The sequence below is a fragment of the Synechococcus sp. H60.1 genome (assembly GCF_047462335.1).
GTDB lineage: Bacteria > Cyanobacteriota > Cyanobacteriia > Thermostichales > Thermostichaceae > Thermostichus.
In genome coordinates this window covers 1-40,500 of record NZ_JANSJA010000052.1, presented here as the reverse complement: position 1 = coordinate 40,500, position 40,500 = coordinate 1, and the positions used below count along the sequence as shown (strand labels likewise).

The following is a 40,500-nucleotide window of genomic DNA, read 5'->3' as shown; positions in this document are numbered from 1 at the left end:
TTGGGCAGCGAGCTTTCTGGCTTTTCCCGCCGGCCTAGATGGATCCCAGCCATTGTCCCCGCAAGCGGGTGGCGAAACAACCCCTTGGAAAGCACCTCAACAGCCAACAGCTCAGGCGCTCTGAGCCCATGCGCGGCCCAGGCCGAGAGAGCGGTGCCGCCTGTGCCCGTTAAAGTTTTCCGGAAGCCAAAGGGATCCGGGGGCGAAAATCCACTAGTCTATTGGCAATCTGGCTTTGGCCAGAACTGTCTAGCCAATTGCTGAGGTGCAACTGTGGAAACGGCCATCGAGTGGATTACCGCCCATGAGATTCTCGACTCCCGTGGGCAACCGACCCTAGAAGCTTTGGTGGGCCTGGCCAATGGGGCCACCGGCTTGGCCCAGGTGCCCAGTGGTGCTTCAACCGGCACTTTTGAGGCCCATGAGCTGCGGGACGGGGATCCCAAGCGCTACGGCGGCAAGGGCGTGCTGAGGGCGGTGGAAAACATTCTTGGCCCCATCCAGTCGGAGCTGCAGGGAGAAGATGCCCTCAACCAGGCCCGCATCGACCAGTTGATGATCGATCTGGATGGCACCCCCAACAAGTCGCAACTGGGAGCCAACGCCATCTTGGTGGTCTCTTTGGCCACGGCTAAGGCGGCTGCTAGTGCAGTGGGTCTGCCCTTGTACAGGTACCTGGGTGGACCCTTTGCCAACCTGCTGCCGGTACCCCTGATGAATGTACTCAACGGCGGTGCCCACGCCGATAACAACCTCGATATCCAAGAGTTCATGCTGGTGCCTAGCGGGGCACCTAGCTTTCGCGAGGCGCTGCGCTATGGGGCGGAGGTGTTTGCAGCGCTAAAACAACTGCTGCGGCAGAAGGGGCTGTCCACTGGGGTGGGGGACGAAGGCGGGTTTGCCCCCGATCTCCCCTCCAACGCAGCGGCTCTGGATCTGTTGATGACGGCCATTGAACGGGCGGGCTACAAGCCGGGGGAAGACATTGCCTTGGCCTTGGACGTGGCCGCCAACGAGCTGCTGCAGGATGGACAGTACCACTTTGAGGGCAAAGCCCGCAGTGCTGAGCAGATGGTGGACTACTACGAACAACTGCTGGCCAACTACCCCATCGTCTCTCTAGAGGATGGGCTGGCGGAGGAAGATTGGGCCGGCTGGCAGGCCATGACTGCTCGGCTGGGATCGCGGGTGCAACTGGTGGGGGACGACCTGTTTGTGACCAACCCAGCCCGGCTGCAGAAAGGCATCGACAGCGGCGCCGCCAACGCCATTTTGATCAAGCTCAACCAGATTGGCACGCTGACGGAGACCGTCTCAACCGTGCAACTGGCCGTTCAGGCGGGCTTTCGCACCATCATCAGCCACCGCTCCGGCGAAACAGAAGACACCACCATCGCCGACCTGGCGGTGGCCACCCGCGCCGGCCAGATCAAAACCGGATCCCTCTGCCGCAGCGAGCGCATTGCCAAATACAATCAACTGCTGCGCATCGAAGACGAGCTGGGGGAAGCAGCCGTTTATGCCGGTCGGGTGGGCCTGGGCCCTAAAGCTCGCTAACTCCCCTTCCATCCCCGGGGATCCCCAGCACCTGCACCAAAAAGGCCCAGCGGTCGGCGGTCTCTTCAATGAGCTTGCTGGTGGGCTTGCCGGCTCCGTGGCCGGCTTTGGTGTCGATGCGAATGAGGATGGGCTGGGATCCCCCCTGTGCCGCCTGCAGGGCAGCAGCAAACTTGAAGCTGTGGGCCGGCACCACCCGGTCGTCGTGATCCGCTGTGGTGATCAGGGTGGCGGGATAGGCGGTGCCGGGTTTGAGGTTGTGCAGGGGGGAATAGGCGTAGAGGGCCTTGAATTCCTCGGGGTTGTCCGGGGATCCGTACTCCGAGACCCAGGCCCAGCCGATGGTGAACTTGTGGAAGCGCAGCATGTCGAACACCCCCACAGCGGGCAGGGCCGCGGCAAAGAGATCCGGCCTCTGGGTCAGGCAGGCCCCCACCAAGAGGCCGCCGTTGCTGCCGCCGGCGATGGCCAGCTTCGAGGGGTTGGTGTAGCCATGGGCGATTAGCCACTCAGCCGCGGCGATGAAGTCGTCGAAGACCTTTTGCTTGTTGAGCTTGGTGCCCGCCTGGTGCCAGGCTTCCCCATATTCGCCGCCGCCGCGCAAATTGGGCTGGGCGTAGACCCCTCCCATCTCCAACCAGGCCACCAGGCCCACCGAGAAGCTGGGGGTCAGAGAGATGCCGAAGCCGCCGTAGCCGTACAGCAAGGTGGGGTGATCCCCTGTCCGCGCTAGGCCGCGGCGGTGGACAAGGAACATGGGAATGCGGGTGCCGTCTTTGCTGGCGTAGAACACCTGCTGCACCTCATAGGCGCGGGGATCGAAATCCACCTGGGGCTGGCGAAAGAGGGTGCTCCTGCCAGTGGTGAAGTCGTAGCGGTAGATGGTGGGCGGGGTGGTGAAGCTGGTGAAGGTGTAGAAGGTCTCAGTGTCGTAGCGCTTGCCAGCAAAGCCGCTGGCGGATCCCAGACCCGGCAGAGGGATCTCCCCCTGGTAGGTGCCGTCTAGGGCAAAGGTCTTGATCTGGGTGTGGGCGTCTTTGAGGTAGAAGGCAACAAATTGATTGTGGATGAGGCTAACCCCTTGCAGGGTCTCCTCAGCCTCAGGGATCACCTCTTGCAGGTGCCCTGGGTTGTCGAGATCAAGGGCCACCAGTCGCCGCCGCGGAGCCTGGAAGTCCGTCAGCAGCCAAAAGCGGGAGCCGTCGTTGCCAACAAAGCTGTACTCGGCCTGGAACTCGCAAATGAGCTCCACCACCGGCGAGTTGGGATCCCGTAGGTCTTTGTAGAAGAGGAGGTTTTTGGGATCCGTGCCCCGCCAGACGGAGATGATGAGGTAGTTGCCATCTTCGGTAACCCCGCCAGCAAAGCCCCACTCTTTTTGGTCGGGGCGGTGATAGATCAAGACGTCTTCCGACTGGGGGGTGCCGAGGCGGTGGTAGTAGAGCTTTTGGAAGTAGTTGGTACTTTCGTACTCGCTGCCGGGGGGTGGCTCGTCGTAGCGGCTGTAGAAAAATCCCTGCCCATCCCGTGTCCAGCTGGCCCCAGAGAACTTAATCCAGCGCAGGTGATCCGGCAGGTCTTCTCCAGTTTCGATGTCCCGCACCTTCCACTCCTGCCAGTCGGAGCCGGAGCGGGAGAGGCCATAGGCTAGGTAGCGCCCGTCGCGGCTGATGGCAATGCCTGAGAGGGCTACAGTGCCGTCTTCCGAAAACGTGTTGGGATCCAGCAAAACCCGGGCTTCGCCCTCCAGGCTCTCTTGCGTATAGAGAACACTCTGGTTTTGCAGGCCGTCGTTTTTGAAGTAGAAGTAGCGGCCGCCCTCTTTGAAGGGCTGGCTGTATTTTTCGTAGTTCCAAAGTTGGGTCAGGCGCTCCAGAAGCCGCTGCCGCGCCGGGATCCGCTGCAGATAGTCAAAAGTTAGCCGGTTTTGCGCCTCGATCCAGGCCCGCGTCTGCTCAGAATCCAGATCCTCCAGCCAGCGATAGGGATCCGGCACCGGCTGCCCATGGTAGACATCGACAACGGTGGGATCCGGATGGCTGGGCGGGTAGTGAAGCATAGGGACGGAGCAGCGAAAGGCTAATTCCACTATGGCAGAGGGAAGAGCCGGCAACCCACCCCAAGACCTGAGCCTCGAATGTCTGGGGGAGCAAGCCTCGCTATAGTGGAAGCCGAGTTGTGCAGGTGGGTTTCGTGCTTCAGGGTTCCCCTTCCTCTCAGCGTTCCCAGGTCGAACGGATTGGCGCCTATCCCTGCGGCCAGGGCCACTACCGCTTCTCGGTGTGGGCGCCCTTGGTCGAACACGTGGAGCTAAAAGTCATTAGCCCCGTCCAACAGGTCATCCCTCTGACCCAGGATGGGCAAGGCTACTGGCAGGGTGAAGTGGAGGGGATCCCACCGGGGCCGGTGGACTACCTCTACCGCCTGCACACCTCAGGGGGGGTGGTGGAGCGGCCGGATCCGGCTTCCCGCTGCCAGCCCTACGGCGTCCATGGCCCTTCGCGGGTGGTGGATCCCCACTTCGACTGGCAGGATCAAGCCTGGAAGGGGATCCCGCTCTCCCAGTGGATCCTCTACGAGCTGCATGTAGGCACCTTTACCCCGGAGGGCACCTTTGCCGCCCTGATCCCCCGCCTGCCGCAACTGGTGGAGCTGGGGGTCAACGGGCTGGAGCTCATGCCGGTGGCCCAGTTTCCGGGGGAGCGCAACTGGGGCTATGACGGCGTCTACCCCTATGCCGTGCAGGTTAGCTATGGAGGAGCAGCGGGCCTGAAGGCGCTGGTCAATGCCTGCCACCAGCAGGGCTTGGCTGTCATTTTGGATGTGGTCTACAACCACCTGGGGCCGGAGGGGAACTACCTGCGGGACTTTGGCCCCTACTTTACCGACAAGTACCGCACCCCTTGGGGGGAGGCCCTCAACTTCGACGACCGCTATTCCGACGGCGTGCGGGAGTTTTTCCTGCAAAATGCCGAATACTGGCTAGAGGAGTTTCACCTGGACGGCCTGCGGCTGGACGCCGTGCATGCCATCTACGACTTCAGCGCCCACCCCTTTTTGCAGGAATTGGCAGAGCGGGTGGAGGCCCTGGAGGCGCGCACGGGCTGGCCCAGGGTTCTGGTAGCCGAAAGCGACCTCAACGACGTCCGCCTCATCACCCCCCGCGAGCAAGGGGGCTACGGCCTAGATGCCCAGTGGTGCGACGATTTCCATCACTCAGTTCACACCCTGCTTACTGGAGAAAAGACAGGCTACTACCAGGACTTTGGCCAATTGGAGCACCTGGCCAAGTCCTACCGCGAGAGCTACGTCTATTCCGGCCAGTACTCCCGCTACCGGGCCCGCCGCCACGGCAATTCCGCTCTCGCTAGGCCAGGCTCCCAGTTTGTAATCTGCATCCAAAACCACGACCAGGTGGGCAATCGCCGGCTGGGGGAACGCCTCAGCCAGCTCACCTCCTTCGCTGGCCTGAAGTTGGCCGCCGCTGCTCTGCTGCTGGCTCCCATGCTGCCACTGCTGTTTATGGGGGAAGAGTATGGGGAGGTGGCCCCGTTTCTCTACTTCATTAGCCACGGGGATCCCGACCTGGTGGAAGCGGTGCGCCAGGGACGCCGCCGCGAGTTCAGCGCCTTTGCCTGGCAGGGGGAGGTGCCGGACCCGCAAGCGGAAGAGACCTTCCTGCGCTCCAAGCTCAACTGGGAGCTGGGCACTGCTGGCCACCACCAGGTCTTGCGGCGGTGGTACCAAACCCTCATTCACCTGCGCAAGACCCTGCCGCCGCTGCAAAACCTGGAGCGGAGTTCGGTGGGGGTGGAGCTGTTTGCTCCAAGCGGCCTGGCCCTGCACCGCCAGCAGGGATCCCAAGCCGTTCTGGCCCTGTTTAACTTCAGCTCCGACCAAGCAGCCACCTACGCCCCATGGCCCAACGGCCGGTGGGAGAAGCTTCTAGATAGCGGCGACGCCAAGTGGCTGGGCCAGGGATCCTCCCTGCCGGCAAAAAACCAAGGGGATCCCGTTGAGGTGCCGCCCTATGGGGTGGTGGTCTACAGCCAGCCATCCCGACCGCAGCCGTAGCGCCAGGCCTCACGCCGCCGGTTCCAGAAGTAGTCTTGCGGGGCCCCTTCCAGGCGGTCGGCTAGCCTTTGCAGGAGCTCGTAGAGGCCAAGGGCGCCAAAGTGGCCCGCCCAGGCCACCAGCTCCGGCAGCCCTAGCCGGGGCAAAAGCGCGGCCACCAGGGCTGGATCTTGCCTCATCACCCCCCACAGTGCCTGGGCCAAGCCGCCAAACTGCACCACATCCTGCAAAAAGGGCCGCACCACCTGGGGGCCGGCGGCAACCATGGCTGCAAACACTCTGCTCAACAGGCGGTTAATGCTGTTGGGATCCCAGTTTTTCTCTCCCAAGGGAGGGATCATCGCCTTTTGAAAAAGCCAGGTTACCGCCAAATTGGGCTGGTAGGGCTGCAGCAGGGCCAGGGCCGCCTGCTCCAACTGCCGCTGCACCAGCGCCTCGTGGATCCCCTGCTGCAGGCGATCCAGATGGCGCAACATCGCCCCAAAGCCGCCAAAGCTCAAAGGCGACTGGCTGCCGCTGCTGTCTCCTACCGCCAAAAGGCGATCCCAGGGCAGTTGTAGCGGGCTGCGGCGGTAGGCGGGGAAGACGCCACACAGCTTGCGCACCCAGCGGATCTGGGCCAGCTCGGCCCCCTGGTAGGCAGGGAGCAGCCGGCAGTAGTCCTGCCAGAGCTTCTCCAAACTGGGTCGGCGGGGATCCCGGTCGCAGTAGGTAAAGAGATAGGTGGTGCGGCCATCGCGGGCGGGGAAGGCCTCCCAAAAGGGCTGGTAGCCCTCCTGGGCGGGGGTAAAGCTGTAGAACAGATCCCCAGTGGGTTGCTCCGGCAGCCCCTGGGCGCAGGATCCCACCACCAGACAGACACTGTCCGGCGGCTGCCCTTGGCGGGCCTGGGCTGCAATGGGGGAGCGGTGCCCCATGGCATCCAGCAGCAGTTGGGCGCTGAGCTGGCCGGTGGTGGTCTGAATGCAGATCCCATCGGGGTGGACCGTGGCGCCCAGAAACCCGGTTTGCTCCCGCACCTGGCCCCCCCAGGCCAGAAAATGCTGCTTGAGGAACTCTAGCAAGCTGACCGGATCCACGCCTACGTTCAGTACCCCTTCCACCCACCAGGTGGGGCCCTCCCCAAAGCCGATGCGGCCGCGGGGGTAGTGGGTCACCTGCACCGCCTCCCACTCGGCCGGCGTCAGCAGCTCCAGCTCCAGCAGCACCTGCAGCTCCTGCCGGGAGGTGTTCCACTCCTGCTCTCGCCCCCGCAGGCTCCCCCGCTCGATGAGGATCACCCGCCAGCCCCGCTTGGCCAAAGCTGCCCCCAGGAGAATCCCCAGGGTGCCGCCGGCAATCACCACATCGGCATCCCGGCTGCCCAGGCTTTCAGAACAGCGGTGCACCACCGCCGCGGGCAACGCCGTCTGCCCCTGCCGCAGGGATCCCCACCAGGCCTCCAAGGCGGGCAGAGCTTCAGGGGGGGAGAGGAGTTCAGCCATGGTGATTTCCTCCAGGCTAGACCAGCCCGCGGCTGTGGAGGCGACGGTGGATCAAAGCCAACGTATCCACCTCGCCCACATTGCCCGGAAACAGCACCACCGGCAAGTTGGGAAAGCGGGGGTGATCCGCCGGCGTGAGCACCATGGAGATCCCTGGGTAGATCTGCCCCAGCAGCCGCACGGCCGGCAGATTGAGGCCGAGGCTGAGGGTGTCGTTGGAGGTGATGCCGCCCTTGCTGACCAGGTAGCCCATCCCCTCCGGCAGCCCCTGCACAATGGCCATCAACAAACGAGAAACCCTCTGCCCAAAGGCCAGGCGAGCCTCTGGGGTGGCACCGTCGAACCTCACTTCTTCTCGGCTGGTGTAGACCACCGGCGTCAGGCCCTGCTCGTAGGCGCGCTGGACTTGGCTCAAGAGGGCCGGCAGCAGCTCCGCTTCCCGCCCCGGTTCCAACAGGCGCTTTACCTCCACCTCGATGCCCTGGATCCCTGGCTCCTGCAACAGGCGGGCCAACTGCTGGCTGGACTTTTGCACATGGGATCCCACGATCACCACCCCTGGCCGGTCGGAGCGGACAAACTGCCCCATTTGCTCTGGCGGAACCGGCTGCGGCGGCAACTGGGCTAGAGCCGTCAAGAGGCTAGCGGCACTGCGGAACAAAAAGCGCTTCCCCTGCTCCAGAGCCGCCCAAACGTCTTGGGCAAAACGGTCCAGATCCGCTTGGGTTTCTCCATCCACCACACAGCAGACATTCCCCTCTAGACCCAAAAGCTGCTCCAGACAGCCGGCGCGGATCTGCTCCAGCGTCAATCGCACCACCTGCTCAGCCCGAATTCGCCCCTGGGTTTTCTCCTGCACATAGTCGGGCAAATAGCTGTGGTGGTAGCCGAACACCGCATCGCGGGCAAACTCCGTTTCATGCACGGGCACCCAGCGGCCCTCCACCCGCAGGTAGTGGACGCTGTCGCGGGTGATGCGCCCTCCCTCAAAAAAAGCCGGCACCAGAAAATGGGCATCAAAAGGCCCCAGCTCCGCCGCCATGACATCGGTTTCCAAGGGGTAGTGCCCGCGCAGCGTCGAGTCGGAGCGGCTGACAAAGAGGGCCCGCTCCCACCCCAGCTCCCCCATGGCCTGCTTGAGGGCCCGGCAGACCGACCGCGTCACCTCGGCAGCCTTGGCCGGCGGCAGAGAGCGCGTGTTGGTGAGAATGAAGCGAATTGGCGAGCCATCCTGCAGGCCCAGCTTGAGTGTTTCCACATCCCAGCGGGTCAGCAGCAGGCAACTGTGCACGGTCTGGGATCCGGTGGGATCATCATCCAGCACGACAATGGGGGGACGAGTCATCGGAGTTTCTCAGTCGAGAACAACAGCACAGCCCTACCCCTCCACACGGAGACAACCTCACAACACCCCACCTGCCCGCACCCCCTCCTTATGATCCTCTCCCAAATTGGCCGCTCCCTCGATCCCCATCCTGTTTTTTTCTCTTGATTCGAGAGAAGTTTGCCATGATTGAGATCTACCGGTGCAATTGACTGTCTTTGCGAGCCGCTAATGGGGGCAGCCACTCCCTCCCACCTACATCCATGGGGAAAAAGCCATGGGGCAAGCTGAGCTGCAACTTCAGATCAAGCGGATTCAGCAGGACGTGCTGCGCATGGGGGCGCTGGCGGAAAAATCGCTGGTCTTGGCTCAGCAGGCTCTGTTTGAGCAGAACTTGGCCGCTGCCGAACAGGCCATCTCCCAAGACAAGCAAATTGACCGTTTTTATCGTCAAATCGAGAAAGATTGTATTAGCTTGATCGCCTTGCGCTCGCCGGTGGCACAAGATCTGCGCTGGATCAGCGCCCTGATGCAACTGGTGCGGGATCTGGAGCGGATTGGCGACTACGCCAAAGACTTGGCCGAAGTGGCCTTGCGTTTGGCTTTCTACCCGCCGCCGCCGGAGCTGAGGCACATTCGCGTGATGATGCAGCGCTGCCAGAAAATGCTCAGCCATAGCCTGGCGGCCCTGACGGAGTTGGATGCCGAGCTGGGCCGACAACTGAAGCGGGAAGACGACGCCGTTGATGAAGACTACACCAACCTTTACAATACGTTGGCGCAACAGTCGGACATCAGGGGATCGATCGAGCCTATCCTGTTGATGTTGCTGGCGATCCGCTACCTGGAGCGTTTGGCCGACCACTGCACCAATATCGGTCAGCGGGTAGCCTTTATCGTCACCGGCCACCGCGACTAACCCAAGTGGCTGCGCCTGCCCCTCGATCGCGGCTCCCATTCCCCCTGCTTCTTTCCCTTTTTGCCGATACCCGCAATGGATTTCTCTCGGATTTTTCATCACTTTTTCTCTCAACCTGCCGAGCAATGGATCGATAAAGACGTGCTGCTTGCCCTCCTGCCAGCCTCAGACCCAGAAGCGCAGGAAATGCTTGAGATTGCCCTCGATGGTCTGGTGCGGGCGGGATTTCTCGAATGCACAGGGGATCCGCCTCGCTATCGGCGTAAGCCGGATGAATCCTTGGTGGTGGGGCGTTTGCGCTGTTCCAGCAAGGGTTTTTGCTTTGCCGTTCGGGATGAACCGGGGGCAGAGGATGTGTACATCCACGGCAGCAACCTCAGCGGCGCTTGGAACGGCGACCAAGTGATAGCCCGGATTACCAAAGAAGGCAATCGCCGCCGCAGCCCAGAGGGAGAGGTGGTGGCTGTTGTGGAACGGGCCAATCCCACCCTGGTGGGCCGCCTCAAACAGACGGAAGAAGGTTTCCGGGTGGTGCCTCTGGACGACCGGCTGCTGTTCGAGCTGGCCTTGACGGAGGGCTCCCCTGCCGAGCTGGCGGAAGGTCGGGTGGCCTATGTGGAAGTGGAGCGCTACCCGCTGGGCAACCTGCCCCCCGTGGGCACGATTCGCAAGATCTTGGGCAATGGCCCGGAGGCGTCCATCGATGCAGATCTGGTCTGTTGCAAGTACGACCTGCCCCAGGAGTTTCCCCCGGCGGTGCTAGAAGCTGCAGCCGCCCTGCCCAAAAAGCTGAGCCGCTCCGACCAAAAGGGCCGTCGCGATCTGCGGGATTGGTTTTGCATCACACTGGAGCCGCTGGACTTGCAGCACCCCCACGGCCTCGAGCCCAACGTGGCTGTCTCCCTGCAGCGGCAAGAAGAGGGCCACTGGCTACTGGGGGTGCACATTGCCGACGTAGCCCACTGGCTGGATCCGGATCACCCGCTGGAGCAGGAGGCGCAGCGGCGCACCGCCACGGTTTACCTGGATAGCGTGGTGCTGCCCCTTTTTCCGCCGGAAGTGCACAGCCGCCTGGCTCTGTTGCCGCAGCAGGAGCGCTTGGCCTATTCGTTGCTGTTAACCATCGACTCAGACGGGGTGGTACAAAGCTTCGAGATCCATCCCAGCCTGGTGCAGTCGCGGGCTCACCTCTCCTATGGCCAGGTGCAGGCCCTCTTGGCCACCGCTGCAGATCTGGGCCCTGAGGAGGAGGTGCCAGAATTGATGGCCCTGCTGCAAAACCTGCTCCGCCTCAGCCAAATCCTGCGGGTCAAACGTCACCAAGCGGGCGGCTTTGACCTGCCTCTGTTGGATTTGCTCACCCCCCACTCCGCTGACGAGAGCGGCTACGGCCCCCTTTTGATCAGCGATCGCCTCGGCGCCCACGCCCTCATGACCGAGGTGCTGCTGCTGGCCAACCAAACCCTGGGCCACCACCTGCGCCAATTGGGGATCCCTTCTTTGGCTCGCGTGCAGAAGCCCCCCACCGCTGAGGCCCTGCAGAACTTCCTGCGCCTGGCCAACGCCATGAAGCTGGATCTGAACTTGCAGGAGCCGGAGACCGTAACGCTGGCCGATTGGCAGCGGATCTGTGCCCGCATCACCGCCCCCGATGTGTTGGCCGCAGGGACTAGCCCAGCCTTGGTGGCCCAGTTGTTGGCTACTCTGCCCCCCGTCGAGTATTGCCTGCAGCCTTTACAGGAGCCCCTCGGACATTTTGGCCTTGGCCTCAAAGAGCCCTACGCCTCTTTTACTGCCCCTTTGCGCCGCTATGCCGACTTGCTGAATTTGCGTGCTCTGCACCTGGCCTTGAGCAAAGGACGGGATCGCCGCAGCCCGCGCTCCAAAACCGTGGTGGATCTGCACGGCCCCGGCGGCTACGACCAAATTGATTGGCAGGTGCTGCCGCCAAAAGTGCATGAGGAGTGGCAGGCCTTTCTCCAAGCGCAACTGCCCAAAATCCAGGCGGGATATCAGCTCCATCAACAGGCAGAGCGGGAGCTGATGGGCTTGAAGCGGTGCGAGTTCATGCAGAAACACCTGGGGGAGACCTTCCCCGGCCTGATTGTCAGCGTCCAGAACTACGGCTTTTTTGTGCAGGTGGATCCCATCTTGGCGGAAGGTTTGGTGCGGGTGAGCACCCTGAAAAACGATTGGTACGAGTACCGCAAACAAGCCCTGGTGGGGCGAAAAACCCGGCGCCAGTTCCGCCTGGGGGATCGGGTGGAGGTGCAGATAAAGAACGTGGATTACTACCGTCAGCAAATTGACCTGACAGTGGTAGGCGAAGGGCGGCCCTATGAGGAGGAGGAATAAGGCGGGGATCCCTCCATCGATCGAGGGCAAAGGGGGCGGTTGTTGCGAACTCTGGCGCGGCCAAAATGGGCGATACCTGAATTATCGGGATCCCTTTTCCCAAGCGGGGGCTGAGATGTCCGCTTCCCCTGCTGTCTTCCTATACACTGTAGTAAAAAACCTGTCGAACTTCTATGCAGCCCACCAATCCCAACCAATTTACCGAGAAAGCCTGGAGCGCCATTGTCCAATCCCAAGATGTAGCTCGGCGGCACCAGCAGCAACAGTTGGAAACCGAGCACCTGCTGATCTCCCTTCTGGATCAGGAGGGAGGGCTTACCCAGACCATTTTGCAGCGGGCCGGCATCGATCCAAGGCTGGTGCGGGATAGAGTGGAGAGCTTTATCAACCAGCAGCCCAAGCTGGCGCGGGTGGATCAGCTCTACCTGGGCCGCGGCCTGGAGACCACGCTGGATCGGGCTGAAGAGTTTCGCAAAGAATACGAAGACGACTTCATTTCGGTAGAGCACTTGCTTTTGGGATCCCTGGACGATGAGCGGGTGGGCAAGCGGGTTCTAGCACCCCTAGGTTTGACCGTCGAGCGCCTCAAACCCGTTATCCAACAAGTGCGGGGCAAACAGCGGGTTACCGACAAAAACCCTGAGTCCCGCTACGAGGCCCTGGAGCGCTATGGCCGCGACTTGACCAAGGCCGCCCGCGAAGGGAAGCTGGATCCGGTGATCGGGCGGGACGACGAGATCCGCCGCGTCGTTCAGGTGCTCTCCCGCCGCACCAAAAACAACCCGGTGCTCATCGGCGAACCCGGCGTGGGGAAAACCGCCATTGTCGAAGGTCTCGCTCAACGCATCAACCGGGGAGATGTGCCGGAGTCGTTGAAAAACCGGCGGGTGATCGCCCTGGACATGGGCGCCTTGATTGCCGGCGCCAAGTACCGCGGTGAATTTGAAGACCGCCTCAAAGCTGTGCTCAAGGAGGTTACCGAATCAGAAGGGCAGATCATCCTCTTCATTGACGAGCTGCACACCGTGGTCGGGGCGGGGGCTGCCGAGGGGGCGATGGATGCCGGCAACCTGCTCAAGCCGATGCTGGCCCGGGGCGAATTGCGCTGCATTGGCGCCACCACCCTGGATGAGTACCGCAAACACATCGAAAAAGACGCCGCCCTGGAGCGCCGCTTCCAGCCGGTGTATGTGGATCAGCCCTCCGTAGAAGACACCATCTCCATCCTGCGCGGCCTCAAAGAGCGCTACGAGCTGCACCACGGGGTCAAGATCAGCGACTCGGCCTTGGTGGCGGCAGCCGTTCTCTCCAACCGCTACATCTCCGAGCGCTTTTTGCCTGACAAGGCCATCGACCTGGTGGATGAAGCGGCGGCCAAGCTCAAGATGGAGATTACCTCCAAGCCCGTTGAGCTGGACGAGATTGACCGGCGCATCATGCAACTGCAGATGGAGGAGCTCTCCCTTAAGAAGGAAGACGACCCCGCCTCCAAGGAGCGCCTGGGCAAAATTGAGCAGGAGCTGGCCAACCTGATGGAGCGGCAGCGGGAGCTGAGTGCCCGTTGGCAGATGGAAAAAGACGCCATCGAGCGGCTGCAAAGCCTCAAAGCTGAGCGGGATGCCGTCAAGCTGCAGATTGAACAGGCAGAACAAAAATATGACCTCAACCGCGCTGCCGAGCTCAAGTACGGCAAGCTGATGGAGCTGGAGCGGCAGATCCAAGAGCAGGAGGCCCACCTGGCCAAGCTGCAGGCCAACGGTGAGCCCTTGCTGCGGGAGCAGGTGACGCCCGAAGACATTGCCGAGATCGTCTCCCGCTGGACCGGGATCCCGGTCACCAGCTTGATGGAGTCGGAAAAGCAAAAGCTGCTGCGCCTGGAAGCCCACTTGCACCAGCGGGTGGTGGGCCAGGACGAAGCGGTAGCCGCCGTAGCCGCTGCCATTCGGCGGGCCCGGGCCGGCCTCAAGGATCCCAACCGACCCATCGGCTCGTTCCTGTTCATGGGGCCCACCGGCGTCGGGAAGACCGAGCTGGCTCGCGCCTTGGCGGAGTTCCTCTTCGATACCTCCGAGGCGATGGTGCGCATCGACATGTCCGAGTACATGGAGAAGCACTCTGTCTCCCGCTTGATTGGGGCTCCGCCGGGCTATGTGGGCTACGAAGAAGGGGGGCAGCTCTCGGAAGCGGTGCGGCGCCGTCCCTACTCGGTGGTGCTCTTTGACGAGGTGGAGAAAGCTCACCCCGATGTCTTCAACATCCTGCTGCAGGTGCTGGACGATGGCCGCATCACCGACTCCCAGGGGCGGACGGTGGACTTCAAGAACACCATCATCATCATGACCAGCAACATCGGCAGCGAGCTGATTCTGGAAATCGGGGGCGATGAGAGCCGCTACGAGGAGATGAAAACTCAGGTGCTGGCCATGCTGCGGCACCACTTCCGGCCGGAGTTCCTCAACCGCGTGGATGAACTCATCATCTTCCACGCCCTCACCAAAGCGCAGATTCGCCAGATCGTCAGCCTGCAGATGCGGCGGGTGGAGCAGTTGCTGGCGGATCAGCAGATTGAGATTGTCCTCACCGAAGAGGCCAAGGACTACCTGGCCGAGCTGGGCTACGATCCCGTGTTTGGGGCCCGACCCCTCAAGCGGGTCATCCAGCGGGAGATCGAAAACCCCCTCGCCACCAAGCTGCTGGAAAACGAGTTCCTGCCCGGCGACCGCATCCTGGTGGATGTGGCCAACGAGCGGCTGGTCTTCCGCAAGATTGGCTCTCAGCCCAGCCAAGAGCCGCCTGCTGCCGTAGCCGTCAGCTAAGTTGGTTAGAGGCTAATTACCTGGTCAGGTGGGTTGTCTTTTAAGGCCGCGTAGAGGTCGGGGAAGCAGCCCACCTGTACGCCTTTGACCACATTCTTGGGAACGCAATAGCCCGGCTCCTTGCGCCCCTGGCCCTTTGAGTCGCACCACTTGGGTTCCCCTTCCGCCAGGTTGCGCTCCAGGGCGCACAGGTCACACATCATCAGCAAAATCTTTTGCGCTTCGGCAATCTTGGCCAGGCGCTCGCCAATGGGATCCCCCTGCCGCAAGACAAAGCAGTTGTCGTCAAAAAAGAACATGCCCACCACTTCCGCGCCGTGTACCCCCGCTTCTAGCTGCGGCAGGATCATCTGGCCCAGCTTGTAGGTGCCGCCGCGAGGAGTGATGAAGACGTAGGCAACTTTCATGGCCGCTCCTTAGGTGTTTTCCAACTTGATTATCATCGATTATCGCTTTCAAAGTAGCACAGCTTACTGAAAGGGCGTAAGACACTCCCCAAGCATTCCTCGCCACTATCCTCGCCCCCAGCCCCTCTCCCAGCCCTCACCCCCGGCCCCTCTCCCAGAGGGAGAGGGGAGTTAGAGCGGCGCGTTCGCGACAGCGTTGCGTAGCAATAACGACGTAACGAACCGTTTCATTGCTATTTGAAATGACTATAAGACTATAAACTGAGATGGGATCTGGAGCTCTGCTCCTCTTGCCTAGGCAGGGAGAAGCCGAAGCAGCTCAGTGTTCAACCGCCATCTTGAAAGGTTTGAACAGGTGCAACCTCGAAGGGGATCCCCCTAGCGCCGAAAGGTTAGCGCCTGGCCGCGCACCGAGGGATCCACCTGACCGTTTTGAAAGGCGATCTGCCCGCCCACAATTGTGAGCAGCGGCCAGCCCACCAGTTCCCAGCCCTCAAACGGGCTCCAGCCGCATTTGGTGAGCAGCTCTTCCCGGCGCACCGGCTGAGGCGTGTGGCGATCCACCAATACTAGATCGGCATCGTAGCCCACCTGCAGCCGCCCCTTGTTGGGGATCCCGTAGAGGCGGGCCGGCGCCTCGCACATCCACTGCACCACCTGGCGCAGGGTACAGCGGCCCTGCTGGGCTGCGGTCAGCATCAGGGGCAAGGCCGTCTCCACACCGGGCATGCCAGAGGGGGAGTGGGGGTAGGGCTGGGCCTTTTCGGCCAGGGTGTGGGGGGCATGGTCGGTGGCGATGCAATCAAGGATGCCGTCGTGTAGCCCCTGCCAGAGCTGGTTCAGGTTAGCCGGATCCCGCAGCGGCGGGTTCATCTGGACGAGGGATCCCAGGCGGGCGTAGTCGGCGGTGCTGAGCAGCAGGTGCTGAGGGGTGACCTCGGCGCTAACCCAGGCGGGTTTGTGCTGGCGCAGCAGCTCCACCTCCAGGCCGGTGGAGAGGTGCAAAATGTGCAGGCGGTGGCGGTAGCGGGTGGCCAAGTCCAAAGCCCGTTGCGAGGCAATCAGCGCGGCCTCTTCATCCTGAATCAGGGAGTGAACCGCCACATCTGTACGTTCGGCAAAGAGGGCCCGCCGGGCTTGAATCCGCGAGTGATCTTCAGCGTGGACGGCGATAACAAAATTGGGATCCGTCTCGGCAAAGATCCGCTCTAATGCCGCTTGGTCATCCACCAGCAAGGGGCCATGCATGGATCCCATGAAGATCTTGATGCCGCAAGCCCCTTGCACTGTTTGCAGCTCTTTGAGGTTATCGGCGGTGGCCCCGATGAAAAAGCCGTAGTTGACCACGCACTTGCTGGCGGCCCGGGCCAACTTGTCATCCAGCGTTGCCTGGTCGATCGTCAGCGGATCCGTATTGGGCATCTCCAGAAAGCTGGTTACCCCACCGCGAGCGCAGGCCCAGGATCCCGTCTGTAGGTCTTCTTTGTGCTCCCGGCCCGGCTCGCGAAAGTGAACCTGGGGGTCGATCACCCCCGGCATGAGGGTATGGCCCTCCGCGTCGATAACCCTAGCCACCCTTTTTGCCGAGAGACTCTGGCCGATTTGGGCAATGCGCCCCTCCCGCACCAGCACATCTCCCGGCCAGGGATCCCCTTCCGGCACCAATAGCTCCGCATTGCGGATCAGCAGACTGTCAGACAAAGCGCCCCCGAGACAACGCTAATTTCCCAGCCAGAATATTCAGAATACTTTATCAAAATACCTTGGAAGACTGGCCGCCAATCCGGCACCTCACTTCCGACTCCGCGCTGTCGCGACAGCGCAAAAGGGCTTTGACTTGACATCCCCTCCACGGCTGCGGCTGGCTTCCAGGCAAAGGTCTAGACGGCTCTTTCTGGTAATCTAAGTTGGGGGGTCTAAGATCGGTAGGTGTTGCCCAGTTTCCCTTGCTCCATTCTCTCTTTGCCTGGGGCTGTAGCTCAGATGGATAGAGCAAGCGCCTCCTAAGCGCTAGGTCGGCGGTTCAAATCCGCCCAGTCCCGTCTAAGTGAGTAGCTACTAGCTCCTCCAAGCTGGTGGTAGGATGTAGTCTACTGCCGGTTCTGACGGGGATCAGCCGTCAGAGGCAACGGGGAAAGTGCAGTGAGAATCTGCCGCTGTCCCGCAGCTGTGAGCCGGTTTTGGATCGGGGATCCCTAGTTGTTGTTGCAAAAGCCCTTGACGACGCAAGCCAGCCCCTCCAAAACTGAGCAAGTCAGAATGCCCGCCGGCGGTTTTTCCCCAGTTCACCATATCTGCGAGGTACAGATATGCTTCCCATTTTGACGTTGGCCCGTTCCCGTCCCGAAGTTTTTTCATCAGCCTGCTTACGGATTTTCGACGCTCTTGGAGCGTAGGCACTAAGTCAAAAGCGCGGACAAGAGAGCTAAGCAGTTGGCTCAGGGGCGGCTAACTCTTGGAGGACGTTTTCTTGCTTTGGTTGCGCAAAAGAGTCCTCTAAGCACCCTCCTGTGCCGAGTGGGCCAGCCGATAGGTTGAGGAACGCCTTGACAGCTCCAGCAGGTTTCCTGGCCTAGAGAAAACCTTCTGCCGGGATCCCACCGATAGGCATGTCGGCGGCCATTTCTTGCTGCCTAGGTTGGATGACAACCGGCTGTACAAAGCCAACTGGCGGCAACCTCCATTTACCGAATTCAGTTCAGGAGACAGTACCTTATGGCCATCGAAACCCAAACCCTCGGCTATGCCCGCATGGGCAAGCGCCGCGAGCTGAAGAAAGCGCTGGAAGCCTTTTGGAGCGGCACCCTGGAGGCGGAGGCCTTGTCAGCAACGCTCCAGGAGCTGGAGGCACAGGTCTGGGGGGTACAGCTTCAGGCTGGCATCGACCACATTGCAGTAGGAGATCAAACCCTCTACGACCATGTTTTGGACTGGGCCACCTGGCTGGGGCTGATTCCCTCCCGGTTTCAGAGCTTATCAGGCCTGGAGCGCTACTTTGCCATGGCGCGGGGACGGGAGGGCCTGCCCGCCTTGGAAATGACCAAGTGGTTCGACACCAACTACCACTACCTGGTGCCGGAAATTGAGGCCGACGCGATCCCTCAGGCCCATTTCGATGACTTCCTGGCCACAGTGCGGCGGGCGCAAGGGATCCTAGGAAACCGCACCAGCCCTGTCCTCCTCAGTCCGGTTACCCTTCTTGCTCTAAGCCAGCGCTCTGGCGAGTTGCGGGGAGATCTGGAGAAGCTGCTTCCTCTCTACGAGGAGCTGCTGCAGGAGCTGCAGCGACTGGGAATCCGGGAAGTGCAAGTCCATGAGCCCATCTTGGTGACGAGCGAAGGCGACAGTCTCCGGGAAGCGGTGGAGCAGACCTACCGCCGGCTGGCTCGGTTGGGGATCCCTGTCCACTTGGTTACCTACTTTGACGACTTGGGGGAGACTTACCCCTGGGTGGTGGAGCTGCCGCTAGCCGGCCTCAGCCTCGACTTCACCCGCGGCCACAACCTGGAACTGGTCAGAGCCCACGGCTTCCCCGCCGATAAGATCCTAGGGGCGGGGGTAGTGGACGGGCGCAACGTCTGGCAGATCCAGCCCAAGGCCGTTCTGGCCACTCTGCAAGAGCTGCAAGCCCTAGCCCCCAACCTGCGGGTGCAGCCTTCTTGCTCGCTCCAGTTTGTGCCCCACGACGCTGCTCTGGAAACCCACCTGCCAGAGCCTTTGCGCAATGTTCTCAGCTTTGCCGAGCAGAAGCTGGCCGAAGTGGTTCTGCTCGCTCGCACCCTCAACGGCGAAGACACCGCTGCCCAGCAGAACAAGCTGGAACAGCAGTGGCAGGCCTTCCAGGACTTCAATCCCCCCAACCTTGCGGTGCACCAGGCCTTGGCCAACCTGACGGCGCAGGACTTTCAGCGCTCCCTTCCCTACGAGCAGCGTATAGGCCGGCAGGTCAAGCTGCCACCGCTGCCCACTACCACCATCGGTTCTTTTCCCCAAACCCCCGAAGTCCGGCAGTGGCGGGTCAAGTACAAAAAGGGCGAGATCTCCCAGGCCGAATACGAGGCCGCTATCGACGCCGAAATTGCTAGGTGCATCCGCATTCAAGAAGAAATTGGCCTGGATGTGCTGGTGCATGGCGAGTTCGAGCGCACCGACATGGTGGAATACTTTGCCCAGCAACTGCAGGGCTTTGCCTTTACCGAGCACGGCTGGGTGCAGAGCTATGGCAGCCGCTGCGTGCGTCCCCCCATTCTCTATGGCGATGTGTCTCGCCCTTGCTCCATGACGGTGCGGGAGTTTAAGGTGGCCCAATCTCTAACCCAAAAGCCGGTTAAGGGGATGCTCACCGGGCCGGTAACCATGCTCAACTGGTCCTTCCCCCGCGTTGACCTTTCCCGCCGCGAGCAAGCCTTGCAAATTGCCTTGGCCCTGCGGGCAGAGGTGGCCGACTTAGAAGCTGCCGGAGCCGTAATGGTACAGGTGGACGAGCCAGCGCTGCGGGAGGGTCTACCCTTGAAAAAAGAGCGCTGGCCGGAGTACTTAAGCTGGGCGGTGGAGGCCTTCCGACTGGCTACCGCTGGGGCCAAGCCCGAAACCCAGATCCACACTCACATGTGCTACTCGGAGTTCGGGGACATCATCGAGCACATCGAGCGGCTGGACGCCGACGTTCTCTCGATCGAAAACAGCCGCAGCAGCAACAAAACCTTGCTGCAGATCGCCCAAGCGGGCTATCGCCACCAGGTGGGCAACGGCGTTTACGACGTCCACAGCCCGGCGGTGCCCGACACCGAGCAGATTCTCCAGCAACTGCGCCTGGGAGTGGCCCACTTGCCGCTAGAACAAACCTGGGTCAACCCCGACTGCGGCCTAAAAACCCGCCGCTGGGAGGAGGTGATCCCTGCCCTGAGGAACATGGTGGCAGCCACTCAGCGCCTAAGGGAGGAGCTCCAGGCCACCTAGCCCCCGGCGAGATCCCTCAGGCCAACGCTCCCTCCGCCGGCAACCGACCATTTGGGGCTACGACAGCCCGCCTGGCGGCTGGCCAATAGGGCAAGATGGAATTGTCTCGTCACTCCGCTGGATCGACAGACCCAGGGAGGGATCCCTTGCTTGCCCCCTTGCCACCGAAGGAACGATAATCGTCGTCGTCTCCAGCCATATTGACATCATTCTGATGAATCCGACACTTTGGGTTTTTTGGGGCCTAGTCCTGCTGCTGGCCGTGGGCCTGGCAGCCTACCTGCTAACCGCCCGCAAGTACCGATCTCCTGAATCGGTAGCCCGCGCCTACGACGAGTGGACCCGCGATGGGATCCTGGAGTTCTACTGGGGCGAGCACATTCACCTCGGCCACTACGGATCCCCGCCGCGGCGGAAGAACTTCATCCAAGCCAAGTACGACTTTGTCCACGAGATGGTGCGCTGGGGCGGGCTGGATCGGCTGCCACCGGGGACGACGGTGCTGGATGTAGGTTGCGGCATCGGCGGTAGTTGTCGCCTCTTGGCCCGCGACTACGGCTTTGTCGTAACCGGCATCACCATCAGCCCGCAGCAGGTGCAGCGGGCCCAAGAGCTCACCCCCCCCGATCTCCCCGTCCGGTTTCAGGTAGCGGATGCCCTCAATCTGCCCTTTCCCGACGCCAGCTTTGATGTGGTCTGGTCCATCGAAGCGGGGCCCCACATGCCGGACAAGGCCCGCTACGCCAGCGAGATGCTGCGGGTGCTCAAGCCGGGAGGCATCTTGGTAGTGGCGGACTGGAACCAGCGGGACGACCGTCAAAAGCCCCTCAACTTCTGGGAGCGGCTGGTGATGCGGCAGTTGTTGGATCAGTGGTCGCACCCCGCTTTTTCCAGCATCGAGGGGTTTGCTGAACAGTTGCAAGCCACCGGGCTGGTGGAAGGGCAGGTGGAAACCGCCGACTGGACGCAAGAGACCCTTCCTTCTTGGCTGGATTCCATCTGGCAGGGCATTGTCCGTCCCGAGGGCTTGCTGAAGTTTGGCTTGGTAGGCTTGATTAAGTCGCTGCGGGAGGTGCCCACCTTCTTGCTCATGCGCCTGGCCTTCGGCACTGGCCTCTGCCGCTTTGGCATGTTCCGGGCGGTGCGGGCCGCCACGCCGGCAAACTCCGCCTCCCCAGAAGTAGTTGGCTACAGCACCCAATAAAAGACAATGACGCTCCTTGCTCCCCCTCCGGAGACTCTGGACGCCCTCTACGACGTGATCATCGTTGGCGGCGGCATTGCGGGCTTAACCCTAGCTTGTGCCCTGCAGGGATCCGGCCTGCGCTTGGCCCTCATTGAGGCCCAGTCGGCTGAGGCAGTCAGGCAGCGCCCCTTGGCCTATGCCCTTTCGCCGCTCTCGATCCGCATCTTTCGGGCCATCGGGGTGTGGGAGGCGCTGGCTCCCCACATCACACCCTTTGCCCAGGTGATTCTGACCGACGCCAACGCTCCCCAGCGGGTGACGTTTAGGCCGGAGGATGTGGGGGAAACGGCAGTTTTCTACTGTGGTGAACATGGCTGGCTGCAGCAGATGCTCCAGGAGCGGGTGGCTGCGGATCCCCAGATCACCTGCTACTACGAAGCCAGGGTGGAGAGGGTCACTTATGGAAAGGCCGCGGCTGAGGTGGAGCTGGAAACGACCCAAGGCCGACGCCGGCTGGCCGCCTCCCTGGTGGTGGCTGCTGACGGCCTGCGCTCCCAGGTGCGCCAGGGGGCAGGGATCCCTAGCGACGGCTGGGACTACTGGCAGTCGTGTATCACCGCCCTGGTGGCCCCTGCCCAAGATCACCAAAACATTGCCTACGAACGCTTCTGGCCTGCTGGCCCCTTCGCCATCCTGCCCCTGCCCGGCAATCGCTGCCAAGTGGTCTGGATCCTGCCCCATGAGCAGGCCAAGGCTACCCTGGCGCTCCCCCAGGCTGACTTCTTGGCCGAGATGCAGCGCTACTACGGCGTCCAGGGCGGCTGCCTTACCTTGCTGAACCCGCCCCAAGTCTTCCCGGCCCGTCTGCGCCAGAGCCGCCGCTACTATCAGCACCGCCTGGCCTTGGTGGGGGATGCAGCTCACCACTGCCATCCCGTGGCGGGCCAAGGGCTAAACCTCGGTATCCGCGATGCCGCTGCCTTGGCTCAGGTACTGCTGGAGGCTTACAGACGGCACGAGGATCTGGGAGATGTCAAAGTCCTGTGCCGCTACGGCCGCCGGCGCCGCTGGGAAAACTGGCTGGTGCTACTCTTCACAGATTTACTTACCCGCACTTTCTCCAACTCCTACTGGCCCCTAGTGGTCTTGCGGCGCTTGGTCTTGCAAGGAATGATCCTCTTCCCACCGCTGCGGCGCTTTTTGCTGCGCCTGATGACTGGCCTCTGGGGAAGCTCTCCCTACAGCCCCAGTTCCTCCTTGGCCTTTTGAGCTGCCCAAAGCACCTCCGCATCGGCGGCCTGGGACCAGTCGGGATCGGCGATCTGGGCGTAGAACTTTTCGTCATAGGGTCGGGTTTGCACCACCACCGGCATAGGTACGGCATGGCCGAGAACCAGAGCCTGCTGTTTGGAATCCAACTTGGCCAGCACCGTTTTCAAGTTCTGGCTGCCCGCTACCCCAGTAAAGACAGCGTCGATATCCTGCTCGTCGTTGAGGAGGGCCGTGATGCGGGTGCCCAACTGCGACATCACCTCGCTGTCGATACTGGAAGGGCGCTGATCCACCACCAGCAGTGTCACAAAGTACTTGCGCATCTCGCGGGCAATAGTGCCGAAAATGGTCTGCTTGGCCGCCCGCGGATCCAGAAAGCGGTGCGCTTCCTCGATGGTGATGCACAGTTGCCGGGGCCGGTCGAGGGGATTTTTGGACTGCAGGTACCGCTCTGTCTGCTGCACATAGGCCTGGTGGATGCGGCGGGTGATGACGTTGGCTGCCAACATGTAGGAGAGCAGGTTGGACTGGGATCCGAACTCGATGACCACGTGGATGCCGCGGCTGAGGGCCTCCAAGATCTCGCCAATGTAGTTGTGGGGCAAGCTGTTGCGGATGTACTTGAGGTCGTCGAGGCGGGTCAGCTTGCGCTGCAGGGCCAGGATCGAGGCCTTGTTGCCCATCTTCTGTTCGCAAAACTCTTGAACCTCGGCGTTGGAGAGGCTCAAGAGCCGGCTGATCCAGTCGCGGCCAAACTCGTTGCGCAGGATAATGGCGTTTTCCAGGCTGGCCTCGGAGAGGTTGAGCTCCTCCGCCAACAGGGCCAGATCTTCCACCTCGATCTGGTTGTAGGCAATAAACAGTTCGCGGGCATCCCGCACCCCTCGCCGCCGGGTGGAATCGGGATCCAAGGTATAGATTTGTACCTGGCCGGGGAAGAGCTGCCGCAGCCCCTTGACAGTGGTGGCCTGCCTATCCTCGCTGGCCGCCTCCCAGCCATACTCAGAGTGCATATCAAAAATTAGGTTCACCGCCGCCCGTTTGCGGATGATGCCCGCCAGGAGCAGGCGGGCCAGGAAGGATTTGCCGGTGCCGGACTTGCCGAAAATGCCGTTGCTGCGCTCCACCCAGCGATCCAAATCCAGACAAATGGGCACCGCCATGTCCAGAGGCTGACCGATGGCAAAGTTGCGCCGAGTTGGATCCTCTTCCCAGCCAAAGACGGTGCGAAAGTCCAGCTCCCGCGCTTCGTACACCTGGGAAAAGTGGGCCGGCACTGTTTTCACCGGCAGCAGCTCCATCGCCTCAGCACCAGGAAGGGCTGGGCCGCCATCTTCTAGCCGGTTGGGATCAATGAGGGGGTACAGCCTTTCCCCTTCCGTCTGCCGCGGCACCAACATCAGCATTGGCGTGAGGGCGATAACCCCGTAGGTGCCGGTACCCGCCAGCACCTCCTGCAGCAGGGTCTCTTCCGGGCGGGGGGGGTTGACCAGGATCTGGGGGTTGCTGGTTGCTAACGTAACGTCGGTGAGCAGGCCAAAGAAGCGGTGGCGCTCCCCTTGAATGACCACAAACTTGCCCACCCGCAGGTCTTCTACCGAAACGCCAGGGTTGAGGCGAGCTTCCAAGCCCCGACTCAGGGATCCCTGAATCACCGTGGCCAAAGGTTGGGAAGCGGTCATGGCGGTGAGACTAGTTCTGGGCACGGGCGCTGGTGCGGGGGGCGCCATCCTGCACGATCCAGGTGCGGACGATCTCCACCTCCTCCGGCGTCCAAAAGCCCAGACGGGAGAGGGGCAGCCCGCGGGCCTGGATGTAGGCGATCTCCGGGGATCCGCCGCGGGCCTGAGAGCGGTTGGGATTGTTGGCGTTGAGAATGGTGGCGTGGCGGCGCGTCCAGCGGGGATCGATCAACTCGCTCTTGGGATCCCCTGGCTTGACGTAGGCCAGAACCGCCTCGTAGCTATCCAGCAACTGGGTGCGCTGTCGCCCCGCCGGCTGGTGACAGCCGACACAACTGGCCTCCAGCAGCGGTTTGATGTCCCGCTCGTAGGTAAACTGCGGCTCGGTGCGAAAGCGCAGTTGGATAGCCTGCTCCAGCGGCAGCCCCTCTTGGGGGGCAATCGTAAGGATGTAGTCGGTGCTGAAGCGCAAGGGATCTCGAGGCTTAAGCAACAACTCGTCTCCCTGCACGTCGAAAATAACCGCTGCCGGCGGCTCCAACTGAACCGCCAGCCGTTGTAGATTGGGATCCAGCGGCCGATCGAATTGCAGCCGAATGACTCCATCTATCAAAACATCCTGCTGTTCAGGGGCAGGTTGAGAAGAGACCCACTGTAAAGACGCATTCGACTGGGACCAAACCCGCGGATGAGACCCGCTGATAAAGAACATTGCTGCCAACAACAACAGCCCCGCCCAAGTTTGCCAGCGGCGAGCCAGGTTCTGTGCAGTTGAAGTGTACATTGCCGCCGCCCTCATGAACTTTAACTTTTGTCAGAATAACGAAGCCCTCTGTGCTTTAGCCATCAATTGATACCTATTGATACAGACAGCTAGGGATCCTCAACGAATACGAGGATCCCTTGTCTGCCTAAAAGCAGTGTGACGATGGAGGGAAAGAAGCATCTCGCCCTTCCCTAACCATCGAGGGCTTTACCCAAGCTGAAACGCTGTTATCAGCAGAGAGAACCTCGACAAGGCAGGCGACAGGAAATCAGTCGATGCGCTCTAGCTTGATGTTGTGGTGGCCCAACTTGATCTCGAACTGATCCCCGGGCTTGAGGCCCATCTTCTTAGTGTAGGCAGCTCCGATGAGGAGGTTGCCATTCTTGTGAACCGAAACGCGGTAAGTCGGAGCCCGACCGCGGGAACCGTTCTCATCACTAGCATCGAGATCCACACCGACTGCCTTCAGCAAGGCGTTGTTGAACTGCATCAGATTCACTCGCTCCTGACCATTCTTGGTATAGGTGACGTAGCCACAGGCGCGAGCTTTTTCCTTGCGATCCGCATTTCCCATCGAAGTTACCTTGTCGAGGAGCTCTTGGCCAGTGAGTGGTTTTGGTTTACCGGTCGTAGTCATATCAAGATGGTTCAAGGACAACAGTTAGTGTAGCCAAAAACAAATAGCGATTGCAATAGAGTTGCCTTCAACTCTTTCTTATTAGAGGGGATAAGTTCGGCAACCGGAATGGGATCTGAAGAGGCGAGTGCGCAAAACAGCGGTAGTGAATTCCCTCTGCGGAACAGAACCTGTAGAGTCGAGGTCGGACTTTCGCAAAGAGGGGTTCTCCCCAGGCAAGCCATAGGCTCGTAAGTGCTGTTCTCAGCGGGCTTTGCAGCCCGAGCGCTAGCACCTTTGGGCGAGGGATTCCTGTTGGGTCACTGGTAGGAGGCAAAAGCAGGGAAACTGGAAACAAGGCTGTTTGAGTGTTCTCTGGTATGGATCCCTTCTGGTCGGGGCGGCGTCTGCTGGTTGGGGTGAGTGGGGGAATTGCTGCCTACAAAACGGCGGCTTTGGTATCTGCTCTGGCCCAGCAGGGGGCAGAGGTGAGGGTGGTTTTGACGAAAGCTGCAGAACAGTTTATCTCCCCGCTGACATTTGCCACCGTGTCTCGCCAGCCAGCTTTTACAGATGCCGAGTTTTGGCAAGCCACGCGGGGACGACCGCTGCACATCGAGCTGGGGGAATGGGCCGAAGCTTGTCTCATTGCCCCCTTATCGGCCAACACCTTGGGCAAGGTGGCCCAGGGGCTGGCGGACAATTTGCTCACCAATGTGGTTTTGGCTTGCCACTGTCCGGTGGCCCTGGCACCGGCCATGAATACTCACATGTGGAAGGCTGAAGCAGTGGCCGAGAATTGGCAGCGGCTGCAGCGGGATCCCCGCTTTTGGGCCTTGCCCACTGCCAGTGGCCGCCTGGCCTGTGATGCGGTGGGGGAAGGGCGTATGTTGGAGCCAGAGGCGCTGCAGGAGTATGTGCGGGCTCTGCTCTGGACAGGGGGAAAAAAAGACTGGCAGGGTAAGCGGCTATTGGTGACGGCGGGGGGAACGCGCGAGCCCATTGACGCGGTGCGTTTTATCGGCAACCCGGCCAGTGGGCGGATGGGGGTGGCGCTGGCGGTGGCAGCCGCCTGCCGGGGGGCCAACGTCACGCTGGTGCATGGGCCGCTGGGGATCTCCTTTGATCCAGCACCCTTCGCCATTCGGGCCGTGCCGGTGGAGACGGCAGCCCAACTGGAGAGAGTTTTGCAGGCGGAGTTTCCCCAGGCCGATCTCTTGTGGATGGCTGCCGCTGTGGGGGATGTTCGCCCCGCCCAGGTTTACGCGGGGAAGCTGCCAAAAGGCGAACTGCCCCAGATGCTGCCCTTAGAACCCGTCCCTGACCTGGTGGCAGCTTTGGCCCGCCACAGACGTGCTGGCCAGCGCCTCATCGGCTTTGCCGCCCAAAGTGGGGATCCCCTCCCCCCGGCCAAGGAGAAGCTGCAGCAGAAAGGGCTGGATGCCATTGTGGCTAACCCCATCGACCAACCGGACAGTGGCTTTGGCAGCAGCCACAACCAAGGCTACTGGATCCCGCGGCAGGGCAGCCCGGAACTGCTCCCGTTGACCACCAAACCGGCCCTGGCTCACCGGCTGCTGGATCTGGCCCTGCACCTGGGCTGACTTCCATACCGCGATAACGCTCCCGGCCAAAATCAGGTACCTTTGAGGCTAAGCGCAGAGGGATCCGATGGCGATCATCGTTTTGAAAGCCTGGTATTTGGATTCGGTGTTGTCTGCCTCCCAAGTTCAACAGCGAGCCCCTGACTTGCGCCTAAGCCGTACTGGCCTGCTGAAAACGGCGATGCGAGCCGATTTCCTCGACGATGTGGAGCAGGTGAAGGCCTCTGTCTGGTGGCAACGCTACTTGGAAGGGGAGCTGGTGGAGTTTTACATCGAGGGCAGCGGTGCCTATAGCATCTCCAACCTCGATCTGATCAGCCGCGAGATCTACTTCAACAAGCGGGCCACCCTGAACATGACGGAGCCGGCCATCTACTTCTGCGGCCAAGCGGATTATCCCGACTCCAGCGCCACGCTGCACCAAGCGTTGCAGGCGGTGGTGGAGACCATTAACCGCCATCACCAGCCGGTTCTGCCGCTGCAACTGCAGGGATCCCCGCCCGCTGACAGCGAGACACCTCTAATCGACGCAGCGCTGATTCGCAAGCTCAAGCATGCGCTGCTGGTGGTGGCCGATGTCACCCCGGTGCAGGTGAATGGCCGAGGGCGCCCCTTGCCCAGTCCCCAGGTCTGTCTGGAGTTGGGCTATGCCCTGCAAGCGAAGCGCCCCGAGCAACTGCTGCTGGTGCAACTGCCCCGGGACGGCATCGAGGGATCCTTCCCCTTCGGGGTGGAGGGCAGCAGCTTTTTGAAAATCGGCGATCCGCAGCGCCTGCTGGATCAACTGGAAGCTGAGATCCTCCGCCTGCTGCAGCGCCATCGAGTCATCTCCCTCTAATGGCAGCACCTACCCAAGCCTCCCTGGCAGCAGCTAGACTGCTTTGGAGGGCCGCCTGCTCTGTCCATCGACCTAAAGGCGGCTCTTGTCTTGGGCAGAGCCTTCTTTCCCCACAGTCAGACGGCTGCAGCCGCCGCCACACTTCGGAAACTCTCTATCAGCCTCTACTTCCCTGGAACTATGACCCTGGCCGATGCAAATTCTCTGGGTTCTCCGGATCGCTCTGCAGCAGGTTGGCAGAGAGGTTTGAACGGCCTGATGTTCCTGCTGCTGGCGGGAGTTCCTCTATCTTGGGTGGGGCACTTCCGAGGCTGGGATCCCAATTGGGTCTTCCTCTGTGCCGCTTTGGCAGTGGTGGCCTTGGCCAAGTTTATCGGTCAGGCCACGGAGGAAATCGCTGCCTTGACCGGGCCGACCATCGGGGGGCTGATCAACGCCACCTTTGGCAACGCCACCGAGCTAATCATTGGCCTGGTGGCGCTGCGGGCAGGGCTGGTGGAGGTGGTGAAAGCCTCGATCACCGGCTCGATCATCAGCAACCTGCTGCTGGTGGCCGGGCTGGCCATGTTTTTGGGCGGCATCAAGTTTCGCGAGCAAAGCTTTCGGCCCGAGGTGGCCCGCATGAACGCCTCGGTGATGAACCTGGCGGTGGTGGCCCTGATCTTGCCCAGCGTGGTGACCTATGCCGACGCCAACTTGGGAGCGCTCTCCATCCAAGAGCTCTCCACGGCGGTGGCCTTGGTGCTGATCGGGGTTTATGGCCTCACTTTGCTGTTTTCCCTCAAAACCCACAGCTACCTTTACACCATTCACGAGGCAGAAGCGGCAGAACATGAAGCCGCTGCCCGCCTTGCTCCCAATCCAGTTTTGCAGGCAGAAGGATCCATTCCCCAGGTGTTGACGGCCCCGCCCGAGCAGCCTGGGCTATGGCCTTGGGTGTTGGCCCTTTTGGGGCTGACGGTGTTGGTGGCTCTTGAGTCGGAGTTGCTGGTGGACACCTTGGAGGCTGCCCTAGAACGCTTGCACATGACACCGCTGTTTATGGGGGTGATCTTGTTGCCGATCATCGGCAATGCAGCCGAACATGCGACGGCAATCACGGTGGCCATGAAAGACAAGATGGATCTCTCCTTTTCAGTATCTCTGGGCTCGACGATGCAAATTGCCCTGTTCGTGGCGCCCCTGCTGGTGCTGGCCGGCGACCTGCTGGGCCAGCCGATGAACTTTAACTTCGGCACAGTGGAGCTGGTGGCGATCGCCGTCTCGGTGTTGCTGGTCAACTCCGTCAGCAGCGACGGCCGCTCCAACTGGCTGGAGGGGCTGTTGCTCTTGGCCACCTATGCCATTCTCGGCATTGCTTTCTTCTTCTTAGATTAATGGGAAGAACTTCAGCATCGGCTCATGCCGCACAATCTGCAAGCTTCAAGTAGATCGAGGCGGAGAACAGCGGGATCCCTGCTTTGGCCGCTCCTTTTCGGCACGTCCCTCGCCCTATCCCCGGCCATCGAGCCGGCATGGGGTCAGGAAACTTCTCAAAACAACGGCACCGCCTCCAACCGGCCTTTGCTCAACCCCTTACATGCTCTGGAAGAGTTGCGGCAGGCGCTCAGCCTGCCCACCGCCTCCATCCAAACGGAGGCCGTGACGCTGGATGGACGGCGGCTGTTTTTGGTCGCCGCACCGCAGGGGGATCCCGGCAGCGTGCCGCCGGTGTCGCAGCGGGCACGCTCCATCGAACAAACCCTGCGCCAGTTGGCCCAGTCGGGCTTCGACCCAGAAACGTTGCAGGTGGAGGTCGTCCTCGACAGCCAAACCAACCAGCCGGTGATCCGGGTGAATGGGCGACATTTGATGACCATCACCTCTCTGGACGCTCAGCTTCAGGGCAGCCAGCCGATGGATTGGGCTGAACAGGTGGCGGGCATTGTCGAGGAGGCCCTGCGCACCTGGCAGCGGGAACGGCAGCCTCAATTTTTGCGCCGCCAAGCCCTGATAGCCCTCGCCATTCTGGCAGCAGCGGGGAGCCTGAGCCGGCTTTGTCAGCGAGAACGACGACGGCTGCAGCAAAAACGCGATGCCCTGCAGGCGGAGTACCAGGCCATCCAAGCAGAGGTGCAGGAGCGCCTCCAGGGGGAGCCGGGCGCGGATCCCGTCTTGGTTGAACAACAGGCAGGGCGCAAACGGCAGGCATCCTATTTGGAGCTGCAAATTCGTCTGCTGCGCCTGGTGCAGGTTGGCCTGTGGACGGGCGGCGTTGGGGTGAGTTTGGGCCTTTTCCCCCAAACACGCCCCTTGCAAACGTTTCTCCTGGTCTCGCTGCGCGGCCCTCTGCTGCGCTTGGCAGGGGTGGGCCTGGCGACTTACGGCAGTGTTTGGCTGAGCAGCCTGCTGCTGGACGGCCTCTTCGCCGCCTTGCGCCAAGAGCAGTGGCAAAATGCCCCCACCTATCGCCTCAGCAAACGCCTCAGCACCTTCGCCAGTGTCTCCAAAGGAGTGACAGCCACCGCGCTGGTTTTGCTGGGATCCCTGGTCGGCTTGGCCTCAGTGGGGGTGAATATCGGCCCTTTGGTGGCCAGCCTGGGCTTCATCGGGCTGGGGATTTCCCTGGCTGCCCAGGATTTGATCAAAGACGTGATCAACGGGCTGTTGATTTTGCTGGAAGACCAATTTGCCGAAGGAGATGTGATCGTGGTAGACGGGCGGAGCGGCCTGGTGGAACACATGGATCTGCGGCTAACCCAGTTGCGCAACACCGAAGGCAGCCTGATCTCCATTCCCAACAGCGCCATTCGGGTGGTGGAGAACCTCTCCAACGGCTGGTCGCGGGTGGATTTGGGGATCGTGATCGCCTACGAAAACGACCTGGAACAGGCGATCCGCATCACCGAGCAGGTGGCGCTCCAGATGTACCGGGAGCCGGCTTGGCGGGACAAAATCCTCGAGCCCCCCGAGATGCACGGCGTCGATGACCTGGGGGAGCGGGGGATCACCCTGCGCATCTGGATCAAAGTGCAGCCCCTACAGCAGTGGCGGGTGGCGCGGGAATATCGCCGTCGCCTCAAGCATGCCTTCGACCAAGCCGGGATCCGGATTCCGTTTCCGCAACAAACCCTCTGGTTCCACAGCCCCTTGGAGATGCGCATCCAGGGCCTCAGCCCAGAGGAGACCCACCGCCTGCTGCGCCTGATGGAGTCGCGGCTCGAGGCCCGTCCACGGGAAAGAGATCCTGACCCAGAAGACCTCACAGACCAGGTTCCTGCCGAGGGTCTTCATCGCCCTTAGCCGCCCAGCCGGCCTGCAGTTGCGACAGGGCCAAAGCTACTCGTCGCCGATGATTTCCGGCTCGGTCAGTTCATCCGACATCTCGATGATGGCGCGGCGAATGGGCTTCATCCAGCCCTCTTCCACATCGTTGGGATCATCGTAGCGGCGACGCTTGGCCCGATTGGCCACCTGCACCGTGATGCGATAGCGGTTTTTGGAAGCGTTAATTAACGCCTCTACCCGACGCATCAGCTCGTCGTTGTCGATGCCCAAGTGAGGGTTGCGCAAGGTCATTGTCGGAGTCCTGCCTTGTCGGTTTTGTTACCAAGTGACCTTTTATCCTAGCAAACCTCTCGGCAGCTCATAAGGGCATCAGCCTAGCCCAGGGTGAGGGATCCCCAATCAAAACCAACGTCCCACCGACTTGCGCACCGCAATCAAGCTGCTGCTGGTGCCCAGAAAAACCCCCATCCCCAGCAACAGCAGCAGCAGAAACCAAAACTCTCCCTGGCCGGGATCGGCCTGCACTACCTTGAGGAAGGGCAGCGCAATCAACCGATCCAGCGCCTCCTGCAGCAACTGTCGGGATCCCAGAACCAAGCCCCAAGCTCCTAGCGCGCTGACTACCCCGAACAGGCAGCCCTGCAAAATAAAGGGCAAGTAAATCCAGGTCGCCGTCGCCCCCACCAGTTGCATCACCTCAATCTCCCGGCGCCGCGCCATGACAACCAGGCGAATGGTGGTGGTGATCACAGCCACTGCTGTCAGGGCCAACACCCCGGTGATGCTCAGGGATCCCAGACGTAGCACCTCCTGGATTTGGGCCAGTTGCTCCACAATGCGGCTGCCGTAGTACACCTCGTCTACCCCTTCCAATTGGCGAATCTGTGCCGCCACCTCCCCCAGGGCTCCGGCAGAATCGGCTTTGACCCGCAGGGCATCCACCAAAGGGTTCTCCCCCAACTGAGTCTCCAGGGTCGCCTCATCCTGGATCCCCATCTCCAGCAAAAGGTCGCGCCAAGCTTGCTCTTTGGTGATGACCCTCACCTCCGCCACATGAGGCAGTTGGGCAACTTGGGGTTGCAAATCCACCCCCCGGCCTTCCGGCTCTAGATAGACGGAGATCTCCAGTTGCCCCCCCAGAGACTGGACTGTCGCATCCACCCCCCAAGACAGCTCAACGCTGATTCCCACCAGAAACAGCAACACCAACAGGGTGCTCACCGCCGCCCAGTTTAGCCAGCCTCCCCGCCGCAACCCCAAAAAAGTTTCCTGCAGGAGGTAGCGGATTTTGTTGAGAAATCGGGAGAGAGATTGCATGCTGTTTACCGCCCAACACTGCCAGTAAACCCAATCTTCAGGATTCCCACCCTATGCAGCGCCTCAGCGCAGATCATACAGGCGTCCTCCTTCCAGGCGCACCACCCGGTGACCCGCCCGCTCCACCAGATAGGGGTCGTGGCTGGTCATGAGGATCGTCACGCCAAAGGAATTGAGCCGCTCCAGGATCTGCAGAACCAAGAGCGAGTTTTCCCGATCCAGATTTCCCGTTGGCTCGTCCGCCAGCAACAAGACGGGCATGTTGACAATGGCGCGGGCCAAGCTGAGGCGCTGTTGCTCCCCTCCCGAAAGCTCGTGGGGGAAGTGATCCCGCTTCTCGGTCAGCCCCACCATCTTCAAAGTTGGCCCCAGGCGGCGGTGGATCTCTGCTGGGGAAAGTCCCTGGGCCCGCAGCACAAAGGCCACATTTTCCGCCAGGGTGCGATTGGCCAAGAGGCGATAGTCTTGAAAAACCACCCCCAAGCGCCGCCGCAACATTGCCAGAGGGCGGGGCGGGATGCAGTAGGGCCGCCGCCGACCTTCCGAAGAAAACAGACACACCTGATCCACTATCACCGTGCCCTCGGTGGCCTGTTCGGCCCCGTAGAGCAGCCGTAGCAGGGTGGACTTGCCTGCCCCCGACACTCCGGTTACGAACACAAACTCGCCGCGGCGCACCTCTAGGTTCACATCTCGGAAAACCCAGTTGCCGTTGGGAAAGACCTTGCTCACCCCCTGCAACGACACCATGCTCTCAGCGCTACCTGGGGCCGGCAGGGATCCGGGCTGGGGCTTGGGGTAGAGGCCCAAGGTGGTTTCTGGGTCGGTTGGGGCGGGGAGGGAGGGGTTGGGGGTTGTACCAGCCCAAGGGTGAAGGCGAGGAGCGTAGCCAGTGTGCTGACCAAGCATCATGGTAAAACGCTTAGACAGAAGAGAACGAGTGGAGCTGCCAGGCTAGGAGCGCGAGGGAGAAGAGGGATCCCACAGCACCCGCCAGGCAAACCTGGGCAAAGCCAACATGCGTCGCCAGCGCCAGGGTTCCTGATAGAGACGATACAACCATTCCAGGTGATGGTCACGCCACCAGCGGGGGGCCCGTCGTTTTTGCCCAGCCCAAATGTCGAAGCTGCCCCCCACCCCCATCCAGATGGCCTGGGGCAGAAGGGCCCGCCGCTGGCGGATCCACAGCTCCTGTCGCGGGGATCCCAGCCCCACCCACACCAGTTGGGGTTGAATTTTTTGGAGAGCTTGCAGCAGTTTTTCCTCTTCGGCGCCAGAGAAGTAGCCGTGATGGCCCCAAATGGACAGAGAGGGAAAGCGAGCTTGCCACTGCTGAACCGCTGCCCGGTTGACTTCCGGCCTTCCTCCCACCAAGGCCAAGCGCCACCTCCGTTCTGCTGCCCGCGAGATCAAAGCTTCAGCCAACTCGATCCCTGGCACCCGCTGGACACGGATCCCCTGCCGCCGCAAGGCCCACACCACCCCAATGCCGTCTGGGATCACCAGCTCAGCCTCCTGCAGCACTTGGGCAAAGGCCGGATCCTGCTGCGCCTGCATGATCATCTCCGGGTTGCAGGTGACCACCTGGGCACCCTGGCCCTGGCTGATGCGGGCTTCAATCCAGGCGGTATAGCTCTGCAGATGGGCTTCCGGCAGGGCTAGGTGCAGGTTGACGCCCAAAAGGGGGTAAGTTACCAATGACATTGCCACAGGCCTAGGGAGAGAACTTGCTTCCCCATCCAAATTGTGCCAACAAAAAAGAGCGCCATCCTTCGGGGTGAGACCAAAAACACCGGCCAGGGATCCCCATGCTCTCCGAACAGCCTTCCCCAAGCGTCTTGGCCCCCCGCGAGGGGCGCTGGCTCTGGCAGGGCCAGTCCATCCGCTACCAACAGGCGGGATCCGCTGGCCCAGCAGTGGTGCTTATCCACGGTTTTGGGGCCAGCAGTGACCACTGGCGGAAAAATTTGCCGGAGCTGGGGCGGCACTGCCGCGTGTACGCCCTGGATCTGCTGGGGTTTGGGGGATCCGCCAAGCCCTTGCCAGGATCCCCTTTCCCCTACACCTTTGAAACCTGGGGCGCCCAGGTGGCCGATTTTGGGCGGGAGGTGGTGGGGGAGCCAGCTTATCTAGTGGGCAACTCCATTGGTTGCATTGTGGCCTTGCAGGCAGCTGTTTTGCAGCCAGGCCAGGTCTTGGGGGTGGCGATGTTGGATCCCTCACTGCGGCTGTTGCACGAGCGCAAGCGTCGCCAGATCTCTTGGCTGCGCCGCCGAACCACTCCCCTCATCCAGTCCTTGCTAGGGTGGCCCCCTTTTGGGCGGTTTTTCTTTGCCCAAATAGCCCAGCCCCGGGCCATTCGCAACATCCTCCTCCAAGCCTATGGGCGCAAGGAGGCGGTTACGGAAGACCTGGTGCAGCTTTTGCTGCGACCGGCCCTCGATCCGGGGGCGGCAGAGGTTTTCTTGGCCTTTGTGCGCTACTCCCAGGGGCCCTTGGCCGAAGATCTCCTGCCCCAGGTCACCTGCCCCGTCCTCATCCTCTGGGGAGAGGCGGATCCCTGGGAGCCCATCGCCCTAGGGCGGGCCTTGGCCGAGTTCCCCTGCGTGGTGGGGTTCATCCCCCTGCCGGGAGTTGGCCACTGCCCCCAAGACGAGGCCCCGGAGCTGGTCAACCCACTGCTGCTGGCTTGGATCCGGGATCCCACCCGAAAACCTGAGCTCAGGATCCCCTAGCAGCGCCTCTCCCAGAGGAGGGAAGTTGGAATTGGCCTAACTTTTCTCGCAAGGGGGGAGGTCTGGGTTCTCCCGCCTAAGAGCGACCGAGGTGCTCCAGTTGCTCCAGGTTGGGGCCGCTCAGCCGGAAGGCCTGGCCAAACCCCTGAATGAAGCTGCCGCCAGTGGGGGTGATCTGGCAGAAGTGGAAGTCCGCTAGGCCGAGGATCATCTCGGCTATCTCGTACTTGGCACGATAAAGAGCCTCGAACCCCTTGGCTTGAGCTTCCTCGCGGCTGAGGAACTGGGCTTTTCCGCTCACCATCACCCGCGGCAAAGCGTGGTTGCTGCGGGGATCCCCCGGCGTGGGCAGCTCGTGGATGAGCAGGCTGGCTCGCGGATCCGCCCGCAAAGCCTGGGTGTGGGCAGAAAGGTCGCTGATGACAATGGCAAAGCGCAAGGGATCCCACTGCACCACAAAGGGCACCAACGACACTGCTGGGGAGCCCTGATCCAGCACTGCTAAGCTGGCCACCGGCTGGCCCTCCAGCAGCGCCTTCAACTTTTCCTGCACCGACATCGCTTTTTCTCCCATTGCCCCTGCTATTATCCCCAAGCCCCCCTCGCTTGAGAAGGGCTGGATCCCTGGGATAATATCCATTGCCCGTTTGAGCAGCCCGCACCACCGGGAGCAACATTTTTCGACCTTTTTCAACCCTATCGACGTCGATACATCCCAATGTATTGTGACTATCTTGTTCAGATCCTCACGGCTCGCGTTTACGACGTCGCCCAAGAAACCCCCCTGGAGCCGGCTTTTAACCTCTCCCGCCGCCTGAACAACCAGGTCTGGCTCAAGCGGGAAGATCTGCAGCCGGTTTTCTCCTTCAAGCTGCGGGGGGCCTACAACAAGATGGCCCACCTACCCTCGGAGCAACTGGCCCAAGGAGTCATCGCTGCTTCTGCCGGCAACCACGCCCAAGGGGTGGCCCTGGCAGCGCAGCGACTGGGCACCCACGCGGTCATTGTGATGCCCGTCACCACCCCCCAGGTGAAGATAGAGGCGGTGCGGGCGCGGGGGGCCCAGGTGGTCTTGCACGGCGACACCTTCGACGACGCCTACGCCTACGCGCGGCAACTGGAAGCTGAAAAGAGCTTGACCTTCATCCATCCCTTCGACGATCCCTTGGTGATTGCCGGCCAGGGCACCATCGGCATGGAGATCCTGCGCCAGTATCAACAGCCCATCCACGCCATCTTCGTCGCCGTTGGCGGGGGCGGCCTGATCTCGGGCATCGCCGCCTACGTCAAGCGCCTGCGCCCGGAGATCAAAATCATCGGGGTAGAACCACTGGACGCCGACGCCATGTACCGCTCCCTACGAGCTGGCCGAAGGGTGCGCCTCTCCCAGGTAGGCCTGTTTGCTGATGGGGTGGCGGTGCGAGAGGTGGGGGAAGAAACCTTCCGCCTCTGTCAGCAGTACGTGGACGAGATCCTCTTGGTGAGCACCGACGACACCTGTGCCGCCATCAAGGATGTCTTTGAAGATACCCGCTCTATTTTGGAGCCCGCCGGCGCCTTGGCCATTGCCGGCCTCAAAGCCTACGTCAGCCGCACCGGCATCCAGGGACAGACCCTGGTGGCGGTGGCCAGCGGGGCCAATATGAACTTCGACCGCTTGCGCTTTGTGGCCGAGCGAGCCGAGATCGGCGAACAGCGGGAGGCCATTTTCGCCGTCACCATCCCCGAAGAGCGGGGCAGCTTGCGCCGGTTCTGCGCCCACATCGGCCAGCGCAACCTCACCGAGTTCAACTACCGCATCGCCGATACCCAAGAAGCTCACATCTTTGTCGGCCTACAGGTGCGGGATCGGGCCGATGCCCAGGCAGCGGCCCTGGATCTGGAGCGGGCTGGCTTTAAGACCTTGGATCTCACCGACGACGAGCTGGCCAAGCTGCATCTACGCCACATGGTGGGGGGGCGCTCCCCCTTGGCTGAGAACGAGCTGCTCTACCGCTTCGAGTTCCCGGAGCGGCCCGGGGCCCTAATGCAGTTCTTGTCTTGCATGAGCCCCAACTGGAACATCAGCCTCTTTCACTACCGCAACAACGGCGCCGACTACGGTCGCGTCCTCATCGGCATGCAAGTGCCCAGCTGGGAAATGCCCGCCTGGCAGCGCTTTCTGGATACCCTGAACTATCGCTACTGGGACGAAAGCCGCAATCCGGCCTACAAGCTCTTCCTGGCCTAGTCAGTGTCGGCTTATTGCGGGGGTGAACAAAGTTGTAAACAAAACTTTACAATCTTATGTGGAGCGCGCTACGCTGGTAGAGAAAGAGCAAGGAGAATCCTATGAGCAAATATCGCTCCGTCGTAGTTGAAGAAGGTGGCCGTCTCAACAACTACGCCATTGAGCCGGAGATGTACGTGGACACTGTTCCGCGGGTGGGCTTCACCGACTATGCAGAGCGCTTGAACGGGCGTTTGGCGATGATCGGCTTTGTTGCCCTAATCCTGTTTGAAGCCTTATCCGGAACTACTCTCATCGGCTGGCTGCAGTCCTTGGGGCAGTAGGAGAGGGGAAGGCAAGCCGTGGCCTGGGGAATCCGGGGTAGCCAACCTGGGAGTACAGCCTTTTGCGTGAACAAGCCTTTCCTTGGCTGACTTTGCACACAGAGGGATAGCTTGGTAGCCCTGTACTCAGCGCTCCGCGCCGCTGACGCGAGTAGTGCGGGGCGGAAAAGCCCGCCAGCGACTTTAGTTGCTCATCAATAGTGTAGTTGTCACCGGGGCGTACTGTTCCCAGGCGCGCCCCTAAGACGGTGAAAAACCCGACCAGTGGCAAGCGTCCGGAAGATACTAACGTCTGAGCTAAGCTGCAAGGACTCCGTCGCGCTGACGCGAACAGAAAAGCCAGCAGAACCTTTGGGCTTTGCCTCAAGGAATTCTCTAGAGGCGTCTTGACAGCGCTTTTATGAGTTTGTTTTTGAACGGCGTAAGAATCCCCTGCCTTTAGGTGGTGGGAGTGTCAGCGCGCATTGAAAAGACAAGGGCGGCAAAGCCAAGCAAGTGGTACCGGGCCTGGTTTCTTGGGACGCTGTGAGCGATCCCAAGTCCGGCATTCTGGAGGCGACCCAACGGGAGATTGGCCGCTGTTTGGCCTGGGATCCCGGTGAGGAGCCGCCCACGGATCCCCAGGCCATCAGGGAGTCCACTGCTAAGTACGCGCCGCCAGTTTACGACCCCTTTGCTGGCGGGGGAGCGATCCCGCTGGAGGTGCAGCGGTTAGGGCTCAAGGCTTATGCCAGTGACTCAAACCCGGTGGCCGTTCTCATCAATAAGGCTCTGATTGAAATTCCACCGCGATTTTCAGGACAGGCTACCGGTTAGCGCCCTCACCCCCAACCTCCTCTTCCACAAGGCGAGGGGGAGTCAGAGAAATGGAAAGTTCCTCCAGCAATTTAGAAGAAGATGCAGGAGGTGGCTCGACAACTGCGGCGGGAATCTACACCTTCTGAAGGGATTTTGTGGGAAGCGCTGTGTAATCGCAAGTTGGAGGGGCGCAAATTTCGGCGGCAGCAACCGATCGGCACATTCGTGGTCAATTTTTCTGCAAGGAAGAGGCTTTGATTGTAGAGGTCGATGGCCAATCCACAAGCACCAAAAAGATTTGGATCGCCAACGAGAGGAACTGCTGGAAAGCCTAGGACTGCGCTTTGTGCGCCTGAGTAGCCACTTGGTAGAAACCAATCTCCCCGTAGCCCTGGATCGAATCCGCACTGCCTTCCTCCCCTCTCCCTCTGGGAGAGGGGTTGGGGGTGAGGGATCCAAAAGACTACAATAGCGCCAGCCCATCCTCAAATCCTCTGAACGGGATCCCTCAAGCTGTGATCTCCCTCAACTTACGGCCCAGCCTGGAGTTGACCGATGAAGTTTTTGAACAGCTTTGCCGGCAGAACCCTGAGCTGCGCTTGGAGCGCACCGCTCAAGGCGAGCTAGTCGCCATGGCCCCTGTCAGCAGTGAGAGCGGACTTCGCAATGCCGACCTGCTGGGCCAGCTCTGGCAGTGGAACCGCCGCACGAGCTTAGGACTTGTCTTCGACTCCTCCACGGGTTTTGCCCTCCCCAATGGGGCCATTCGCTCTCCCGATGCCGCCTGGATTACCAAGGAGCGCTGGCAGCAGCTTACTCCAGAGCAGCGCCGCCGCTTTGCACCCCTTTGTCCAGATTTTGTCCTGGAATTGCGCTCCCCTTCCGACGACCTGGCCGCTTTGCAGGCCAAGCTGCAGGAGTACCTCGAAAACGGATCCCAACTGGGCTGGCTGATTGACCCGGAAAGCCAGCGAGTTTACGTCTATCGCCCCGCTCAGCCCGTCCAAGTCCTGGAGCGCCCAGCTTACCTCGAAGGGGATCCCGTCCTCCCTGGCTTTGTTGCCGATCTCAGCTTAGTTTGGGAATAGTTCCCAGGGAACTTGCCTATGATTGCTCTTAACCTACGATCTAGCCTGGAGTTGACCGATGAAGTTTTTGAACAGCTTTGCCGGCAGAACCCTGAGCTGCGCTTGGAGCGCACCGCTCAAGGCGAGCTAGTCGCCATGGCCCCTGTCAGCAGTGAGAGCGGACTTCGCAATGCCGACCTGCTGGGCCAGCTCTGGCAGTGGAACCGCCGCACGAGCTTAGGACTTGTCTTCGACTCCTCCACGGGTTTTGCCCTCCCCAATGGGGCCATTCGCTCTCCCGATGCCGCCTGGATTACCAAGGAGCGCTGGCAGCAGCTTACTCCAGAGCAGCGCCGCCGCTTTGCACCCCTTTGTCCAGATTTTGTCCTGGAATTGCGCTCCCCTTCCGACGACCTGGCCGCTTTGCAGGCCAAGCTGCAGGAGTACCTCGAAAACGGATCCCAACTGGGCTGGCTGATTGACCCGGAAAGCCAGCGAGTTTACGTCTATCGCCCCGCTCAGCCCGTCCAAGTCCTGGAGCGCCCAGCTTACCTCGAAGGGGATCCCGTCCTCCCTGGCTTTGTTGCCGATCTCAGCTTAGTTTGGGAATAATCTGCCCCGAGTTGCCCTCTTTTCCCACCTGCCCCTTCTTGCAGCCCTTGACCGGTGGCTATCAGCAACCACGAACGTAAACTTCCCCCGACTTCAGCCGGGGGCTTAGGGACTCCGTCTCGCTGACGCGAACAGTAGCCCTGTAGTTGGCCTGCCAACCCTAAACCCCCCTCTGTCCGCCCGTATACGGGGGATGTAGGGGAGCAGGCCGGTTTACAGCAGCCCCCAAAAGCGCAATTACAAAGGACTCCGTCCCGCTAACGCGAGTGGTAAAATCTGCATCCCCTTCCCA

Annotated in this window: 32 protein-coding genes, 1 tRNA gene and 1 riboswitch; of the genes, 20 read left to right on the top strand and 13 right to left on the bottom strand. The window is 61.3% G+C overall.

Going from position 1 to position 40,500, the window contains the following annotated elements:
- Window positions 1-273: 273 nt before the first annotated feature.
- A complete protein-coding gene (eno, locus tag NW852_RS02860; protein ID WP_414371932.1) occupies window positions 274-1,557 on the top strand; it encodes a phosphopyruvate hydratase in 1,284 nt (427 codons plus the stop codon).
- On the opposite strand, the gene NW852_RS02855 is transcribed toward eno, so the two are convergent.
- Entirely contained in the window at window positions 1,544-3,616 is a 2,073-nt protein-coding gene (locus tag NW852_RS02855) for a prolyl oligopeptidase family serine peptidase (RefSeq protein WP_414371930.1), read from the bottom strand. The genes eno and NW852_RS02855 overlap by 14 nt on opposite strands.
- Window positions 3,617-3,750: 134 nt before the next feature.
- On the opposite strand from NW852_RS02855, the gene treZ reads away from it, so the two are divergent.
- The gene (treZ, locus tag NW852_RS02850; protein WP_414364063.1) at window positions 3,751-5,631 is read left to right on the top strand and encodes a malto-oligosyltrehalose trehalohydrolase; all 1,881 of its coding nucleotides are present in this window, start codon (window positions 3,751-3,753) and stop codon (window positions 5,629-5,631) included.
- Here the strand turns inward: treZ and NW852_RS02845 are convergent.
- Both NW852_RS02845 and NW852_RS02840 read right to left on the bottom strand, forming a co-directional pair.
- Complete coding sequence (locus tag NW852_RS02845; protein WP_414371926.1) at window positions 5,601-7,115, bottom strand: FAD-binding oxidoreductase; 1,515 nt, start codon at window positions 7,113-7,115, stop codon at window positions 5,601-5,603. The genes treZ and NW852_RS02845 overlap by 31 nt on opposite strands.
- 16 nt (window positions 7,116-7,131) lie before the next feature.
- On the bottom strand, window positions 7,132-8,460 hold the full coding sequence (locus NW852_RS02840) for a four-carbon acid sugar kinase family protein (protein WP_414426443.1): 1,329 nt from the start codon (window positions 8,458-8,460) through the stop codon (window positions 7,132-7,134).
- A gap of 256 nt (window positions 8,461-8,716) precedes the next feature.
- Here NW852_RS02840 and phoU point away from each other — a divergent pair, with 256 nt between their 5' ends.
- The 3 genes from phoU to clpB all read left to right on the top strand — a co-directional run bounded on the left by phoU (window position 8,717) and on the right by clpB (window position 14,529).
- Window positions 8,717-9,358 carry a phosphate signaling complex protein PhoU gene (gene phoU, locus NW852_RS02835; RefSeq protein ID WP_414371922.1) on the top strand — a complete coding sequence of 214 codons (642 nt, stop codon included), beginning with the start codon at window positions 8,717-8,719 and terminating at the stop codon, window positions 9,356-9,358.
- A 141-nt stretch (window positions 9,359-9,499) separates the two neighbouring features.
- Window positions 9,500-11,713, top strand: coding sequence for a ribonuclease R family protein (locus NW852_RS02830; protein WP_414364067.1), 2,214 nt, complete (start codon window positions 9,500-9,502; stop codon window positions 11,711-11,713).
- A gap of 173 nt (window positions 11,714-11,886) precedes the next feature.
- Entirely contained in the window at window positions 11,887-14,529 is a 2,643-nt protein-coding gene (gene clpB, locus NW852_RS02825) for an ATP-dependent chaperone ClpB (protein ID WP_414364068.1), read from the top strand.
- A 5-nt stretch (window positions 14,530-14,534) separates the two neighbouring features.
- On the opposite strand, the gene NW852_RS02820 is transcribed toward clpB, so the two are convergent.
- On the bottom strand, window positions 14,535-14,936 hold the full coding sequence (locus tag NW852_RS02820) for a SaoD/DsrE family protein (protein ID WP_414364069.1): 402 nt from the start codon (window positions 14,934-14,936) through the stop codon (window positions 14,535-14,537).
- Between the two features lie 378 nt (window positions 14,937-15,314).
- Window positions 15,315-16,637 (bottom strand): dihydroorotase, encoded by a 1,323-nt coding sequence (locus NW852_RS02815; protein WP_414426442.1) that lies wholly within the window; start codon window positions 16,635-16,637, stop codon window positions 15,315-15,317.
- A 267-nt stretch (window positions 16,638-16,904) separates the two neighbouring features.
- Here NW852_RS02815 and NW852_RS02810 point away from each other — a divergent pair.
- The 4 genes from NW852_RS02810 to NW852_RS02795 all read left to right on the top strand — a co-directional run bounded on the left by NW852_RS02810 (window position 16,905) and on the right by NW852_RS02795 (window position 22,350).
- Window positions 16,905-16,978: transfer RNA gene (locus tag NW852_RS02810), tRNA-Arg, on the top strand.
- A 38-nt stretch (window positions 16,979-17,016) separates the two neighbouring features.
- Window positions 17,017-17,222: riboswitch (cobalamin riboswitch) on the top strand.
- A 429-nt stretch (window positions 17,223-17,651) separates the two neighbouring features.
- Window positions 17,652-19,895, top strand: a complete 2,244-nt coding sequence (metE, locus tag NW852_RS02805; protein ID WP_414371918.1) for a 5-methyltetrahydropteroyltriglutamate--homocysteine S-methyltransferase — start codon at window positions 17,652-17,654, stop codon at window positions 19,893-19,895.
- Window positions 19,896-20,109: 214 nt separating this feature from the next.
- The gene (locus NW852_RS02800) at window positions 20,110-21,099 is read left to right on the top strand and encodes a methyltransferase domain-containing protein (protein WP_414371916.1); all 990 of its coding nucleotides are present in this window, start codon (window positions 20,110-20,112) and stop codon (window positions 21,097-21,099) included.
- A gap of 6 nt (window positions 21,100-21,105) precedes the next feature.
- The gene (locus NW852_RS02795; protein ID WP_414364073.1) at window positions 21,106-22,350 is read left to right on the top strand and encodes an FAD-dependent hydroxylase; all 1,245 of its coding nucleotides are present in this window, start codon (window positions 21,106-21,108) and stop codon (window positions 22,348-22,350) included.
- On the opposite strand, the gene NW852_RS02790 is transcribed toward NW852_RS02795, so the two are convergent.
- From NW852_RS02790 to NW852_RS02780, 3 genes are all read right to left on the bottom strand, one after another.
- A complete protein-coding gene (locus tag NW852_RS02790) occupies window positions 22,320-24,035 on the bottom strand; it encodes a helicase HerA domain-containing protein (protein WP_414372002.1) in 1,716 nt (571 codons plus the stop codon). The genes NW852_RS02795 and NW852_RS02790 overlap by 31 nt on opposite strands.
- 10 nt (window positions 24,036-24,045) lie before the next feature.
- Window positions 24,046-24,819 (bottom strand): Ig-like domain-containing protein, encoded by a 774-nt coding sequence (locus tag NW852_RS02785; RefSeq protein WP_414371914.1) that lies wholly within the window; start codon window positions 24,817-24,819, stop codon window positions 24,046-24,048.
- A gap of 250 nt (window positions 24,820-25,069) precedes the next feature.
- Entirely contained in the window at window positions 25,070-25,438 is a 369-nt protein-coding gene (locus NW852_RS02780; RefSeq protein ID WP_011429082.1) for an AbrB family transcriptional regulator, read from the bottom strand.
- 359 nt (window positions 25,439-25,797) lie between these two features.
- Here NW852_RS02780 and coaBC point away from each other — a divergent pair, with 359 nt between their 5' ends.
- The 4 genes from coaBC to NW852_RS02760 all read left to right on the top strand — a co-directional run bounded on the left by coaBC (window position 25,798) and on the right by NW852_RS02760 (window position 31,141).
- On the top strand, window positions 25,798-27,021 hold the full coding sequence (gene coaBC / locus NW852_RS02775; protein WP_414372000.1) for a bifunctional phosphopantothenoylcysteine decarboxylase/phosphopantothenate--cysteine ligase CoaBC: 1,224 nt from the start codon (window positions 25,798-25,800) through the stop codon (window positions 27,019-27,021).
- A 67-nt stretch (window positions 27,022-27,088) separates the two neighbouring features.
- Window positions 27,089-27,859 carry a hypothetical protein gene (locus NW852_RS02770; protein ID WP_414364075.1) on the top strand — a complete coding sequence of 257 codons (771 nt, stop codon included), beginning with the start codon at window positions 27,089-27,091 and terminating at the stop codon, window positions 27,857-27,859.
- Window positions 27,860-28,117: 258 nt separating this feature from the next.
- Entirely contained in the window at window positions 28,118-29,236 is a 1,119-nt protein-coding gene (gene cax / locus NW852_RS02765) for a calcium/proton exchanger (protein WP_414371998.1), read from the top strand.
- Window positions 29,237-29,422: 186 nt separating this feature from the next.
- Window positions 29,423-31,141: a mechanosensitive ion channel family protein gene (locus NW852_RS02760; protein ID WP_414371912.1), complete on the top strand. Its 1,719-nt coding sequence runs from the start codon at window positions 29,423-29,425 to the stop codon at window positions 31,139-31,141.
- Between the two features lie 36 nt (window positions 31,142-31,177).
- Here NW852_RS02760 and NW852_RS02755 read toward each other — a convergent pair whose 3' ends face one another.
- The 4 genes from NW852_RS02755 to NW852_RS02740 form a co-directional block, all read right to left on the bottom strand.
- On the bottom strand, window positions 31,178-31,417 hold the full coding sequence (locus NW852_RS02755; protein WP_011429075.1) for a DNA-directed RNA polymerase subunit omega: 240 nt from the start codon (window positions 31,415-31,417) through the stop codon (window positions 31,178-31,180).
- Window positions 31,418-31,525: 108 nt separating this feature from the next.
- The gene (locus NW852_RS02750; RefSeq protein ID WP_414426441.1) at window positions 31,526-32,443 is read right to left on the bottom strand and encodes a cell division protein FtsX; all 918 of its coding nucleotides are present in this window, start codon (window positions 32,441-32,443) and stop codon (window positions 31,526-31,528) included.
- 63 nt (window positions 32,444-32,506) lie between these two features.
- Complete coding sequence (locus NW852_RS02745) at window positions 32,507-33,355, bottom strand: cell division ATP-binding protein FtsE (RefSeq protein WP_414364078.1); 849 nt, start codon at window positions 33,353-33,355, stop codon at window positions 32,507-32,509.
- 42 nt (window positions 33,356-33,397) lie between these two features.
- Entirely contained in the window at window positions 33,398-34,147 is a 750-nt protein-coding gene (locus tag NW852_RS02740; RefSeq protein ID WP_414364079.1) for a WecB/TagA/CpsF family glycosyltransferase, read from the bottom strand.
- Window positions 34,148-34,251: 104 nt separating this feature from the next.
- Here NW852_RS02740 and NW852_RS02735 point away from each other — a divergent pair, with 104 nt between their 5' ends.
- Complete coding sequence (locus tag NW852_RS02735; protein WP_414364080.1) at window positions 34,252-35,178, top strand: alpha/beta fold hydrolase; 927 nt, start codon at window positions 34,252-34,254, stop codon at window positions 35,176-35,178.
- A gap of 76 nt (window positions 35,179-35,254) precedes the next feature.
- On the opposite strand, the gene NW852_RS02730 is transcribed toward NW852_RS02735, so the two are convergent.
- A complete protein-coding gene (locus NW852_RS02730; protein ID WP_414371907.1) occupies window positions 35,255-35,752 on the bottom strand; it encodes a pyridoxamine 5'-phosphate oxidase family protein in 498 nt (165 codons plus the stop codon).
- A gap of 144 nt (window positions 35,753-35,896) precedes the next feature.
- On the opposite strand from NW852_RS02730, the gene ilvA reads away from it, so the two are divergent.
- The 6 genes from ilvA (at window position 35,897) to NW852_RS02700 (ending at window position 40,208) form a co-directional block, all read left to right on the top strand.
- Complete coding sequence (gene ilvA, locus NW852_RS02725; RefSeq protein WP_414364082.1) at window positions 35,897-37,408, top strand: threonine ammonia-lyase, biosynthetic; 1,512 nt, start codon at window positions 35,897-35,899, stop codon at window positions 37,406-37,408.
- Between the two features lie 101 nt (window positions 37,409-37,509).
- Window positions 37,510-37,731, top strand: coding sequence for a high light inducible protein (locus NW852_RS02720; RefSeq protein ID WP_414364083.1), 222 nt, complete (start codon window positions 37,510-37,512; stop codon window positions 37,729-37,731).
- 525 nt (window positions 37,732-38,256) lie between these two features.
- Window positions 38,257-38,547, top strand: a complete 291-nt coding sequence (locus tag NW852_RS02715) for a DNA adenine methylase (protein ID WP_414371902.1) — start codon at window positions 38,257-38,259, stop codon at window positions 38,545-38,547.
- Between the two features lie 81 nt (window positions 38,548-38,628).
- A complete protein-coding gene (locus tag NW852_RS02710; RefSeq protein WP_414364085.1) occupies window positions 38,629-38,787 on the top strand; it encodes a DUF559 domain-containing protein in 159 nt (52 codons plus the stop codon).
- A gap of 257 nt (window positions 38,788-39,044) precedes the next feature.
- The gene (locus NW852_RS02705; protein ID WP_414426444.1) at window positions 39,045-39,617 is read left to right on the top strand and encodes a Uma2 family endonuclease; all 573 of its coding nucleotides are present in this window, start codon (window positions 39,045-39,047) and stop codon (window positions 39,615-39,617) included.
- Between the two features lie 18 nt (window positions 39,618-39,635).
- Window positions 39,636-40,208 (top strand): Uma2 family endonuclease, encoded by a 573-nt coding sequence (locus NW852_RS02700; protein WP_414426440.1) that lies wholly within the window; start codon window positions 39,636-39,638, stop codon window positions 40,206-40,208.
- Window positions 40,209-40,500 lie beyond the last annotated feature (292 nt).

Excerpts from the sequence above, each read along its gene's own strand:
- NW852_RS02855 (WP_414371930.1), bottom strand. The coding sequence starts at position 3,616 with ATGCTTCACTACCCGCCCAGCCATCCGGATCCCACCGTTGTCGATGTC.
- NW852_RS02845 (WP_414371926.1), bottom strand. The coding sequence starts at position 7,115 with ATGGCTGAACTCCTCTCCCCCCCTGAAGCTCTGCCCGCCTTGGAGGCC.
- NW852_RS02840 (WP_414426443.1), bottom strand. The coding sequence starts at position 8,460 with ATGACTCGTCCCCCCATTGTCGTGCTGGATGATGATCCCACCGGATCC.
- phoU (WP_414371922.1), top strand. The coding sequence starts at position 8,717 with ATGGGGCAAGCTGAGCTGCAACTTCAGATCAAGCGGATTCAGCAGGAC.
- clpB (WP_414364068.1), top strand. The coding sequence starts at position 11,887 with ATGCAGCCCACCAATCCCAACCAATTTACCGAGAAAGCCTGGAGCGCC.
- NW852_RS02820 (WP_414364069.1), bottom strand. The coding sequence starts at position 14,936 with ATGAAAGTTGCCTACGTCTTCATCACTCCTCGCGGCGGCACCTACAAG.
- metE (WP_414371918.1), top strand. The coding sequence starts at position 17,652 with ATGGCCATCGAAACCCAAACCCTCGGCTATGCCCGCATGGGCAAGCGC.
- NW852_RS02800 (WP_414371916.1), top strand. The coding sequence starts at position 20,110 with ATGAATCCGACACTTTGGGTTTTTTGGGGCCTAGTCCTGCTGCTGGCC.
- NW852_RS02795 (WP_414364073.1), top strand. The coding sequence starts at position 21,106 with ATGACGCTCCTTGCTCCCCCTCCGGAGACTCTGGACGCCCTCTACGAC.
- NW852_RS02790 (WP_414372002.1), bottom strand. The coding sequence starts at position 24,035 with ATGACCGCTTCCCAACCTTTGGCCACGGTGATTCAGGGATCCCTGAGT.
- NW852_RS02785 (WP_414371914.1), bottom strand. The coding sequence starts at position 24,819 with ATGTACACTTCAACTGCACAGAACCTGGCTCGCCGCTGGCAAACTTGG.
- NW852_RS02780 (WP_011429082.1), bottom strand. The coding sequence starts at position 25,438 with ATGACTACGACCGGTAAACCAAAACCACTCACTGGCCAAGAGCTCCTC.
- coaBC (WP_414372000.1), top strand. The coding sequence starts at position 25,798 with ATGGATCCCTTCTGGTCGGGGCGGCGTCTGCTGGTTGGGGTGAGTGGG.
- NW852_RS02770 (WP_414364075.1), top strand. The coding sequence starts at position 27,089 with ATGGCGATCATCGTTTTGAAAGCCTGGTATTTGGATTCGGTGTTGTCT.
- cax (WP_414371998.1), top strand. The coding sequence starts at position 28,118 with ATGTTCCTGCTGCTGGCGGGAGTTCCTCTATCTTGGGTGGGGCACTTC.
- NW852_RS02755 (WP_011429075.1), bottom strand. The coding sequence starts at position 31,417 with ATGACCTTGCGCAACCCTCACTTGGGCATCGACAACGACGAGCTGATG.
- NW852_RS02750 (WP_414426441.1), bottom strand. The coding sequence starts at position 32,443 with ATGCAATCTCTCTCCCGATTTCTCAACAAAATCCGCTACCTCCTGCAG.
- NW852_RS02745 (WP_414364078.1), bottom strand. The coding sequence starts at position 33,355 with ATGATGCTTGGTCAGCACACTGGCTACGCTCCTCGCCTTCACCCTTGG.
- NW852_RS02740 (WP_414364079.1), bottom strand. The coding sequence starts at position 34,147 with ATGTCATTGGTAACTTACCCCCTTTTGGGCGTCAACCTGCACCTAGCC.
- NW852_RS02735 (WP_414364080.1), top strand. The coding sequence starts at position 34,252 with ATGCTCTCCGAACAGCCTTCCCCAAGCGTCTTGGCCCCCCGCGAGGGG.
- NW852_RS02730 (WP_414371907.1), bottom strand. The coding sequence starts at position 35,752 with ATGGGAGAAAAAGCGATGTCGGTGCAGGAAAAGTTGAAGGCGCTGCTG.
- ilvA (WP_414364082.1), top strand. The coding sequence starts at position 35,897 with ATGTATTGTGACTATCTTGTTCAGATCCTCACGGCTCGCGTTTACGAC.
- NW852_RS02720 (WP_414364083.1), top strand. The coding sequence starts at position 37,510 with ATGAGCAAATATCGCTCCGTCGTAGTTGAAGAAGGTGGCCGTCTCAAC.
- NW852_RS02710 (WP_414364085.1), top strand. The coding sequence starts at position 38,629 with ATGCAGGAGGTGGCTCGACAACTGCGGCGGGAATCTACACCTTCTGAA.
- NW852_RS02700 (WP_414426440.1), top strand. The coding sequence starts at position 39,636 with ATGATTGCTCTTAACCTACGATCTAGCCTGGAGTTGACCGATGAAGTT.